42 protein-coding genes (2 of these 42 running past the window's edge) are annotated in these 57,671 nt (G+C 68.6%); 22 read left to right on the forward strand and 20 right to left on the reverse strand.

All coding sequences use genetic code 11. The features are described 5' to 3' along the window. The 13 genes from tssM to BHS09_RS24370 all read left to right on the forward strand — a co-directional run. Nucleotides 1-3,561: the 3' portion of a type VI secretion system membrane subunit TssM gene (gene tssM, locus BHS09_RS24310; RefSeq protein ID WP_237079797.1), read on the forward strand. Its footprint begins 132 nt before the window's first position; 3,561 of the gene's 3,693 nt are visible here — the last part of the coding sequence; its start codon lies beyond the left edge, outside the window; its stop codon occupies nt 3,559-3,561. 1 nt (nt 3,562) lies between these two features. Continuing rightward, nucleotides 3,563-4,495, forward strand: a complete 933-nt coding sequence (tagF, locus tag BHS09_RS24315; RefSeq protein ID WP_140799210.1) for a type VI secretion system-associated protein TagF — start codon at nt 3,563-3,565, stop codon at nt 4,493-4,495. Between the two features lie 15 nt (nt 4,496-4,510). After that, on the forward strand, nt 4,511-6,574 hold the full coding sequence (gene tssA / locus BHS09_RS24320) for a type VI secretion system protein TssA (RefSeq protein WP_140799212.1): 2,064 nt from the start codon (nt 4,511-4,513) through the stop codon (nt 6,572-6,574). An 82-nt stretch (nt 6,575-6,656) separates the two neighbouring features. After that, a complete protein-coding gene (gene tssB / locus BHS09_RS24325) occupies nt 6,657-7,151 on the forward strand; it encodes a type VI secretion system contractile sheath small subunit (RefSeq protein ID WP_011554793.1) in 495 nt (164 codons plus the stop codon). 25 nt (nt 7,152-7,176) lie between these two features. Next, the gene (gene tssC, locus BHS09_RS24330; protein ID WP_140793670.1) at nt 7,177-8,661 is read left to right on the forward strand and encodes a type VI secretion system contractile sheath large subunit; all 1,485 of its coding nucleotides are present in this window, start codon (nt 7,177-7,179) and stop codon (nt 8,659-8,661) included. Nucleotides 8,662-8,780: 119 nt separating this feature from the next. After that, complete coding sequence (tssD, locus tag BHS09_RS24335; RefSeq protein ID WP_140793671.1) at nt 8,781-9,272, forward strand: type VI secretion system tube protein TssD; 492 nt, start codon at nt 8,781-8,783, stop codon at nt 9,270-9,272. 83 nt (nt 9,273-9,355) lie between these two features. Next, nucleotides 9,356-9,751 (forward strand): type VI secretion system baseplate subunit TssE, encoded by a 396-nt coding sequence (tssE, locus tag BHS09_RS24340; protein ID WP_011554796.1) that lies wholly within the window; start codon nt 9,356-9,358, stop codon nt 9,749-9,751. 37 nt (nt 9,752-9,788) lie between these two features. Continuing rightward, nucleotides 9,789-11,540 carry a type VI secretion system baseplate subunit TssF gene (gene tssF, locus BHS09_RS24345; protein WP_140793672.1) on the forward strand — a complete coding sequence of 584 codons (1,752 nt, stop codon included), beginning with the start codon at nt 9,789-9,791 and terminating at the stop codon, nt 11,538-11,540. Further along, complete coding sequence (gene tssG / locus BHS09_RS24350; RefSeq protein ID WP_174258882.1) at nt 11,504-12,547, forward strand: type VI secretion system baseplate subunit TssG; 1,044 nt, start codon at nt 11,504-11,506, stop codon at nt 12,545-12,547. The genes tssF and tssG overlap by 37 nt, the downstream gene beginning before the upstream one ends. Nucleotides 12,548-12,630: 83 nt before the next feature. Further along, nucleotides 12,631-15,288 (forward strand): type VI secretion system ATPase TssH, encoded by a 2,658-nt coding sequence (tssH, locus tag BHS09_RS24355; protein WP_140793674.1) that lies wholly within the window; start codon nt 12,631-12,633, stop codon nt 15,286-15,288. Nucleotides 15,289-15,296: 8 nt separating this feature from the next. Further along, nucleotides 15,297-16,391 carry a hypothetical protein gene (locus BHS09_RS24360; RefSeq protein WP_140799214.1) on the forward strand — a complete coding sequence of 365 codons (1,095 nt, stop codon included), beginning with the start codon at nt 15,297-15,299 and terminating at the stop codon, nt 16,389-16,391. Nucleotides 16,392-16,540: 149 nt separating this feature from the next. Then, nucleotides 16,541-16,906, forward strand: a complete 366-nt coding sequence (locus tag BHS09_RS24365) for an HPF/RaiA family ribosome-associated protein (RefSeq protein ID WP_140793678.1) — start codon at nt 16,541-16,543, stop codon at nt 16,904-16,906. Nucleotides 16,907-16,965: 59 nt separating this feature from the next. Continuing rightward, on the forward strand, nt 16,966-17,523 hold the full coding sequence (locus BHS09_RS24370) for a TlpA family protein disulfide reductase (protein WP_140799216.1): 558 nt from the start codon (nt 16,966-16,968) through the stop codon (nt 17,521-17,523). 18 nt (nt 17,524-17,541) lie between these two features. Here the strand turns inward: BHS09_RS24370 and BHS09_RS24375 are convergent, their stop codons facing one another. The 5 genes from BHS09_RS24375 to BHS09_RS24395 all read right to left on the reverse strand — a co-directional run bounded on the left by BHS09_RS24375 (nt 17,542) and on the right by BHS09_RS24395 (nt 22,787). Beyond that, nucleotides 17,542-18,909, reverse strand: coding sequence for a glycoside hydrolase family 16 protein (locus BHS09_RS24375; RefSeq protein ID WP_140799218.1), 1,368 nt, complete (start codon nt 18,907-18,909; stop codon nt 17,542-17,544). A 94-nt stretch (nt 18,910-19,003) separates the two neighbouring features. After that, nucleotides 19,004-20,071: a sulfate/molybdate ABC transporter ATP-binding protein gene (locus BHS09_RS24380; RefSeq protein ID WP_140799220.1), complete on the reverse strand. Its 1,068-nt coding sequence runs from the start codon at nt 20,069-20,071 to the stop codon at nt 19,004-19,006. Next, on the reverse strand, nt 20,068-20,916 hold the full coding sequence (gene cysW / locus BHS09_RS24385; protein ID WP_140799221.1) for a sulfate ABC transporter permease subunit CysW: 849 nt from the start codon (nt 20,914-20,916) through the stop codon (nt 20,068-20,070). Before cysW ends, BHS09_RS24380 begins: the two co-directional genes overlap by 4 nt. Before the next feature lie 5 nt (nt 20,917-20,921). Next, nucleotides 20,922-21,764 carry a sulfate ABC transporter permease subunit CysT gene (cysT, locus tag BHS09_RS24390; protein ID WP_140793688.1) on the reverse strand — a complete coding sequence of 281 codons (843 nt, stop codon included), beginning with the start codon at nt 21,762-21,764 and terminating at the stop codon, nt 20,922-20,924. 12 nt (nt 21,765-21,776) lie between these two features. Next, nucleotides 21,777-22,787, reverse strand: a complete 1,011-nt coding sequence (locus tag BHS09_RS24395; RefSeq protein ID WP_140800751.1) for a sulfate ABC transporter substrate-binding protein — start codon at nt 22,785-22,787, stop codon at nt 21,777-21,779. 434 nt (nt 22,788-23,221) lie between these two features. Here BHS09_RS24395 and BHS09_RS24400 point away from each other — a divergent pair, with 434 nt between their 5' ends. Genes BHS09_RS24400 through BHS09_RS24410 form a run of 3 tightly spaced genes read left to right on the forward strand, consistent with a single transcriptional unit; the run spans nt 23,222 to nt 32,316 of the window. Then, nucleotides 23,222-26,629 (forward strand): AAA family ATPase, encoded by a 3,408-nt coding sequence (locus tag BHS09_RS24400; RefSeq protein WP_237079798.1) that lies wholly within the window; start codon nt 23,222-23,224, stop codon nt 26,627-26,629. A gap of 4 nt (nt 26,630-26,633) precedes the next feature. Beyond that, nucleotides 26,634-30,020: an AAA family ATPase gene (locus BHS09_RS24405; protein ID WP_140799225.1), complete on the forward strand. Its 3,387-nt coding sequence runs from the start codon at nt 26,634-26,636 to the stop codon at nt 30,018-30,020. A 1-nt stretch (nt 30,021) separates the two neighbouring features. After that, nucleotides 30,022-32,316 carry an AAA family ATPase gene (locus BHS09_RS24410; protein WP_140799227.1) on the forward strand — a complete coding sequence of 765 codons (2,295 nt, stop codon included), beginning with the start codon at nt 30,022-30,024 and terminating at the stop codon, nt 32,314-32,316. A gap of 55 nt (nt 32,317-32,371) precedes the next feature. Here BHS09_RS24410 and BHS09_RS24415 read toward each other — a convergent pair whose 3' ends face one another. Together BHS09_RS24415 and BHS09_RS24420 are read right to left on the reverse strand one after the other, a co-directional pair. Beyond that, complete coding sequence (locus tag BHS09_RS24415; RefSeq protein ID WP_140793696.1) at nt 32,372-32,953, reverse strand: superoxide dismutase; 582 nt, start codon at nt 32,951-32,953, stop codon at nt 32,372-32,374. Between the two features lie 25 nt (nt 32,954-32,978). Then, on the reverse strand, nt 32,979-33,479 hold the full coding sequence (locus tag BHS09_RS24420; protein WP_140799229.1) for a flavin reductase family protein: 501 nt from the start codon (nt 33,477-33,479) through the stop codon (nt 32,979-32,981). Nucleotides 33,480-33,686: 207 nt separating this feature from the next. Here BHS09_RS24420 and BHS09_RS24425 point away from each other — a divergent pair, with 207 nt between their 5' ends. Then, nucleotides 33,687-34,682, forward strand: a complete 996-nt coding sequence (locus BHS09_RS24425; RefSeq protein ID WP_140799231.1) for a hypothetical protein — start codon at nt 33,687-33,689, stop codon at nt 34,680-34,682. Between the two features lie 75 nt (nt 34,683-34,757). On the opposite strand, the gene BHS09_RS24430 is transcribed toward BHS09_RS24425, so the two are convergent. The 4 genes from BHS09_RS24430 to BHS09_RS24445 all read right to left on the reverse strand — a co-directional run bounded on the left by BHS09_RS24430 (nt 34,758) and on the right by BHS09_RS24445 (nt 40,873). Then, entirely contained in the window at nt 34,758-37,019 is a 2,262-nt protein-coding gene (locus BHS09_RS24430) for a xanthine dehydrogenase family protein molybdopterin-binding subunit (RefSeq protein ID WP_140799233.1), read from the reverse strand. 10 nt (nt 37,020-37,029) lie between these two features. After that, nucleotides 37,030-37,491 (reverse strand): (2Fe-2S)-binding protein, encoded by a 462-nt coding sequence (locus BHS09_RS24435; RefSeq protein ID WP_140793704.1) that lies wholly within the window; start codon nt 37,489-37,491, stop codon nt 37,030-37,032. Further along, entirely contained in the window at nt 37,488-38,141 is a 654-nt protein-coding gene (locus BHS09_RS24440; RefSeq protein WP_174259328.1) for an Isoquinoline 1-oxidoreductase subunit, read from the reverse strand. Before BHS09_RS24440 ends, BHS09_RS24435 begins: the two co-directional genes overlap by 4 nt. Nucleotides 38,142-38,218: 77 nt before the next feature. Continuing rightward, nucleotides 38,219-40,873: an ATP-dependent Clp protease ATP-binding subunit gene (locus BHS09_RS24445; protein WP_140793708.1), complete on the reverse strand. Its 2,655-nt coding sequence runs from the start codon at nt 40,871-40,873 to the stop codon at nt 38,219-38,221. Nucleotides 40,874-41,038: 165 nt separating this feature from the next. Here BHS09_RS24445 and BHS09_RS24450 point away from each other — a divergent pair, with 165 nt between their 5' ends. From BHS09_RS24450 to BHS09_RS24460, 3 genes are all read left to right on the forward strand, one after another. Beyond that, nucleotides 41,039-41,473, forward strand: coding sequence for a hypothetical protein (locus tag BHS09_RS24450; RefSeq protein WP_140793710.1), 435 nt, complete (start codon nt 41,039-41,041; stop codon nt 41,471-41,473). A 75-nt stretch (nt 41,474-41,548) separates the two neighbouring features. Next, the gene (locus BHS09_RS24455) at nt 41,549-42,115 is read left to right on the forward strand and encodes a hypothetical protein (RefSeq protein WP_140793712.1); all 567 of its coding nucleotides are present in this window, start codon (nt 41,549-41,551) and stop codon (nt 42,113-42,115) included. Nucleotides 42,116-42,296: 181 nt separating this feature from the next. After that, nucleotides 42,297-43,760: an MDR family MFS transporter gene (locus BHS09_RS24460; protein WP_140793714.1), complete on the forward strand. Its 1,464-nt coding sequence runs from the start codon at nt 42,297-42,299 to the stop codon at nt 43,758-43,760. A gap of 26 nt (nt 43,761-43,786) precedes the next feature. Here the strand turns inward: BHS09_RS24460 and BHS09_RS24465 are convergent, their stop codons facing one another. From BHS09_RS24465 to BHS09_RS24475, 3 genes are all read right to left on the reverse strand, one after another. Beyond that, nucleotides 43,787-45,265, reverse strand: coding sequence for a glycoside hydrolase family 6 protein (locus tag BHS09_RS24465; protein ID WP_140799237.1), 1,479 nt, complete (start codon nt 45,263-45,265; stop codon nt 43,787-43,789). Between the two features lie 154 nt (nt 45,266-45,419). Next, nucleotides 45,420-47,093 (reverse strand): amidase, encoded by a 1,674-nt coding sequence (locus BHS09_RS24470; RefSeq protein ID WP_140799239.1) that lies wholly within the window; start codon nt 47,091-47,093, stop codon nt 45,420-45,422. Nucleotides 47,094-47,147: 54 nt separating this feature from the next. After that, nucleotides 47,148-48,254, reverse strand: a complete 1,107-nt coding sequence (locus BHS09_RS24475) for a saccharopine dehydrogenase family protein (RefSeq protein ID WP_140799241.1) — start codon at nt 48,252-48,254, stop codon at nt 47,148-47,150. 69 nt (nt 48,255-48,323) lie between these two features. Here BHS09_RS24475 and BHS09_RS24480 point away from each other — a divergent pair, with 69 nt between their 5' ends. Beyond that, on the forward strand, nt 48,324-49,238 hold the full coding sequence (locus BHS09_RS24480) for a LysR family transcriptional regulator (RefSeq protein WP_237079799.1): 915 nt from the start codon (nt 48,324-48,326) through the stop codon (nt 49,236-49,238). 70 nt (nt 49,239-49,308) lie between these two features. Next, on the forward strand, nt 49,309-51,264 hold the full coding sequence (locus BHS09_RS24485; protein ID WP_237079800.1) for a RecQ family ATP-dependent DNA helicase: 1,956 nt from the start codon (nt 49,309-49,311) through the stop codon (nt 51,262-51,264). 6 nt (nt 51,265-51,270) lie between these two features. On the opposite strand, the gene BHS09_RS24490 is transcribed toward BHS09_RS24485, so the two are convergent. From BHS09_RS24490 to BHS09_RS24515, 6 genes are all read right to left on the reverse strand, one after another. Continuing rightward, entirely contained in the window at nt 51,271-52,227 is a 957-nt protein-coding gene (locus tag BHS09_RS24490) for a pirin family protein (protein WP_140799245.1), read from the reverse strand. 264 nt (nt 52,228-52,491) lie between these two features. Continuing rightward, entirely contained in the window at nt 52,492-53,706 is a 1,215-nt protein-coding gene (locus tag BHS09_RS24495) for a serine/threonine protein kinase (protein WP_140799247.1), read from the reverse strand. 92 nt (nt 53,707-53,798) lie between these two features. After that, nucleotides 53,799-55,589, reverse strand: coding sequence for a serine/threonine protein kinase (locus BHS09_RS24500; RefSeq protein WP_140799249.1), 1,791 nt, complete (start codon nt 55,587-55,589; stop codon nt 53,799-53,801). Further along, nucleotides 55,586-56,449 (reverse strand): DUF2381 family protein, encoded by an 864-nt coding sequence (locus BHS09_RS24505; protein WP_140799251.1) that lies wholly within the window; start codon nt 56,447-56,449, stop codon nt 55,586-55,588. The genes BHS09_RS24500 and BHS09_RS24505 overlap by 4 nt, the downstream gene beginning before the upstream one ends. A 190-nt stretch (nt 56,450-56,639) precedes the next feature. Further along, on the reverse strand, nt 56,640-57,215 hold the full coding sequence (locus tag BHS09_RS24510; protein ID WP_140799253.1) for an imm11 family protein: 576 nt from the start codon (nt 57,213-57,215) through the stop codon (nt 56,640-56,642). A 3-nt stretch (nt 57,216-57,218) separates the two neighbouring features. Continuing rightward, nucleotides 57,219-57,671, reverse strand: the 3' portion of a protein-coding gene (locus BHS09_RS24515; protein ID WP_140799255.1) for an AHH domain-containing protein. It continues 876 nt past the right edge of the window; the window shows 453 of its 1,329 coding nt (coding positions 877-1,329); the start codon falls outside the window, past its right edge; it ends in the stop codon at nt 57,219-57,221.

Consider the following 57,671-nt stretch of genomic DNA (forward strand, 5'->3'; position numbering starts at 1 on the left):
CTGGTCAAGCGCATCCGCGCGCGCGCCGCGGCCAAGAAGCTGGAGGGCGCGCTGGCGGCGCAGGCGGATGAGCAGGCCACCACCGTGCGGCCGGACCTGCAGCCCGAAATCAAGGCCATGCAGTCGGAGTTCACCAAGGCGGTGGAGGCGCTCAAGGCCTCCAAGCTGGCGCGCGGTGGCAAGGACGCGCTGGCGGTGCTGCCCTGGTACCTCATCGTCGGTCCTCCGGGCGCCGGCAAGAGCACCGCGCTCCGCAACTCCGGGCTGAAGTTCCCCTACCTCTCCGCGCGCGGCGGCGTGCGCGGCGTGGGCGGCACGCGCAACTGCGACTGGTGGCTGACCAACGAGGCCGTGCTGCTGGACACGGCCGGCCGCTACACCAGCACCGAGGAGGACCGGCCGGAGTGGCTGGCCTTCCTGGACACGGTGGCGAAGCACCGCCCCAGCCGTCCCATCAACGGCCTCATCGTGGCCATCAGCGTCAGCGAGCTGCTGAACGCGGACCCGCAGGCCGTGGGGGAGATGGGGCAGACAATCCGCGAGCGCCTGGATGAAATCACGACCCGGCTGAAGATGCTGGTGCCGGTGTACGTGATGATCACCAAGTGCGACCTGCTGCCCGGCTTCGTGGAGATGTTCTCCGACCTGTCGCGCGTGGAGCGCGGGCAGATCTGGGGCTTCACTGTGCCGCTGGAGCAGCAGCGCGAGGCGAGCACGGACCTGTTCCGCGAGCGCTTCGACCAGATGCTCTCCGTGCTGGAGCAGCGCTCGCTGCGCCGGCTGGGCCAGGAGCGCCGGCTGGAGACGCGCGAGAAGATCTACGGCTTCCCGCAGAAGTTCGACGCGCTCCGGAAGAACCTGGCGGAGTTCCTCCAGCCGCTCTTCCTGGAGAACGTGTTCCAGGACACGCCCGTCTTCCGCGGCCTGTACTTCAACAGTGGCACGCAGGAGCTGCGCCCGGTGGACAAGGTGTCCCCGTCCGCGGCGGAGATCTTCGGCAGCACCAACGGCCGGGCGCAGACGGATGGCGCCACGGACGGCCGCAGCTACTTCCTCTGGGACGTCTTCACCAAGGTGATGTTCCAGGACCAGCAGGTGGCGGTGCGCAGCTCGCTGGAGGAAGCGCGGGTGCGCCGCCAGCGGATGATTCTGGCCAGCGCGGCCTCCGCCGCCACGGTGCTGCTGCTGTCGCTGCCCACGGTGTCCTTCTTCAAGAACCGCAACATGGCGGAGGCCGTCACCGAGGCCATCACCAGTGTGAATCTGGACCCACGTGACGACATCCGGCGCGTCGAGGACCTGATTCCGCTGCGAAACCGGCTCCAGGAGCTGACGGAGTACGAGGAAAGCAGCGCGCCCGTGTTCATGCGCTTTGGCCTCTACCAGGGCCAGAAGCTGCTGCCGCAGGCGCGCCAGTTCTACAACGCGGCGCTGCGCCGGGTGCTGCTCGGCAAGCAGTTCGAGCTCATCCAGCAGCGCCTGGACAGCTTCGGGAAGAACCCGGACCTGCTGACGGTGCGCAGCGACGAGGACTACAGCAAGCACTTCGACGCGTACCGCCAGTACTTCGACGACTTGAAGATGTACCTGCTGGTGACGACGCCCCGCGACCCGCGCGAGCCGGAGCTGGACGAGCTGCAGCGCAAGTGGCTCCAGGACGAAATCGTCAAGCACTGGAAGCGCGTGCGGGGCGACGCGGTGGACGAGCGGGCCGTGGCGAACCACGCGGAGACGTTCCTGCTGATGCTCGCCAATGAGCAGATGCTCCCCGAGGAGCAGAAGCCGGCGCGCGAGCAGCGCATCGCCTTCGGCCGCGTCACCGGCGTAGTGCAGTCGGCGCGCCGCTCGCTCAACAACGTGCCCCTGGTGCGACTGGAGCTGGCGCAGCTGGTGGCCAACATGAGCGGCGCGTACCCGGACGTGACGCTGGAGCAGCTCGTGGGCTCGGTGCCGCAGATGAACGCCACCTCGCGCGTGCGAGGCGCCTTCACGCGCAAGGCCTACGACGACGTCATCCGCGAGCGGCTGGACCTGGCCTTCCAGGACCAGCAGTCGTGGGTGCTGGACCGCGATGAGAAGGTGGACACGGTGAGCTCGCGGCGCGAGCTGCGCACCCGCTACTTCGAGGCCTACACCCAGGAGTGGAAGGACTTCCTCGGCTCCATCCGCGTGCAGGCGCCGGAGAACCTGACGCAGATGGAGAGCCTGCTGACGAACCTGACGCGCGGCAAGCCCAAGCCCTATGGGCGGCTGTTCCGCGCGCTCACGTACAACGTGGTGCTCGACAAGCGCGACACCAAGGCGGCGGAGGCCGACACGGGCTTCCTGGCCAAGGCGGGGAAGCTGTTCGGCTCGGAGTCTGGGAAGGACGTGCCGAAGAAGCGCGAGCTGCTGAACGCCAACTCACCTTCCGGCGCCCAGGAAGTCACGGCCCGCGACCTGGAGCGCGAGTTCGCCTCGCTCATCCGCTTCGCCACGGAGGCCTCCAAGACGGAGGACGGCGAGGAGTCCCTGACGGCGCTGGATTCGTACGAGGACCAGCTGGCCACCGTCCAGACGACGCTGCTGGCGGTGAAGGACAAGCCGGCCGAGTCCGGCCTGCTGCTGGACAAGATTGAGTCCACCCGCAACAACGTGGAGATGATGGTCCGCAAGCAGACGGACAACGTCGCAATCTTCGAGCGGCTGCTGCTGCCGCCCTTCCAGGAGATGCGCTCGGTGGTGTTCGTAGGCGTGGCCTGCAACAAGAGCAAGCTGTGGCAGGACCAGGTGGTGATGGCCTGGGGCAGCGCCTTCAAGGGGAAGTACCCGTTCGACCGCGCGTCGCAGGCGGACGCGCCGCTGCCCGAGGTCGCGGAGTTCCTGCGTCCCGAAGGCGGACTGGTGCGCAAGTTCGTCAAGGAGCAGCTCCTGGAGGACGTGGTGGCCACCGGACGCCGGTGGGAGTTCACCTCGTCAGGCGGGGTCATGTACCGGCCTGACCTGCTCGGCTTCCTGGAGAAGACGGGCGCGCTCTCCACCACGCTCTTCCCTGGCGGCGACACGGTGGACCCGCTGGTCCGCTTCCAGGTGCGCCTGCGCCCGGGCGTCTCCGCGGACGGCATGGCGTCGCAGATTTCATCCATCACCCTGACACTCGACGGTACGGACGAGACGTACCGCAACGGCCCGGACACGGTGTGGAAGCCGATGATCTGGCCCGGTCAGGCCGGCAAGCTCGGCGCCCGCATCACCGTGCAGAGCGCGGATGGCTCCACGGAGACGACGCTGGAGGCCGAGGGTGACTGGGGCCTGTTCCGCCTGCTGGAGCGCGTCAAGCGCATCGAGCCCAGCGCGGACGGCCGCTACTTCACCGCGACGTGGGAAATCGAGGAGATGAACGGCGCGCTGGTCTCCATCGACTTCCGTCCGGAGCGCACCGCCAACCCGTTCTTCGGGATGTCGGGCAACACGTCCAAGCTGCTGGCCATCTTCCGGGACCCGGGGCTGCAGCCACCGACGAGCATCGCGCGCAAGGGCGAGTGCGCGCCGCAGGCCATCGCGGCGGATGGAGTTCACTGACATGGCAGTGCAGTCGCCGCGCATCGGCCTGCTGGGCAAGACGCCCCGACAGGCCGAGTTCATCCGCCACAACGCGGCCACCCCGCTGGCCCTCCAGCTCTACGGCTGGATGGAAGCGGGCGTGGAGCGTTCGCGAAGAGCCCGGGTGGACCTGCCCGCCGAGCCCGTCTGTTTCGTCTTCACCGCGCCCGGCCAGAAGCAGGCGCTGGTGGGGCTGATGGCGCCCAGCCAGGACAGCGTGGGCCGGACATTCCCCCTGGCTGTCTTCACCGAGGTGTCCTCGGCGGAGACGGCCTCGCGGCTCGCGTTGACACCAGAGGCGTACCAGCCCTTCCTGCGCGCCGCCGGTGCGCTGGCCCAGTCCGCCGCGGAGCTGGAGGTGCCACAGCTGCTGGAGCGCGTGGCGGCGCTGCCCCTGCCGGGGCCGGGGGACTACAGCCTCGCGAAGCGGCTGCTCAACGCCGTGCTGGCGGACCACCACACCGTGGACCTGCTGGGCCCGGTGGTGGAGGGCACGCCGGAAGGTGGGCGTTACTACGCGCTGCACACCTTCCTCACCGCGTGCGCGGGCGAGCGCGGAAGGGAGCAGTCACCGGCTGGCGTCACCCTGGACTGTCCGCTGTCCACGCGCGTGGGGCCAGTGGCCTGGCTGGAGCTGTCCTCGCGGCTGCTCAAGTGGACGCACCAGCCGCCGGCCTTCTTCTGGTCCGAGGGCGAGAAGCCCCGGCTGCTCATCAGCCTGGGAGCGGCCTCCCCTGCGCTCTTCCTCGCGCTGGCCCAGCCCAGCCGTCCGGGCGCCCAGGTGTGGCCGCTGCGCACCGAGCGCCCCGCCGCCATCGACAACGCGCGCAAGGGCCTCACGGCCTCGGCGCGACAGGTCATCGACGCGCCATCCACCACCCTGGAACAGCTGTTGCAGACGCTTTCACGCTGAAGCCCCGCCACGCCTATGCCTCCCACCCTGGAACAGCTTCGCGAGCGTGCCCTCCCCTGGGCCGAGCCCGTGCCGGGGGCGACCCCGGCCGGCGTGCAGGCGAAGCACGAGCCCGCCTACGAGGCCGTCGCGCTGGAAGTCGCGAAGTTGGAGTCCCCGGCCAGCAACGCCGTGCGCTGGGATGACGTCGTCGAGGGCGCCAGCGAGCTGCTGAAGCACACCACCAAGGACCTCTGGCTCGCCTCGTACATGGCCTACGGCCTGTATGCCACGCGCGGCCTGGACGGCGCGGCCACCGGCACGGCCGTGCTCGCCGAGGTGACGGAGCGCTACTGGCAGGACCTCTTCCCGGAGGCGAAGCGGCTGCGCGGCCGGGCCAACGCCGTGGCCTGGTTCGTGGACCGGCTGGGCCGCATCCTGCCCACCGTGGACCAGGCCTCCGTGAGCGCGGAGCCCCTGGATGCGCTGGCGGTCGCGGTGAAGCGCCTGGCCCAGCTCTCACGCGAGCGGTTCTCCGACATGGCCCCCGCGTTCGGGCCGCTCCAGGACGCCATCGCCCGGCTCCGCGCCGGACTCCCCGAGCCTGAACCCGTGAGCGTCCCGGATGGACGCACCGCGTCCTCGGGGGACGCAGACGCCTCGCAGCCCCCGGTGGATGGGAATGCGTCGTCCCAGGAGGAGGACTCCGCGTCCGGCGAGGCCGGAGAGACCGGTGTGCGCGCGGCGGACTCCGCGCATGCCACGCGGCATGGAGCGCCTCCGGACAGCGCTGACACGTCCCCCCATGGCAATGACAACCGTTCCGCGCGGGACGCGGCCAACGGCAAGCCCTCCCAAGGCAATGCCAGCGCCACCGCCAACGGCAAACCTGCTCAAGCCAATGGTGCTGGAAACAGCGCCGCCGTGGGCAAAGGCAACACCACCCAGGGCAATCCCACAGCGAAGAGCGCCCCCGCGGCAAAAGGCAACACCGCGCAGGACACCGCCCCAGGCAAAGGCAGTGCAGCCAACCCAAGCAGCGCCTCCGCGAACGGCACACAAGCCCCGCCGCGCGCCGCCGCCATCGAAGTCCCTCCCCTCCCCGAGCTTCCCTCCGCCCCGGACCTGTCCAGCGTGGACGCGGTCACGGACTTCCTGCGCACCGTGGGCGGCGCGCTGCTGGGCGCCGCGGGCGCGCTGCGCCGGGCAAGCCCCGAGGACCCGCTCTCCTACCGCCTCAACCGCATGGGCCTGTGGCTGCACCTGACCCAGCCGCCCGCCGCGGATGGAAATGGCCGCACGCAGATTCACCCACTGCCGGACCTGCTGCGCACCAAGCTGGAGACCCTGGAGCAGAACCAGCGCTGGGGCGACCTGCTGGACGAGTCCGAGTCAGCCCTGGCTCGCCACCGATTCACCCTGACGCTCCACCGTTACAGCGCCATCGCCCTGGAGGGACTGGGTGCCGCGTACGCCGGGGCTCGTACCGCGCTGGTGCAGGAACTGGCCATCCAGCTCCGCCGGATGGCTGGCGTGGAGACGCTCATCTCCACCCTGGGCACCCCGCTCACGGACGATGCCACCCAAGACTGGCTGCGCGACCACGTCCTCCGCGCGAGCGCGCCCCCTCCCGCCCCGTCCGCCGCCGCGGTGTCGGTGTCCACGGCCCTGGCCCTGGCCCTGCGGCCCCTGGCACTGGGCCCGCCTGTCCATGCCGACAGCGCGGCGCTGGAAGCCGAAGCCCGCACGTTGCTGGAGGAAGGCCGCGTTCACGAAGCTGTCACCCGGTTGCAGGCCGCCGTCACCGCCGCCAGCACCGGCCGCGCCCGCTTCATCTCCCGGCTGGAGCTGGCGCGGCTGTGTGCCAATGCGGGCCAGTTGCCGCTCGCGCGCGCCGTCTATGACGCACTGGACGAAGAGGTCACCGCCCACGCGCTCGACACCTGGGAGCCGGCGCTCGCCGCCGCGTGTCTGGAGGGGTGGCTGCAAACCCGAACCGACGCCGAAAAGGAGTCTGGACCGGTGGCAGTGAAATTTCGAAACCGGTATCGTCGTCTAGCGTTGCTGGACTCTTCCGCCACGCTGCGCGTCGGCGCTTGAAAGACACCCGTCGTACCGCGGCGAAGCGCTCCCTCATGCGACGCCCGCGTCTTCTACGCAGTTCTCAAGGAGAAAGCCGCAGATGAGCAAAGAGAGTTCCGTCGCCCCGACCGAGCGCGTCAACATCGTCTACAAGCCCGCCACCGGCAACGCGCAGGAGCAGGTGGAGCTGCCGCTGAAGGTGCTGATGCTGGGGGACTTCACGGGTCAGGAAGACGCCCGTCCGCTGGAGCAGCGCGCGCCCATCAACGTGGACAAGGCCAACTTCAATGAAGTCATGGCCCAGCAGAACCTCAAGGTCACCCTGACCGCCGCCGACAAGCTTTCGGCGGACCCGAACGCCACGATGAACGTGTCGCTCCAGTTCAAGAATCTGAATGACTTTTCGCCCGAGAGCGTTGTCAATCAGGTGCCGGAGCTGAAGAAGCTGCTTGAGCTGCGCAGCGCGCTCAACGCCCTCAAGGGCCCCCTGGGCAACCTGCCGGCGTTCCGCAAGAAGCTCCAGGCCCTGCTCGCCGACGAGGACGGACGCAAGGCACTCATCAAGGAATTGGGTCTGACCGAAGAGACCAAGTAGCCCTTTCCGGGGGAACCGAATCGCCATGGCCAACGAGACCCAGACCCAGAAGTCCACCGGCGTCGCCAATGACGCCTCGCTGTCCCTGCTCGACGAAATCCTGTCCGAGGCCAAGCTGAAGCCGAAGGACGAGGGTTACGACGTCGCCAAGCGCGGCGTGCAGGCCTTCATCACCGAGATGCTGGCGCCCAACCGCTCCGAGGAGCGCGTGGACAAGGCGCTCGTCGACGCGATGATCGCCGAAATCGACAAGCGCCTGTCCTCCCAGGTCAACGAAATCCTCCACGCGAAGGAGTTCCAGAAGCTGGAGGCCTCGTGGCGCTCGCTGAAGTTCATGGTGGACCGCACCGACTTCCGCGAGAACACCCGCGTGGAGATGCTGAACGCCTCCAAGGAAGACCTGCAGAAGGACTTCGAGGACGCGCCCGAGGTCACCAAGAGCGGCCTGTACAAGCTGGTGTACTCCAACGAGTACGGCGTCTTCGGTGGCAAGCCCTACGGCATCATCTCCGCCAACTACGACTTCAACGTGGGCCCGCAGGACATGGAGCTGCTTCGCAAGTGCGCCTCCGTGGCCGCCATGGCGCACGCGCCCTTCATCGGCAATGCCGCGCCGGAAGTGTTCGGCGAGGAGAGCTTCCTCAAGCTGCCCGACCTGAAGGACCTCAAGTCGCTCTTCGAGGGTCCGCAGTACGCCCGGTGGCACTCGTTCCGTGAGAGCGAGGACGCCCGCTACGTGGGCCTGGCGCTGCCGCGCTTCCTGCTGCGCCTGCCCTACGGTGAGAAGACGGTTCCGGTGAAGGCCTTCAACTTCACCGAGGACGTCGTGGGCCACCACGAGCGCTACCTGTGGGGTCACGCCTCCGTGGCGCTCACCAGCCGCGTGGCGGACTCGTTCGCCAAGTTCCGCTGGAGCCCGAACATCATCGGTCCCCAGTCCGGCGGCGCGGTGGAGAACCTGCCGCTGCACCAGTACGAGGCCATGGGGGAAATCCAGACCAAGATTCCCACCGAGGTCATGCTCACCGAGCGGCGCGAGTTCGAGCTCTCCGAGGAGGGCTTCATCGGCTTGGTGTTCCGCAAGGACTCCGACAACGCGGCCTTCTTCAGCGCCAACTCCACGCAGAAGCCCCGGTTCTTCGGCAACACCCCGGAGGGCAAGGCGGCGGAGACCAACTACCGCCTGGGCACGCAGCTCCCCTACATGTTCATCATGACCCGCCTGGCGCACTACATCAAAGTGCTCCAGCGCGAGCAGATCGGAAGCTGGAAGGAGAAGTCGGACCTGGAGCGCGAGCTCAATCACTGGCTCAGCCAGTACATCTCCGACATGGACGACCCGGCGCCCGCCGTGCGCTCGCGCCGCCCCCTGCGCGCCGCGCGCGTGGTGGTGGAGGACGTGGAGGGTCAGCCGGGCTGGTACCGCTGCAGCCTGCAGGTGCGCCCCCACTTCAAGTACATGGGTGCGTCGTTCACCTTGTCCCTCGTGGGCAAGCTGGACAAGGAGTAGAGCCCGTTTCACCCAGCGTCGGTCATTTCAGCTAGTTTAGGGGCTCCAACAAACCCAGGCTCAGGGTGAGCCTGGGTCCACCAGCGCGCGGACGCGCGCAAAGCGACGAGGTTGAAGTCATGGCTGAATCAGTACACCTGTACCTGAAGGCGAACGGCAGCGACATCAAGGGCGACAGCACGCAGACCAGCCTGGGCCGCGCGGACTCCATCGAGTGCGTCGCGTACAGCCAGAAGGTCTTCACCGCTCGCGAGGCCGGCTCCGGTCTGGCGACGGGCCGCCGCCAGTACGAGGGCATCGAAATCACCAAGCGCATCGACAAGGCGTCGCCGCTGCTGATGAAGGCCCTCTGCGAGAACCAGGTCATCGACGCGACCTTCAAGTTCTTCCGTCCGAACCCGACGGGCGACGGCACCACCGAGCAGTTCTACACGGTGTCCATCAAGAAGGCCCGCATCAACGCCATCCAGCAGACGGTGCCGAACTCCTTCGTGCCGGCGAGCACCAACCTGCCCCCGATGGAGACCCTCCAGCTGGTGTTCCACACCATCAACTGGACCATCACCCAGGGCGGCGTCACGCACGAGGACACCTGGGACACCCAGCGTTGATGTCCGTCCCTCCACCGGCCGTCCGTGCAGTGGGCTACGCGGGCGGCCGGGGGTTGGGGTACTTGCGCTGTTGAAGGAAATCCATGGGCTCCCGAGGCTTGTTGTCGCGCATCGCTGAAGGCAACGGCACGCTCGCCCCGCCTGGCGACGTCGTTGAATCCATCGCCGAGCACCTGCGCAACCTCCTCAACACGCGCAAGGGAGAGTCCGTGGCCTCACCGGGCTACGGCATCCTGGACCTGAACGACATCGTCCATTCCTACCCGTCGGCGATACCGCGGATGACGCAGTCCATCCGGCAGGCCATCCAGGAGTTCGAACCGCGCCTGAAGAGCGTGGTGGTGCACTACAACGCGGACCCGGTGGACCCGACGGCGCTGCGCTTCGACATCACCGCCCAGTTGGCCACGCGGGATCGACGAGGCATGGTGCGTTTCCATACCCAGGTGCACCCGGGCGGACGCGTGGACCTGTGGTGAGCTGGGTGAATCCAGGGGTGCGTGGCGGAGGGCGAGGATGTTCAGCAAGTATTACCTGAGCGAGCTGTCGTACCTGCGGGAGATGGGACGGGCCTTCGGGCTGGCCAACCCCTCTGTCGCGGGCCTGTTGGTGGAGCGCGGCGCGGACCCGGACGTGGAGCGGCTGCTGGAAGGCTTCGCGTTCCTCGCGGCCCGCATCCGCGAGCGCGTGGACGACGACGTGCCGGAGCTGGTGCACGGACTCACCGAGCTGCTGCTGCCGCACTACCTGCGCCCGCTGCCGGCCTCCACCATCGTCGAGTTCACCCCGCACCTGCGTGCGCTGCGCGGCCGCTCACGGCTTGCCGCCGGGGCGGAGGTGGCGTCCCAGCCGATTGACGGCACCAGTTGCGTCTTCCGCACCACCACGGACGTGGACCTGCTGCCGGTGCAGCTCACCGACGCGCTCCTGGACCGGTCGTCCATCACCGCGCCGGTGCTGCGCCTCTATTTCCAGACGACGGAGCAGGGCCGCGCGGAGGTGTTCCGCGAGCAAGGCCTGCGCCTGTTCATCCACGCCGACCTGTCCGCCGCGTCGGTGGTGCTGCTGTGGCTGCTCCGCTACTGCCGCCAGGTGCGCGTGCGCGGCGCGTCTGGACAGGGAGACGGCATCAAGCTTCCGGTGAATGCCATCCAACCGGTGGGCTTCCACCGGGACTTCAAGCTGCTGCCCTGGCCGCGTGCCAGTGAGGGCTACCGGCACCTCCAGGAGTACCTGACGCTGCCGGAGAAGTTCCTGTTCTTCGAGGTGCGCGGGCTGGACGCCGCCGCCGGGCTGAAGGAGGACCGCTTCGAGATTGCCTTCCACCTGGAGCGGCCGCCGCCCCTGGATGCGCGCATCCACCGGGAGATGTTCCGGCTGCATTGCGCCCCCGTGGTGAACCTCTTCAGCGTGCCGGCGGACCCCATCCTCCACCGCACGCTGGACCGGGAGCACCTGCTGCGCGCGTCCGACCTGCCCCCCAACCACGCGGAGGTGTACTCGGTGGACTCGGTGACGGGCCTGAAGGCCGGGCGCAACGAGCGGCGCGTCTACCGGCCCTTCTACGAGTTCACCCACACCGCGGGCGGGGACGCCGAGCAGTCCTTCTATCGGCTGCGCCGGGCGCCTTCGCCGCTGGACGAAGGAATCGACACGTACATCACCCTGGAGACGCCGCGGAACATCGCGCCGGAGGTCAACGCCGAGGAAGCGCTGTCCATGGACCTGACGTGCACCAACCGCTCGCTGCCCTCGCGGCTGCAGGTGGGTGACTTGACGGCGTCCACCTCCGCCAGCCCCACGCAGGCGAAGTTCAAGAACATCTCCCCGGTGAGCCGGCCCGCGCGCGCGCCGCTGGGCACCGAACTGCACTGGCGGCTCCTGTCGCACCTGGCCATCAACCAGCACTCGCTGGCGGACGCGGCCGCGCTGCGGCGGCTGATGGACCTGTACAACTTCCATTCGCTCACCGACAACCTGGCGGCGCGCGCCAGCCGCCTGCGCATCAACGCCATCCGCGCGGTGGAGACGAAGCCGGTGACGCGCTTCCTGGAGGGCGCGCCGCTGCGGGGCCACCGCACCCGGGTGGACCTGGACGAAGAGAACTTCATGGGCGTGGGCGATTCGTTCCTCTTCGGCTCCGTGCTGGAGGAACTGCTCGCCTCCCACGTCACCATCAACTCCTTCAACGAGCTGAGCATCCGGCTTCACCCCTCGCAGACGGAGTTCGCGTGGCTTCCGAGGAACGGCTCCCAGACGCTTTTGTAGAAACGGCCCAGAAGCTGGCCGAGCTGGCGCCCCGGGTGAGCTTCTTCCCCCTGGTGGCGTTCCTGGAGCGGCTGACGTCGCAGGCCACCCGCGTGGGCGGCTCGGGGCCCGTCAACGAGGAGATGATTCGCTTCCGGCACGACCCGTCCCTGGGGTTCCCCTCGGGCGACGTGTCGTCCGTGACGCTGCACCACGTGCCAGTGCGGGCGGAGGACCCGTATTCGAAGCGGCCGCTCTTCGAGGTGGTGACACGCTTCCTGGGCCTGACGGGCTCGGTGAGTCCCCTGCCCCATTACCTGGCCGAGGAAGTGGCGCAGGAGGACCCGGACCACCCGGTACGGCGCGAGTTCCTGGACCTCTTCCACCACCGGCTGCTGTCGCTGCTGTACCGCATCGAGTCGAAGTACCGCGTCACCAGCGAGACAGACACCTCCTTCTCGGACCAGTGGTCCCGGCGTCTGCTGGCGCTGGGCGGGTTCGACACCTACGAGAAGCCCCTGGAGGGCACACTGCCCACCTGGCGTCTGCTGCGGATCGCCCCGCTGCTGGCCAGCCGGGCGAGGACGTCCGAGCAGTTGGAGGTCGCGCTCGAGGACGTGCTGGGCGACGACCTGGAGGGCGCGCGGGTGTCAGTGCGCCAGTTCGTGGGCCGCTGGGTGGACATCGACGCCCGGGCGCGGCTGGGCCACTCCAACCACCAGCTGGGGCGCAACATGCTGCTGGGCGGCAAGGCCTTCGACCGGACGGGGAAGATTCAAATCCACATCCGGCCGCTGCCGCCGCGCGCCTACAAGCGGCTGATGCAGGAAGGGGACCTGCTGCCGCTGGTGCGCGAGGTGGTGGCCCTCTTCGTGAGGGACCCCCTGGAGTACGATTTGGAGCTGGGGCTCACCGAAGGCGTGCAGCACCAGTTCCGGCTCTCCAGCCGGGAGCCGAGTCAGCTCGGGCGGGACACGTGGCTGGGCCTGAGTCAGCAGACGCAGATGAGTGTCCCCGTGGTGAAATGAGTCGTTAGAGCAGGCGGGCGCGAGGCGCGGGGATTTACGTCGCCGGGGCGCGCCCGATATACCGTCCACCACCGCTGTCATTTTTGGGGGCTCCCATTCGCGTCGATCCGAAAGCGCTCGTCCGTCGCCTGACGCCCACCTCTACCCGTCTGCTCGAGGCCGCCGTGGCCCGGGCCAGCGCGGGACGGTTCTATGAAATCGTCCCGGAGCACATGCTGGTGCAGATGCTGGAGCCGGAGGATTCCGACGTCGCGCGCATCCTCCAGCAGTTCGGCGTGGACCGCCGGCACCTGCTGGCCAGCATGGAGCGCGCCCTCCAGGGCCTGCGCGCGGGCAGCTCCGGCCGGCCCGTCTTCTCCGAGACGCTGTTCCAGTGGTTCGAGGAAGCGTGGCTCCTGGCCTCCGTGGAGCAGGGCGCCACGCGGTTGCGCTCGGGCCTGCTGTTCGCCCAGTTCGTCAGCCGGCGCGCGCGCTACACCGCGGAGCTGTTCCCCGAGCTGGACGCCATCAGCCGCGACGAGCTGATGAGCTCGCTGGACGTGGTGCTGCGGCCCTCGCCCGAGAATGTCGAGGTCGCCTCCGCGGATGCCGCCGCCAGTGGCGCATCAGGAGGCGCGGCCGGTGGCGCTGGCGGCCGTGGGGATGAAGCCCTCAAGCGCTTCGCCACGTCCTTCACGGGCCGGGTGCGCGAGGGGAAGATTGACCCCATCTTCGGCCGGCACCGCGAAATCCGGCAGATGGTGGACATCCTCTCCCGCCGCCGGAAGAACAACCCCATCCTGGTGGGCGAGCCCGGCGTGGGCAAGACGGCGCTGGTGGAAGGCCTGGCCTGGGCCATCGTCCGGGGCGAGGTGCCCGACGCGCTGAAGAACGTGGAGCTGCTGGGGCTGGACCTGGGCCTGCTCCAGGCGGGCGCGGGCGTGCGCGGGGAGTTCGAGAACCGCCTCAAGGCCGTCATCTCCGAGGTGAAGGCCTCCCCCACCCCCATCATCCTGTTCATCGACGAGGCGCACACCATCATCGGCGCGGGCGGCTCGCAGGGCGGCACGGACGCGTCCAACCTGCTCAAGCCGGCGCTGGCGCGCGGCGAGCTGCGCACGCTCGCGGCCACCACCTGGGCCGAGTACAAGAAGTACTTCGAGAAGGACGCCGCGCTGGAGCGGCGCTTCCAGCCGGTGAAGGTGGAGGAGCCCAGCGAGGAGGACGCGGAGCTGATGCTGCGCGGCCTGCGCCCCACGTACGAAGCAGCCCACGGCGTCATCATCCGCGACGAAGCCGTCGTCGCCGCGGTGCGCCTGTCCAGCCGGTACATCTCCGGCCGGCAGCTCCCGGACAAGGCGGTGGACCTGCTCGACACGTCCGCGGCCCGCGTGAAGATTGAGCTGTCCACCCGGCCCGAGGAGCTGGTGCAGTTGGACCAGGAGATTTCGGCGCTGGAGCGCGAGCGCGACACGCGCAAGCGCGACCTCGCCGAGGGCACGGGCGGCCCGGACGAACAGACGTCCCTGGAGGCCGCCGAGGCGAAGCTGAGCGCCACGGTGGATGCACGTGCCACGCTGCATGCGCGCTGGGAGACGGAGCGCACGGCCGTCGCGGCGCTGATGGAGGCCCGCAAGGCCCTGCGCGAGGCCGCTCCGGACACGGACTCCGCGCCACTGAAGGCGGCCGTGGACGAAGCGGCGGCGAAGCTGGCGGCCACGCGCGGCGAGGTGCCGCTGGTGCACGCGGACGTGGACGCGGACATCGTCGCGCGGGTGGTGGCGGGCTGGACGGGCGTGCCCGTCGGGAAGATGCGCAGCGACCTGCTGGAGTCGGTGCTCAACCTGGAGGACAAGCTCCGGGGCCGGGTGCGGGGCCAGGAGGCGGCGCTGAAGAAGGTGGCGGAAATCATCCGCATCTCCCAGGCCGGCATCCGCAACCCGGACACGCCCATTGGCGTGATGCTCTTCGTGGGCCCCAGCGGCGTGGGCAAGACGGAGACGGCGCTGGCGCTGGCGGACGCGCTCTACGGCGGCGAGCGCTTCATGACGACGCTCAACATGAGCGAGTTCCAGGAGAAGCACACGGTGAGCCGGCTCATCGGCTCGCCGCCGGGCTACGTGGGCTACGGCGAGGGCGGCCTGCTGACGGAGGCCGTGCGTCAGCGGCCCTACTCCGTCGTGCTGCTGGACGAGTGCGAGAAGGCCGACCTGGAGGTGATGAACCTCTTCTACCAGGTGTTCGACAAGGGCTCGCTGACGGACGGCGAGGGCCGCGCGGTGGACTTCAAGAACACCGTGCTCATCCTCACCAGCAACCTGGCCTCGGACCTGGTGATGCGGATGTTCGAGGACGGCGCGCAGCCCACCTCCGATGAGGTGCTGTCGGTGATTCGCCCCGCGCTCAGCCAGCACTTCAAGCCGGCCCTGCTGGCGCGCATGACCGTCGTCCCCTTCGGCCCGGTGCAGCGCGACGTGATGCGCCAGATTGCCGAGATGAAGCTGGCCAAGCTGGTGAGCCGGCTGCGCACGGCGCACAACGTGGAGACGACGCTGGCGCCAGAGCTGCTGGACGAGCTTGCGCGCCGCTGCACGGAGTCGGAGATGGGGGCGCGCAACATGGAGCAGATTCTCCAGGGCTCGCTGATGCCGGCGCTGTCCCGCGAGCTGCTGCAGCACCTGGTGAGCGGCGCGGTGCCCCCGAAGCTGCATGTGGCCCTGACCGAGGGAGGCGACTGGGACCTCCGGTTCGCCGAGGCCTGAGAGAACCCATGAAACGAACGCTTCAGGCCTCCGCCGTCGCGCTGTCCCTGCTGGCCGGCTGCGCCACCGTGCCCAAGCCGTCGATGTGCTTTGCCGAGGCGGGCCCCAACGCGCGCTCCTTTCCCACGCCGGACACCTGGTTCGCGCTGCTGCTCCACGGCTACGACAAGGACACGGGCGCCAACCCGCGCCCCAGCGTGGACTGCGCCGGCGCCCCGGTGTGGTGGCAGGACCCGGCCGCGGACGAGTGCGTGGAGGCCGGTCCGGACTCGCAGGCCCTGCCTCCCGCGGAGAAGCTCTCCGAGGAGGACCTCGTCTTGGAGACGCTCCAGGCGGGCCAGCGCTTGGTCTGGGTGCAGACGCGGCGCTTCACCAACGGCGAGGCCCTGGGCCCGGTGGCCCTGGTGGAGACCACCGAGCAGGGATTCCGAGTGGAGGCCCTGGGCTCGCTGCGCGCCATGGCGAAGCACACCAAGCTGCGCCTGGAGAAGGTGAAGGGCACGCAAATCCTCGTCGCGGAAGGTGACGCGTGCACCTCCGGCGACGAGGAGGTCTGCCGCCGGCACGCGCGCATCATGCCGCTGCGCACCAACCGCTTCTTCAGTGAGTCCGTCTCCAACGCGAGCCGCGCCTGCCTGGGCGCCGCGTGGTTCCCCCTCTCCAGGGAGATGACCTTCGAGCTGCCCAACGGGCTGCGCCGCAAGTTCGAGCTGACGTCCACCCTCACCTTCGCGGAGGACGGCATCAGCGTGCAGGAGCAGGTGCAGGTGAGCGACTCCGACCCGGCCCAGCCGGACGTGGCCCCGCGCCTCTACCGTCGTGCGCAGGACACGCGAGCCCTGGAGCTGGCGAACAACGCGTTGGTAGGCAACAAGGCGTCACTGTGGTCGCGCATGGTGGAGCAGCAGGTGCGCATTGGTGCCCGCGCGGTGCCAGAGGCCCCCATCTGGGCCATGCCCGCGAAGAAGGCCCCCATGGACACCGCGGCCCCGGAGGCGGCCAGCAAGGCGAAGGCCCCCGCGACGGCGGGCGCGGCCAGCCCACCCGCCAAGGCGGCGGCCAAGAAGCCCGCGGGCAGCACCGCGACGTCCAGCGGCCCTTGATTCCAGGGCCTCATGGCCCCGCCACCGGCCCCCGTGAACCTTCGGTTTTCCGAAGCGCTCACGGGGGCTTTTCCTATTTGCGGCAAAAGCGTCACGACGACAGAGATAGAGGCGTGGGCCCATGGTGGGCCCCGGAAGGAGCGTCCTGGATGCGAGTCGAAATCCGAGCCCGGAACATCCCCCTCACAGAGACCCTTCGAACCTACGCCGAGCGTCGCGTGCGCTTCGCCCTGGACCGGCTGTCCGACAGGGTGAAGGAAGTCGTCGTGCGACTGGAGGATGCCAACGGACCCAAGGGCGGCGTGGACCAGGTGTGCCGCGTGTCACTCCGGCTGGAGCACGGGCGGGAGCTGGCCATCGAGTCCTCGGACACGAACCTGCTGGCGGCCATCGACCGGACGCTGGAGCGCGCCAGCAACGCCGTCACGCGGGCGGTGGGCCGCGCGCAGCGCCAGGACGGCGCCCGGCTGCGTGACGCGGCCTGGCAGCCCGACGAGGCCGCCGCGCTGACATGATGTGACGCAGGCACGGCCGCCCCTTTCCGGGCGGCCGTGGCCTGTCCCGAATCGAAAGGATGCACATGCAGGGCGGCACGGGGATGTTGGCGAGGCTGAAGTCCACCTGGGCCCGTGCCCGGGAGCGGCGATGGGTGCGCTGGGGCGTGGACCTGGCCGTGTTCGCCCTCCTCTTCTCGGCGGTGGCCGCGTGGCAGGCCCGGAACCTTCCCGGAGCGGGGACACCCGCGCCCGCCTTCGCCCTCCAAACGCTGACCGGTGACACCGTGCGGCTGGACGCGCTCCGCGGCAAGCCGGTGGTGCTGGCCTTCTGGGCCCCCTGGTGCGGCGTCTGCGGAATGGAGTCCTCCAACCTCTCGCAGCTGCGCAAGCTCGCGGGGGACTCCGCGCATGTGGTGTCCGTCGCCGTGGCCTACGAAGACGAGGATGCCGTGCGGCGCTTCGCCCGGGAGCACGCGGTGGACTACCCGGTGCTCCTCGGGGACGACGCCATCCAGTCCGCCTTTCGCGTGAACACATTCCCCACCGTGTTCTTCCTCTCCTCGGAGGGGCGCGTGGAGCGCGCGGCGGTGGGCTACACCACCCTGGCCGGACTGTCCTGGCGGCTGGTGCTGTAGCCCTGGCTCACGCCGCGCCTAGAGGCGGATGAGCTCCACGTCATCCATGTGGATGAAGTTGGCGGAGTTGCCCGCCGTGGCGCGGGTGTGGAAGCCCAGTTCCAGATAGCCTCCCGTCACGGAGATGGGCGGCGTCTCCACCATCGTCCAGGCGCCATAGTCCCCCAGGTTGGTGGACACAGGCGCGCATTCGCCACACGTCTTGGCCTGGAGGCGCGACAAGTCGAACGTGCCGCTCTTTCGCACCCACGCGCGGACCTTGTACGTGCCCGACGCGAGGCCCGACACCGGCTGGTACGTCCAGACCTCGAACGGCGTGCCGTTCGTCCAGTGCGTCAGGTGGTACGCGCCGGTGCGGCCCCCGTTGTACGTCTCGCTGAAGTCCGCGGCCTCGGTGCCGTTGGGGCTCCAGGTGGCCCAGCCCGTCATATCGTTCTCGAAGCTGGCGTTGGTGACGGACGCGGGCGGCGGCGTGCTCCCCGCCTGGTACCAGCGCACCCACTCCACCTCCATCGTCTTCGTCTGCCCCCAGGGCAGCCCAATGGCGTCCGGGTGCGGGTGGCCGTACCAGTTCCCGCCCAGGGCGAGGTTGAGGAGGATGTAGTGGTTCTGCTGGAAGGCGGGCTCGTTGTGGTTGAAGACGTTCCCCTGAATCTGGCCATCCAGGCGGAAGATCATCCGGTTCGCCGTCCACTCCACCTCGTAGGTGTGGAAGCTGTCCGCGATGCTGTAGCCGCGGTTGGCGCCCGTGCCCCAGCTCTGCTGCCCGCCATTGGCGAACCAGTGCGCGGCGGACTTCATCCACGAGGCCTCGTTGGAGTGCCACTCGAGGATGTCGATTTCGCCGCTTCGAGGCCACCCGACGTTGGAGATGTTCGCGCCCAGCGTCCAGAACGCGGGCCACATGCCATAGCCGGACGGCACCTTGATGCTCGCCACCAGTTTGCCGTAGCGGCGCTCCACCTTGCCCTTCGAGTGGATACGGCCCGAGTAATACGAACGCGGCCCGTAGCCCGCGCAGCGCGAGTCAAAGGGCGCATCCGCCGTTCGCTGCGCGGTGAGGATGAGCTTGCCGCCAGCGACGGTGACGTTCTGCGCGCGGGGGTACTCCAACTCACCCGTGCCGAAGTTGCAGTTGTTGGTGACGGGGTCGAAGTTGCTCGTCAGCACCGTCCAGTTGGCGGAGTTGAGGCTGCTGCCCGTGAAGTCGTCCTGCCACACCAGGTTCCAGCCCGCCCCTGGGTCATAGGCCCGCTCACCCTGCTCCTGCGTCACCAGGGGAAGGGCCTCCGCGTCGGACAGCTCCGGCTCCGGGGAACAGCCACCAACCAACGCCAGGCTGCTCGCGGCCCACAACATCGAACGCAATGCGTGTCGTTTGTGCATGTCTCGCTCCAGGGGGTTCCCCCTGGGACATAGCCGCCCGCCCCCGTCGCGCAAACTGCTTTAGCAGAAATATTAGATTTTCAAGACTTTCCGCCTAAATAGAGTAGTCCCCCACGAAGACGGTGGCGGACCGGACATCGGCGCGCACGGAGTCCCCCTCCGCTACGCCCAGCGCGTCGAACTCCGAGCGCGGCACCTCCACCGTGACTTCGTCCCCGCTCGGTAGACGGAGGAACACCTTCACGTAGCCTCCCACCGGTTTGAGCCGCTCGACGCGGCCGGTGGCGGTGGATGCGCTCGATGCGCCCGCGAGCACCTTCGCCAGTTTGATGTCATGCGGACGGACAAAGGCCTGCACCGGTTCGCCCTCGCGCGCGGCGGCGGGAGCCGCCATGGACAGCGCCCCCATGGCCGCCCTGCCCGCCTGGACATGGCCACGCAGCACACTGGCGCCTCCGATGAACGAGGCGACGAAGGGAGACGCGGGCCGGTCGTAGATGTCCGCGGGAGAGCCCGCCTGGGCAACGCGCCCCTCGCTCAGCACCACCACGTGCTGGGAAATCTCCAGGGCCTCCTGCTGGTCGTGCGTCACCAACAGCGTCGTCAGCCGCGTGCGCTCGTGCAGGGCATGGAGCCATTCCCGGAGCTCCTCGCGCACCCGCGTGTCCAGCGCGCCGAAGGGCTCGTCCAACAGCAGCACGCGAGGACGAATGGCCAGGGCGCGCGCGAAGGCCACGCGCTGTCGCTGCCCGCCGGAGAGCTGGCCGGGATACCGGCCGCCCAGGTGCTCCAGTTGCACCATGCGGAGCATCTCCTCCACACGGGCCTCGCGCTCCGCCTTGGGGACGCGCCGGACCTCCAGGCCAAAGGCCACGTTCTGCCGGACCGTGAGGTGCTTGAAGAGCGCGTAGCTCTGGAAGACCACCCCCACGCCACGCTGCTGCACGGGCATCTGCGTGCAGTCCACGCCGTCAATGAGGACACGGCCTTCGTCGGGAATCTCCAGCCCGGCGATGAGCCGCAGCAACGTGGACTTGCCCGCGCCGGACGGCCCCAGCAACGATGTGATGGCACCCTCGGGGGCCTGGAAGGACACCCTGGACACGGCGGGACTGCCATTCCGATTGAACCGGCGGGCGAGCTGCTCGACGACGATGCTCATGACGGCGGACTCCTCCACTCCACGAACTTCTTCACCACCAACGTCACGAGCGCGAGCAGCGTCAGCAGCGACGCCACGGCGAACGCGCCGGCCAGGTCGTACTCGTTGTAGAGAATCTCCGCGTGCAGCGGCAGCGTCGTCGTCACTCCACGCACGTGGCCGGACACCACGGACACGGCGCCGAACTCCCCCATTGCTCGCGCGTTGCAGAGGATGACGCCGTACAGCACGCCCCACTTCACCTTCGGCAACGTGACAGTCAGGAAGGTGCGCCAGCCGCTCGCGCCCAGCGTCAGCGCCGCCTCTTCCTCGTCGCTGCCCTGGGCCTCCATCACGGGTAGGACCTCGCGCGCGACGAAGGGGAAGGTGACGAACACCGTGGCCAGGACGATGCCGGGCACGGCGAAGATGACGCGCACGTCGTGGTCCAGAAGCCACGGCCCCAGCCAGCCCTGCCGGCCGAAGAGCAGCACGAAGATGAGCCCCGCGATGACGGGCGACACGCTGAAGGGCAGGTCGATGAGCGTCATCAACAACGAGCGTCCCCGAAACTGGAACCGCGCGATGAGCCACGACGCGGCCAGGCCGAAGACGAGGTTGAAGGGCACGGCGATGAGCGCGGCCAGCAGCGTCAGCCGCATGGCCGCCAGCGCCGTCGGGTGCGTCAGGGCGGAGACGTAGGCCTCCCAGCCCTTCTGGAAGGCGAAGGTGAAGACGGCCACCAGCGGGACGATGAGGAAGACGCCCAGCAGCAGCACCGCCGCGCCGATGAGCCCCCAACGGACGAACGCCGGGCCGCTCAGGCTGCGCGCGCTTCGGCGCAAGACAAGGGTGGACGGATACATGGCGCTCACGCTCCCGGCCGGGCTTCCAGCCGACGCTGGCTCCAGCGATGGAGCAGGTTGACGGCCAGCAGCAGAGAGAACGACGCCCCCAGCATGACGATGGCGATGGCCGTCGCCCCCGCGTAGTCGTACTGCTCCAGCCGGGTGATGATGAGCAGCGGGACAATCTCCGTGCGCAGCGGCATGTTGCCGGAGATGAAGACGACGGAGCCGTACTCACCCAGCGCGCGGGCGAAGGCCAGCGTGAAGCCGCTGAGCAGCGCGGGGAAGAGCGCGGGAAAGAGGACGCGCCGGAAGGTCTGCCACGGAGAGGCGCCCAACGTGGCCGCGGCCTCCTCCACGTCCACGTCAATGTCCTCCAGCACGGGTTGCACGGTGCGCACCACGAAGGGCAACCCGATGAACGTCAGCGCGATGGCCACGCCCACCGACGTGTAGGCCACCTTGAGGCCCAGCGCTTCGAGGTACTGGCCGTACCACCCCTTCGAGGAGAACAACGTCGTGAGCGTGAGCCCGGCCACGGCGGTGGGCAGCGCGAAGGGCAGGTCCACCAGGGACTCCAACACGTCGCGGCCGGGGAAGCGGTAGCGCACCAGCACCCAGGCCACCAGCAGGCCGAAGACGACGTTGGCGAGCGCGGCGGCCAGCGAGGCCCCGAAGCTGAGCCGGTACGCGGCAAGCGCGCGCGGCGTCGTCACGGTGCCCCAGAACTCCTCCCAGCTCAGGGAGAAGGTCCGCAGGAAGAGGCTGGAGAGCGGAATGAGGACGATGAGGCCCAGGTAGAACCAACTGAAGCCCAGCGACAGGCGGAACCCCGGGAGCACCCGGTGGCGAGTAGGACGGGACATGGCGGGGTGTCCTCAGTCCGCGCGGGGCGCGTAGATGCGGTCGAAGAGGCCGCCGTCGGCGAAGTGCGTGGCCTGCGCCCGCCGCCAGTCGCCCGCGACTTCCGCCAGCGTGAGGCGCTTCAGGCCGGGGAAGTCGGACGCATGCCTCGCGGCCACGACCTCCGAGCGCGGCCGGAAGTGGTGCCGCGCCGCGGTCTCCTGGCCCTCGTCCGAATAGAGGTACGCCAGGTACGCCTCCGCCACGGCCCGGGTGCCCTTGCGGTCCACGTTGTGGTCCACCACGGCGACGGGCGGCTCGGCGAGGATGCTCACCGAGGGAATGACGACCTCGAAGCGCGCCTGCCCCACCTCGCGGGTGAGGAGGAAGGCCTCGTTCTCCCATGCGAGGAGCACGTCCCCCAGGCCCCGCTCGGCGAAGGTGGTGGTGGCGCCCCTCGCGCCCGAGTCGAGCACCGGCACGTTGCGGAACAGCTTCTCCACGTACGCCTGGGCCCGGGCCTCGCTACCGCCCTCGACTCTCAGCGCCTGTCCCCACGCGGCCAGGTAGTTCCACCGCGCGCCGCCCGACGTCTTCGGGTTCGGGGTGATGACAGTGACGTCCTCGCGCACCAGGTCGTCCCAGTCACGGATGGCCTTTGGATTGCCCTGGCGCACCACGAAGACGATGGTGGACGTATACGGCGCGCTGTTGTGGGGCAGCCGTGCCTGCCAGTCCGCCGGAAGGAGCTGCGCCTTCTCGTGCAGCATGTCCACGTCGTACGCGAGCGCCAGCGTCACCACGTCCGCCCGCAATCCTTCGATGACGGACCGGGCCTGCTTGCCGGAGCCCCCGTGGGACTGCTGGATGGACACCTGCTGGCCACGCGTGGCCGCCCAGTGCTTCGCGAAGGCCGCGTTGAGGTCCTCGTAGAGCTCCCGCGTGGGGTCATAGGAGACGTTGAGCAACGTCACCATCCCGTCGGGTGGCGCATCACCGGAGGAGCGCGAACAGCCCGCCACGGACAGCAGCAGGGCCAACGGCATCCAGTTCCTGGCGCGCAACAGCGCGAGACGTTCCATGCGGGACCTCGGGGTGAAGCAGGGGGCCACGCGAGAAAGTCAAAAGCCCACTCCCTCGCGGGCAGTGGGCTTTCCGGATACAGCTCAGCCAGGGCACTCAGGCCACTGGCGGACGGACGCCCACCGCGGATGCCGGACAGCAGCAACACGTCTGGTGGGTCGAGCGCGTCATCAATCCCCACACGATGCCCCGGTGCCCGCGGCGCTGTCAACGCGACCGCCCGAGTCCTCCAGGAACTCCCCTCTTCTTTTCCACCCCGCCGCGACGGTGCCCTGGCGCTTCACCCCTGACGAATCCGACGGACTGTCAGGCCGGGCCCGCGTCGTGAGCGGGTCCGGTCAGCTCCCGAGGGCGCATGCCGTCACGCACGGCACCGTTTTCACCCGAGCCCTCACCCATGAACTTCCGATTTCAATGCTGGTTGCAGCGGCACGTCAGCGGCCGGGTGACGCTCACGCCGCTGGCGCTGCGCCGTCTCGCGGTGCACGCGGACTCGCTGGAGGCCGCCACCGAGGAGCTGACGCTCGCGCTGGATGACCAACTCTCCCGCGTCCACCCGCGGCGCGTGCCGGAGTTCATCGCCCCCACCGGAGGGACGCTCGAAACGGTGGAGCTGCCCGGGATTCCCGTCTGGGGCGCCGAGGAGAATCACTTCGCGCCGCTGACGCTGTCCGCCGTGGTGGCCCCCACGCTCAATGCCTTCCTGGGCCTCCACGCGCCACGCCTCAACAGCCACCACTGGTTCCAGGGCAAGACACTCCCCGCCGAGGCCCAGGAGTTGCTGGGAGACCGACTGGAGGGAATGTCGGACGCGGAGCGCCTTGCCCTGCGCCCCGATGGCACCGAGTCCCTGCTGGAAATCGAAGTACGGGCCACCCCTGGGGCCCTGTCGGACCTCACGCCTCGCGAGCTGCACCGGGACATCCGTCCACCGCCGCGCCCACCGGACGCGCCCGCCGACCCGGAGGACGACGCGCGGGAAGACGACGAGGACGAAGACACGGAGGCGCTGGACCTGGATAGCTGGGAGCCACGCCGCCGCACCGCGCATCGGGGCCCGGGTGAGCCGCCCGCGAAGCCGCCGCCCACGCCCACCCTGGACAGCGTTGGCGTGGCCTGGCACCGGCTCGCGCAGGAAGGGCAGCTCGACGCGGCCTACGAGCAGGATGCGCTGGTCACCCTGCTCCGGACCCGGCTCGCGGCCAAGGACGCCGAACCCGTGGTCCTGGTGGGGCCTTCGGGCGTGGGCAAGACGTCGGTGCTCCACGCGCTCGCCCAGTCGCTGCGCGCCCCCACCGCCACCGAGGCCGAGCGCGCCCGCCCGTTCTACTTCCTCGACGGAAGTCGGCTCATCGCGGGCGAGGGCTTCTTCGGAGACTGGCAGCAGCAAGTGCTGCGCGCCTTCCGTGAGGCCACCGAGGCCCGGGCCCTGCTGTCCCTGGGCCATGCCGTGGAGCTCCTCGACGCGGGCAAGAGCGCCCACAGTGACCAGAACGTGGCCCAGTTGCTGCTCCCACTCCTCGCGGCGCGTGATGTGACTGTCGTGGCCGAGGCCACGGAGGAGACCTGGGCCCAGGTGGAGCAGCGCAACACCAGCTTCGCCCGGCTCTTCTCGGTGGTGCGCGTCGCGGAGCCCACGGCCGACGCGCTCGGCCGCATTGTCGCCAAGGTGGCAGAGGATGACGCCTCGGCCACCGCGATGCAGGTCCAGCCCGACGCGCTCGACGAGGCGCGCTTCCTGTGCCGCCGCTTCCTGCCCTACGGCGCCCAGGTGGGCAACACCGTGGCCTTCGTGCGCCGGCTGCTGGCGTCGTGTGCCCAAGCCTCGCGATCCTCCGTCACCCGGCTGGAGGCCATCCGCCAGTTCGCCTCGGAGTCCGGCATCCCCGAGCACCTGCTCCGGGACGACCAGCCGCTGGCGTCCGCACACGTGCGCGACTTCCTGGCCTCGCGGGTGATGGGCCAGGACGCCGCCGTGGAGCGCGCGGCGTCGGTGGTATCCGTCCTCAAGGCCGGCATGTCCGACGTGCGGCGCCCGCTGGGGGTGCTGCTCTTCGTGGGCCCCACCGGCGTGGGCAAGACGGAGCTGTCCAAGGCGCTGGCGGAGCTGCTCTTCGGTGCGAAGGAGCGCATGGTCCGCCTGGACATGGGTGAGTACGCCGGTCCGGACGCCCTGCTGCGGTTGATGGGAGACGGGGAGACGCCGGGCTACCTCACCTCGGAGGTGCGCCGGCAGCCCTTCTGCGTGGTGCTGCTGGACGAGGTGGAGAAGGCCCACCCCGCCGTTCACGATGCGCTGCTGGGCGTCTTGGGCGAAGGCCGCCTCACCGATACCTCAGGGCGCTTCACCGACTTCCGCAACGCCCTCATCATCCTCACCAGCAACCTGGGCGCGGACACCCTGCGCGCCCGCGTGGGCTTCGATGCGTCGGGCGGTGCCCCGGACATGGCCTCCCTGCGCGCGCACTACCTCTCCGAGGTGCAGCGCTTCTTCCGTCCGGAGATGTTCAACCGCATGGACGACGTAGTCGTCTTCTCGCCGCTGTCCGCCCCGCTGCTGCGCCGGCTGGTGGTCCGCGAACTCGAAGCCGTGTGCCGCCGTCCTGGCCTCTCACTCCACGATGCCCTGCTGGAGGTCACCCCCGCCGCCCAGGACTGGCTGGCCCTGCGCGGCTTCGACGCGCGCTATGGCGCCCGTCCCTTGAAGCGCGCGCTGGAGCGCGAGCTGGTGGTCCCCGTGGCGGACTGGCTCGCGGCGCATCCCCGCATGGGGCCGGCGAGCCTCACGGTGGACGCGGGCACCACGGGACTCGAACTGCGCGCCGAGTCCCTGGGCGGCGCCGCCGAGGGCGGGGGCCGGGAGGCCATCGAGCGGATCCTCGAGGAAGCGGCCACCGTGCGCGCGGAGGTCCAGCGTTGGAGCCGCTGCGCGCCCATGCACTCCCTGCGCCGCGTCCTGGCCGTCTTCGACAAGGTCTCCCGGCACACCGCGTATTGGGAGGAGCGGGCCCTGGCCGAAGAAAACTCGCGCAAGTCGTCGGAGGCGCGAGCGCTGGAACAGTCGCTTCGGGAGTGCGCCCAGCAGGCGGAGGCCATCGAGGACCTGCTCTTCGAGGCCCACCTGTCCAGGACCGTGGATCAGGTGGAGTCCCTGAGCCGCGAGGTAAGCCAGGTGAAGGCGGCCTTCGCGCGCATCCGGCAACGCATCTACTCCTCCCTCTTTCCCCCGTCACAGGGCGCGACCCTCTACCTAGTGCCAGGTCGCGGCGCGTGGAGGCAGGCACGCATGCTCGCCACGGCTTATGAGGGGTGGGCCCAGAAAGAGTCCATGGAGAAGCGGCGAGGACTGCTCGCCGTCCCCGAGCGCAAGGCCGGCGAGAAGGCTCATCGCACCCCTCCGCCGCCGCAATGGCGGTGGGCCAACGATGAGGACTTCGACAAGCTCGTCGTACAGCCGGTCGCCTATGCGATTCAGGTCAAGGGCGGCCCCCACGCTCTGCTGCTCGCTGGCGAGCACGGCCTGCATCGCTTCATCGAAGGCAGTCAGATTTCGATGGTGCATGCGTACTTCGAGCCGCGGCCCCTCTCGCTGTTCGACCTCTCCTCGCGGGAGACGTTGCAGAAGCAGCTGCCGAAAAACGAGGTCCGCCAGGTGCGCCTGTCGGGCAGCGGTTCCGGCCAGGGGATGCTGACGGACCTTCGCACCGGGGTGCAGCAGCGCTTCGGTCTGGACGGGCCTGACCTGGAGCCCCTGCTGGAACCCTGGATGCAGTGGCGCGTCTTCAACAACCGGGACGAGGACTGACGACATGGACCTGAAGCTTCCCTTCGTGGTGGCCCCGCTCAGCGGCCGGCTCGTCGAGGCCTGGGTGCCCGCCTTCTTCCCAGCGCTACACAAGGCGGGGCCCAGCCTCTCCATGCTGCGAGACGAACTCGCGCTCGGCGTCATGGAGCGCTTCGAGCGCGAGTCGCCCTCCCAGGTGGCGCAGTATCAGCTCCCACCCCACTTCGCCCTGAAGCGCGTCACCGTCGATGCGGAAGGGAGGGACCGGGAGAAGAACCGGCGCGTCGTCCTCCAGGGCACCATGTCCGTGCTGCTGGAGAAGTGGCCCCGTGACACCTTCTGGGTCGTCACCCCCACCCGGCTCCCCGCCGCGCGCTTCGCGCTGAATCAGCCCGCGGACCTGCCCCAGGCGCTCGCGCGACGGCTGGTGGCATGGTGTCTGGAACACAACCTGGACTCCCTGGACGCGCACTGGACCCAGGGCCGGGAGCAACTGGAGCTCCTGGAGGTGGATGCCTATGCTCCCTCCGTCCTCCCACGCACGCCGCCGCGACCGGCTCAGCCCGCGCGACGCCGCCGGACGAAGAACCCGGAAAAGGAAGACACCGCGCCCGAAACGCCGGAGCAGCGGGAGCAACGCCGCAACCGGCGGCGCCTCACCTTGGTGGAGCTCCGGGCCGTGGCACGCAACCTGAGCCACGGTGCCCGAGACGGCACGCTGGAGCGCTGCTTCGGCCGGGAGGCGCTGGTTCGCGAGCTCGTGGAGGCGCTCGAAGGCCGCGAAGGATCCGCGCTGGTGCTGGTGGGTCCACCTGGCGCGGGCAAGACGGCCCTGATTCATGAAGCGGTGAGCCGGCTCACCGCCCGGCAGGACGCCGCGGGCGTGCGTCGCGACGTGTGGCGCGTGGACGGCAACCAGTTCATCGCCGGCATGATGTACGTGGGCCAGTGGGAGGCCCGCGCGCGGGGCGTGGTGAAGGAGCTGATGGAGGTCGGCGACCTGCTCTACGTGGACGACCTGGCCTCGCTCGTCTACGCGGGCCGCACGCGCAATGAGCGCACCAACGTCGCGCAGTTCCTGGAGCCTCACATGGCCCGGGGCGAGCTCACGGTGCTCGCCGAGTCCACGCCCGAGCGCTTCGAGCGCGTGCGGGAAGAAGCCCCAACCCTCGCCTCGCTCTTCCGGGTCATCCACGTCCCCGCACTGGATGCGCGTGCCACGCTGCCCGCGCTCCTCGGCACCGTGCGAGAATTGGAGGCGGAAAGCACGGACAGCGCGGTCCGGCTCTCGCCGCTGGCGCTGGAGACCCTGCTCTCCTTGCAGGAGCGCTTCGTGTCGCACGAGGCGTTCCCGGGCAAGGCCGTCCGCCTGCTCCGCCGGGTCATGGCCCGACAGGGCGTCAGCACCTCGGGCACCCGGCGCTTTTCGTCGGGGGACGTCATCGACGCGATGCGGGAGCAGACGGGCCTACCGGACTTCATTCTGGGCAGCGCCCAGCCGAAGAAGCGCGAAGCGCTGACGTGGGAGATGCAGCGGCAGGTGGCGGGCCAGCCCGAAGCCGTGGAAGCCGTGGTGGACGCCATCCTCACGTTGCAGTCCGCGCTCCAGCCGTCCGACAAGCCCCTGGCCACCTACCTCTTCGTGGGTCCCACGGGCGTGGGCAAGACGGAGACGGCGAAGGCGCTCGCGCGGACGCTCTTCGGCGGAGAGCAGCGGCTCATCCGCTTCGACATGTCGGAGTTCGTCACGTCCTCCAGCATCACCCGGCTGCTCGGGCGGCCCGGCGCGCCTGACGGTGAGCTGACCACCGCGCTGCGCACCCAGCCCTTCTGCGTGGTGCTGTTCGACGAGGTAGAGAAGGCCCATCCCCGCGTGTTCGACGCCCTCCTCCAGTTCCTTGGTGAGGGACGGCTGACGGACGGAGCGGGACGCACGGTGGATGCCCGGCAGTCCGTCGTCGTGCTCACGAGCAACCTCGGCGTGCGCGAGGCCGCCACCCACACCGGCTTCCACCGCACCGCGGACAGCGCGGAGGCGCACTACCTCTCAGCCGTGCGTGCCTGGTTCCGCCCGGAGTTCTTCAACCGGCTGGACCGGGTGGTGCCCTTCCGTCCGCTCACGCCCGCCGCGCTGCGCGTGGTGGTGGACCACGCGCTCGAAGGCCTGCTGTCGCGCCATGGCATCCGGCAGGGCAACGTGCTGGTGGAGGTCGAGCCGCGCCTGCTGGACCTGCTGGTGGAGGAGGCCTACGACCCACGCTTCGGAGCCCGCCCCCTCAAGCGCGCCCTGGAGAAGCGCCTCACGTTGCCCCTGGCTCACCACCTGGTGCGGCGGAGCGCGGACGACCTGGCGCGCGTGGAGCTGCTGCGGGAGGGCAACGACATGCGCGTGTCGGTGGAGCTGCTGGTCAACGCCCCTGCGTGGGCACCCGAGCGGCCGGCCTCTGCATGGAGCCTGGCGGAGGTTTCCCGCCTGCTCGAGGAGACCAGCTCGCGGCTGGCGGCGTTGATGACGACGAAGGAGGTGCCCGAGGCGGGAGAACTGGCGGAGCGACTGCATCGGCTGGCACTCGAGGCCACGGACATCCGCGACTACGAGCTGGTCCCGCGCGACTTCCAGGACGCGCCGTCGCCTGAGTCCACCGTGAAGCAGATGCTGACTTCGCACTCGAGTCATGTGGGCCACCTGGGCCTGCGGCAGCGCCCTGCGTATGAGGAGCGCCCGCTGCACGTCTCGAACGAAGAACAGCTCCGCCGCGCACAGCCCCGCGTGTTGGCCCTTCGCGACGAGACCGCCTGGGTCGAACATCAGCTCACGCACCTGGCACGGGGGACGGACGTCGTGACGGTGTTGGTGGAGGGGCTCGGCGACGCGACGCCATCCGCGGTGTGGACCGTGGCCCACTCCCTCCCCAGCGCGCTCGGGGAGACGGCGATGTACCTGGAAGCCGTCCATGCCGACGGGCGCACCGAGTGGTTCCGCTCCGGAGACGAGCGGTCCGAGGACCTGGTGCTTCGGCGTGTCGCCGTGCGGATGTCGGCCATCGGCCTGCGTGAGGTGCTGGCGCCCCTTCGAGGCTATGCGCTGGTGGACCTCGTCCATGGCGATGGGCCGCGCCAGGTCCTGGTCCGCCTGGAGCACCTGTCCGAAGACGTGGGGAGTCTCGAGGACGTGCCGCGCGTGATGGCGGCATGGGATGAGGCAGTCGTCCGCGAACGCGAAGCCCGTCGGAGCGGCGCCGCGTCAGTGGGCGCGGCCAGCCACGTCATCCTGCGTGGCCGCGAGGGTGTCACGACTGGACGGCCCCACGACTCGACCGAACTCACGCACGTCGCGAACGGACGCCGCCCCAGGGAGGCGCTCGCATGGGCCGCGAGGGTGCTCCGGGAACCCAGCCAGGGACACGACTGACATGGAAAAGAACGTCCACCTCTTCGTGCGCACCTATCCCGGGCTGGGCGTGGCGGCTCACGTCCTCACCCACCCGCACCTGGCGGCCTTCGCGCCGACGCTGCACGCCGCGAGGCTCGACATCGCGGCGGTGGTGGGGCGGCTCCTCAAGCGAGGAGAGCTCTGGGACGAGGAGACCCACTGGAGCGATTTGCGCCAGCGGAAGACGACGCTGACGGTGCGCGCGCTCGAACACGGGAAGATGCTGTCCGTCCCCCTGCGCCTCACCGTGCTCACGCACGGGGTGAAGGCCCGCCCCGCACGCAAGGGAGCACTGGCGCGCCAGGCCCTACGAGTGTGGGTGCCCCGCGTGGACGTCAAGGGCACGCTGCACGATGCGGCGGACCTGGAGCCCTTCGTCGAGGAGATGGTCCGCCACGAGCTCTATCTCGCGTCGCTCGACCGGCTGCACTCGCTGGCCTACGTGGGCGAGGAACAGGTAGAGACGCTGTCGGTGCCGGTCCGCTTCCGGGACACGCCGCGTGCCCGCGCGCTCGATGCCGCGAAGCCGCAGCGGCGCCAGGCGCCACCACCGGGGCTCGCGGAAGCCAGCCGGTGTCTCAATGAGGAAGCACGCGCGGGTTTGCTGGAACGCGCCTGGGAACGGGACCTGGAGGTGTCCCGGCTCGCGGAGGCCGTCACCTCGCGAACCCGAGCCAGCGTGCTCCTGGTGGGCCCGTCGTCCGTCGGCAAGACGGCCCTGGTTCATGAACTCGTGCAACGCGCGGAGGCGGCCACCACGGGTTCGCCGCTTCACGGGTTGGAGGTCTTCAGCTCCTCCGGAGGCCGCATCATGGCGGGCATGCGCTACCTGGGACAGTGGCAGGAGCGCGTGAAGCACATGGTGGAGGCCTTGCGTGTTCGCCGGGCCGTGCTGCACCTCGACAGCCTGTCGGAGCTGCTGTCCCTGGGTGCCGGCGACACGGGGCTGGATGTGGCGCGCCAACTGCTGCCCGCGTTGGAAAGTGGCGAGGTCTCACTCGTCCTGGAGGCAACCCCCGAGGACGTGGCCCGCGCGGAGCGGACCCACGCCGCGTTCCTGCAATCGCTCCGGCATATCGCCGTGGCGCCCCTTTCGGCCCAGGCCGCACGCACCGCGCTTCAGCAGGCCTCGCATCGGGTGGGCCGCGCTCGCAAGGTGCGCTTCACGCCCGACGCGCTGGACCGCGCTGGCGAACTCACGGAGCGCTTCGGCTCGGGCCCTTCGCCCGGAGGCGCAGTGTCCCTGCTGCGCGCCGCCAGCACGGAACCCGGCGCGGCCGGAGAAGTGAACGCGGCTTCGGTGACGCGCGCCTTCTGCACCCGGACCGGGTATCCGCTCGAGTTGGTGGACTCCGCCATCCGGTTGGACCCGGACGCCCTGCTCCGCCGCTTCCGCGAGCGCGTGGTGGGCCAGGACGAGGCCACCCTCCTGCTGCGCAACCTGGTCGTCACGCTGAAGACGGGCCTGGCGGACCCCTCGCGTCCGCTGGGCGCCTTCCTGCTGCTGGGCCCCACCGGCGTGGGCAAGACGGAGTCGGCGCTCGCGCTAGCGGAGTACCTGTTTGGCGACGTGGCCCGGCTGGCGCGCTTCGACATGGCGGAGTACGCCGCGCCCGGCAGCGCGACCCGGCTGGTGGGAGAAGCGGGAGGCCAACAAGGCAGCCTGGCGCGGCGCGTCCGCGAGCAGCCCTTCGGCGTGGTGCTGCTGGACGAAATCGAAAAAGCGGACGCGGGCGTCCATGACCTGCTGTTGCAGGTGCTGGGCGAAGGGCGCCTCACCGACGCCACGGGCCGCACCGTCAGCTTCCGCAACACCGTGGTGCTGCTCACCAGCAACCTGGGCGCGGACAGCGCGGGGCGCTCGCTGGGCTTTGGGGAGCGCGGCGTCCAGGAGCGCGCTGCGCACTACCTGGGGGCCGCGGCGGCCTTCTTCCGGCCCGAGCTGCTGAACCGGCTGGACCGGGTGGTGCCCTACCGCGCGCTCACGGAGGACGTCATCGAATCACTCGCCCGGCGCGCGCTGGAGGCGGCCCTCTCTCGCGAGGGGCTCAGCCGCCGGGGCGTGAAGGTGACCTTCGGCGAGGACGTGGTGAAGCACCTGGCACGCACCGGCTTCGACGCACGCTATGGGGCCAGGCCTCTCAAACGCGCCGTGGAGCAGCAGGTGGTCGCGCCCCTGGCGCGGTGGCTGGCGGCTCAGGCCACCAGCGCTCCGCCCCTGGTGGCGCTCCGCGTGGGAGCAGAGGGGCGGATTGCGTTGAGCGGCCTCGAATGACCTCCGAAGCCGCCCAGGCCAGCAATGGACGCCGTGCGTGGGCGTGCGGTGCGACCTAGCCCTTGAAGTTCTGGGCCACGAAGTCCCAGTTCACCAGGTGCGTCAGGAACGTCTCGATGAACTTCGGACGCGCGTTCCGGTAGTCGATGTAATACGCGTGCTCCCACACGTCGATGGTCAGCAGGGCCTTCTGGCCGTGCTTCATCGGCAGGTCCGCGTTGCCCGTCTTGGTGACCTTGAGCTTGCCGCCCTCCAGCACCAGCCAGGCCCAGCCCGAGCCGAACTGCGTGGCCGCGGCGGTGGAGAACTCCTCCTTGAACTTGTCGAAGGAGCCGAAGTCACGGTCGATGGCCGCCGCGAGCTCACCCGTCGGCTTGCCGCCGCCAGCGGGCTTCATGCACTGCCAGAAGAAGGTGTGGTTCCACACCTGCGCGGCGTTGTTGAACACGCCACCGTCGCTGCTGAGGATGACCTCCTCCAACGACTTGTTCGCCTCCGGCTTGCCGTCCAGGAGCTTGTTCAGGTTGTTGACGTAGGCGGCGTGGTGCTTGTCGTGGTGGAACTCGAGCGTCTCCGCGCTCATGTGCGGTACGAGGGCGTCCTTCTTGTAAGGCAGATCAGGCAACGTGAACGGCATGGTCGTTTCCTTTCGGTGTGAGAGGTCAGGCGCCATCGCTATCAGACGGCGGCAGAGAGGTCACGGTTCGATAGCCCCGCTCCCAATAAAGAAGGGGCTCCTGCGGACGTCCCTCATGAAGACGTGTGACGCGGCCGACAATCAGCGTGTGGTCACCGTGACGGTGCAGGCCATGGACCTGGCATGACAGCCCTACCAGGCTGTCCCGCACGAAGGCGCCGGCGTCGAAGAGCTGCGCATCGAGCTCACCCTTCGCGCACCGCACGGAGATGGAACGTTGTGCGGCGGACAGGATGCTGAGCGTGAAGACGCCGGAGGCCTCTACCCGCTTCAACGTGCGGGACGCCTCCGTCAGCGCCACCACCACCAGCGGCGGCTCCAGCGACAGGGAGCTGAAGGAACTCACCGTCGTCGCCCGCAGGCCTTCGGCGTCCCGTATCGCCACCACGGCCACGCCGCTGGCCCACCGGGCCATCGCATCCCGGAAGCCGCGCGCGTCCACACCTTCTGGCGTGCTCTGCGTCATGCCCCCTGGATACAGGCGCTCCGCCCACCTGTCATCACACCTGCCAATGGATTGGCGGGATGTTGTTCCAATGGCAGGGACCTGGATTACCAATAAATACATAGTTTACATGAGTTCAAAAGGACTCTGTGGCATACGGGCGACCCACACCTGAAGTGAAGGCACGCGGCCCCCCCGCGCCTCCGCCTTCTCAATGAGGTCGAAACGATGCGTCGGAGCCTGAAGGGAGCACTGCTGTGGATGATGCCGCTGGGCGTGCTGAGTGCCTGCGGTGGAGCACCTGACGCCGCCGGCGCCGAGGACGCGCTGAGCGAGCGCGCGCAGTCCCTCATCTCCGCGCCACCGGTGCCGGCCAGCGGCAACATCGCGGACAGCATGTTGTACGTCGGCACCGTGGCGGTGGGCGGCGCGCAGCAGGACGGCGCGTCAGCCCAGCCGGGTTACTACGGATACCGGGTGCAGGTGCAGGCGGGCTCGCAGCTCAAGCTCGAGGTCACGCACCTGGGCAGCTCCATGTACCTGGACACCGGCCTGTTCCTGTACGGCCCCAAGGATGCGAACGGTAGCTACGGCGACACCGTGCTGGCCCAAGACGACGACTCTGGTTACGGGCAACTCAGCAAGGTGGGCCTGGTGACGCTGCCGCAGGACGGCGAGTACCTGGCCGTGGTCGGCTTCATCAACGGCGGTGGCAAGCAGTTCCGGCTCCAGGTGGACTGCGTGGGCGGGGCGTGCCTGCCCAACCCGCAGCCCGCGCCGACGGGCCATGCGCTCACGCTGGTCCAGAGTCCCATCACCGCCGGCCTCCAGTCCGCGCTGGACGCGGGCAACATCGTGCGCGAGGACAACATCTCGCACCTGACTGCGTTCGACTTCGCGTGGACCTACTCTGGCGAGACGACGCTGGACACGGCGGCCGCGGCCATCCTGGCCAGGGGGCAGTACCGGGGCTATCTCAATGACCCGGCGCCGCTCGTGCTGACGTACGCGCAACTGGAGACGTCCATGTACTGGCAGTTCCGCCCGCTGCACCCGGCCATCCTCGCCACCTACGGCAACGGTACGGAGAACGTGCAGGTGAAGCGGTACTACCGCGAGTTCTCCACCGGCCCCAACGGAGACAACTGGCGGACGCTGAACGTCATCCTCTTCCCCCAGTCGTACAAGGTCGTCGTCTACGAGCAGACCGCGCACGAAATCTGAGGCCGCCGTCTCCGTGCCCGGAACGCCACCGCCGGGCACGGGACGAAGCGGGGGCGCAGTGCGCCCCCGTGGCACTCAAACGGAGAGCGTGCGGGACACCGGCAGCTCGCGGATGCGCGTTCCCGTGAGCGCGAAGATGGCGTTGATGATGGCGGGCGCCACCGGAGGCACGCCGGGCTCGCCAATGCCCCCGGACGGCAGCTCACTGGGGACGATGTCGACATGAATCTTCCGCGGCGCCTCGCCGATGCGCACCAGCTTGAGGTCGCGGAAGTTCGACTGCTCCGTCACGCCGCCCTTCATGGTGACTGCGCCATGCAACGCGATGCTCATGCCGAAGATGATCGAGCCCTCCATCTGCGAGCGCACGCGTTCCGGATTGAGAATCGTCCCGGCATCCACCGACACCCACGCCTCGTCGACGCGGATGCGCCCCTGGTCATCCTTGACCACCGAGGCCACCACGGCCACGTAGCTGAGGAAGCTGCGGTGCGCGGCGAGCCCCAGCGCCCGGCCATTCGCCTTGCGCGCATCCCAGCCGGACATCGCCGTCACGCGCTCGATGACACCGCGCAAGCGCCCCGTATCCACGGGGTGGTCCTCCACGGATGCGCCGTAGTTCCGGAGCGCGGTGATGCCCAGCTCCTGGAGCGACGCCTTGCGCGGCGGCCCTAGCACCTCCAGGAGCATTTCGCGCGAGTCCGCGCCACGGATGTGCGCCAGCTCGTCCACGAACGCGTTCACGGAGAAGGCGTGGAAGATGTTGTAGACGGACCGGAGCCAGCCGATGCGCACGTGCGGAGGCGCCTCGCAGGTCTCCGCCCGGACGTTGGGCACGGAGAGCGCCAGGTCGAGCACGCCCTGCTGGAGGTCCGCCGGGCTGGGCCGCGTCGCCTGCCCGAAGGTGGACGCAATGGGAGGGAACGCCGTGCGGTGCCGCCACGCGATGACCTTGCCGGACGCATCCAACCCGGCGGTGAGCTGCTGCGCGCTGACGGAGTGGTAGTAGTCGTGCCGGACGTCGTCCTCGCGCGTCCACTGCACGCGCACGGGCGCGCCCGCTTCCTTCGCCAGCCACACCACCTCGGCGATGAAGTCCGCCTTGGACTTGCGGCCGAAGCCTCCGCCCAGGAACGTGACGTGGACCTGGACCTTCTCCTCCGGGAGTTCCGCCGTCGCCGCCGCCACGCTGCGCGCCGCCTGCGGATGCTGCGTGGGCGCCCAGACCTCACACGTCCCATTCTCCACCCGCGCCAGGGCCACGGGAGGCTCCATGGGCACGTGGGACTGGTGGGGGACGTGGTACTCGGCCTGGACGACGCGAGCGGCGGAAGCGAGCGCCGCGTCGATGTCACCGACGTTGCGCGCCACCGTTCCCGGCTCGCGAATCGACGCCGTCAGCTGCTCCCGGTACGTCGTCGAGTCATAGGACGCGTTCGGCCCATCCTCCCAGGTGATGTCCAGGGCCTCGCGCCCGCGCATCGCCGCCCAGGTGTTCTCCGCGAGCACCGCGACCCCGCCCCAGAACTGGAACGTGTAGGGAGGCTTCGGCGCGGGCAACTCGAGGACCTTCTTCACACCGGGCACCGCGAGCGCGCGGGTGGCGTCAAAGCGAACGACCTTGCCGCCCACGACAGGCGGACGCGCCACCACCGCGATGAGCATGCCCGGCAAGCGGATGTCGGCGCCGAACACCGCGGTTCCCGTCACATAGGCCGGGCCGTCCAGCAGCGGCATGGGCTTGCCCGCCATCCGCAGCTCACTCTTCGGCCGCAGCTTGACGTCCTTCTCTTTTGGAATGGGCAGCTTCGACGCGTCGGCCACCAGTTCGCCGAAGCCCAGCGAGCGCTTGCCGTCACGGAGGAACACCGCGTGGTCCCGGGCTTCACACGCCTCCGGCTTCACCTTCCAGCGGCGGGCGGCGGCGGCCACCAACATCACCCGAGCGGTGGCGCCCATGCGGCGGATGTCGTCGTACACGCCCCGCACGCTGCTGGAGCCGTCCGTGTTCTGGTCGCCGTAGACCTTGTCACCGTCGGCCTGGGCCACCGTCACCCGCGCCATGTCCGCGCCCATCTCATCGGCGACGAGCACTGGCAGCGAGCTGCGCACGCCCTGCCCCATCTCCGAGCGGGCACAGACGATGGTGACCGCTCCGTCCGGCGCCACGTGGACGAATACGTTCGGGTTCAACCCCGGAGCGCTCTTCGCCGTGGAGGAATCACTGGCCGCCACGGCAAGGCCGCCGGAGAAGACGCCCAGGGCGAGTCCTCCCACGGACAGATTCAGGCCTTCCAGGAACGAGCGCCGGCCAATCAACGTGAGCAGCTTCGTCATGGCGGCCTCGTCACTCCTCGGACATTCCCGCGGCCTTCTTCACGGCCGAGCGGATTCGCGTGTACGTCCCACACCGGCAGAGGTTGCCGGCGAGCGACTGGTCGATCTCCTTGTCGGATGGCCGCGGCTTCTTCGCCAGCAGCGCCGCCGCGCACATGATCTGCCCCGTCTGGCAGAAGCCACACTGCGGCACGCCCAGCTCCACCCAGGCCTTTTGCAGCGGGTGGTTGCCGTCGGGCGACAGCCCTTCGATGGTCGTCACCGAGTGCCCCTCCGCGCGGCGGATGGGTGTCACGCACGCGCGAACAGGCTGCCCGTCGAGGTGGACGGTGCACGAGCCACACAGCGCCTGACCGCAGCCGTACTTCGTGCCAGTCAGCCCGAGCACGTCCCGCACCGCCCAGAGCAGCGGCATCTCCGGGTCGACGTCCAGCTCCTTCTCCTCACCGTTGATGCGAACGCGAACGGTCACGGCCGTGCCTCCTCGCTCGGGCACTCCGAGCCCGTCTCCACCCAGGCCGCGACAATGGCGCCGAACTGCGCCTGCGTCCCCGGAGCGGGCTCACGCCCCGAGCCCGGGTTCCATCCCCAGGCCACCAATTCGTCGTGGGCGTTGTGTTCAATCATCTGCTCGGGCGTCTTGCCGCCGTTGCGCTTCGTGTCCTTGAGCTGCTCGCACACCTCGCGCGGGCTCTTGCCCACCCACGCCATCTCGATGGGAGCGACATGCCACTTCGGCGCGCCGGGCACGCGGGCCAGGTCCTGGTTCTTGTCCTGGTGGCAGCTGGTGCACTCCATGCCCACCGCGCCCTGGTCGTCGGGGCCGCGCACCACGGGCGGGTCATGAAGCTGGCCTTCGTCACCTTGCAGCGGGCTGTCACCCGCCGGGTGACAGTTCGCGCACCGCGGGTGGAAGAAGACGCGGCTGGCCTCCAGGAAGAGCGCGCGGGAGCGCTCCTTCCGGTCCAGGATGGTCGCGAAGGCTTCCACGGGTCGCAGCACGTTGGGGGCAACCTCGGGCAGCGCGGGAACCTGCGCCGCCGCGGCATCGGGCTCCCGCTTGCACCCTCCCGCCAGCAGGAGGGCGGAGAGCGAGGCCATGACCGGAAGAGATGGCTGCATCACGCCAAGGCTCCGGCATGTCCGTACCAACTACAAGGCGAATGTTCGGGGGCCAGGATGACCCCACACGTGACGGTTCAGTGAACGGCACTCGCTTCAGCCGGCTCGCCTTCCGCCTCAGCGGCCTCCACTTCGTCAAACCGGAATTTTCCATCCTTGAAGTCCGCTCTCACGCGGCTGTTCTCATGGATGTCGCCCGAGATGAGCTTCTCCGCGAGCGGTGCCTCGATGGCGCGCTGGATTTCACGCCGGAGTGGACGCGCGCCGAAGGTTGGGTCCCATCCCTTGTCCACCAGCGCTTCCAGCGCCGCGGGCGTCACCTCCAGCGCGATGCCCTGGCCGTGCAGCAGGCGGCGCGTCTTCTCCAGCATCAAGTCCACGATGGCTCGCAACTGCGCGCGGTTGAGCGGCTCGAAGACCACCGTCTCGTCGATGCGGTTGAGGAACTCGGGCGGGAAGTGCCCCTTGAGCACGCCCATGACGCGCTCCCGCATGCGCTCCTGCGGTTCCTTCCGCGCGGTGGATTCCTGGATGAGGTGCGAGCCCAGATTGCTGGTGCCGATGATGACGGTGTTCTTGAAGTTCACCACCGTGCCCTGCGCGTCCGTGAGCCGCCCGTCATCCAGCACCTGGAGCAGCATGTGGAACACGTCGGGGTGGGCCTTCTCCACCTCGTCGAAGAGGAGCACGCTGTAGGGCCGCCGCCGCACGGCCTCCGTGAGCTGCCCGCCCTCCTCGTAGCCGACGTAACCTGGCGGCGCGCCCACCAGCCGGCTCACGGTGTGCTTCTCCATGTACTCACTCATGTCGAAGCGGATGAGCGCCTTCTCGTCACCAAAGAGCAGCTCCGCCAGCGTCTTCGCCAGCTCCGTCTTGCCCACGCCCGTGGGGCCCAGGAAGAGGAAGGAGCCGATGGGACGCGCCTCGTCCTTGAGCCCCGCCCTCGCCCGCCGGATGGCCTGTGACAGCACGCGGATGGCCTCGTCCTGTCCGATGACGCGCTCGTGCAGCCGCGACTCCAGCTCCAGCAGCTTCTTGCGCTCGTCCTCCGTCATCTGCGTCACGGGGATGCCCGTCATGCGCGACAGCACCTCCGCCACGTCCTCGGCGCGGACCTCCGGCGTCTCACCGGACTTCTGCGTGCGGCGCTCCTTCTGCGCGCTCTGGACCTCGCGCTCGGCGGCGTTCAGCTTCGACTCCAGCTCCTGGATGCGCGGCCCCGCCTTCCGGCCTCGCGCTTCGTCGAGCGAGCGCTTCACCTTCACCACCTCATGCTCGGCGTTCACCAGCCGCTCCGGCGGCAGCGTGAGCCGCAAGCGCACCCGGGCCGCAGCCTGGTCCACCAGGTCGATGGCCTTGTCCGGCAGGAAGCGCCCGGTGACGTAGCGGTCCGACAGCTCCACCGCCGCCACCAGCGCCTCATCCGCGATGCGCACGCGGTGGTGGGACTCGTAGCGGTCCTTGAGGCCTCGCAGAATCTCGATGGCCTGCTCGGCCGTCGGCTCCGGGACGACCACGGGCTGGAAGCGGCGTTCGAGCGCGGCGTCCTTCTCGATGCGCTTGCGGTACTCGTCCAGCGTCGTCGCGCCAATGACGTGCAGCTCGCCGCGCGCCAGGGAGGGCTTGAGCATGTTGCCCGCATCCATGGCTCCCTCCGCCGCGCCCGCCCCGACGATGGTGTGAATCTCGTCGATGAAGAGGACGATTTCCTCGCTGTGCTCCTTCACCTCGTCCATGACCTTCTTCAGCCGCTCCTCGAACTCGCCGCGGTACTTGCTGCCCGCGAGCAGGCCGGACAGGTCCAGTTGCAGCACGCGCTTGTCGCGCAACGTGTCCGGGACCGCGGCGGAGATGATGCGCTGGGCAATGCCCTCCACGATGGCCGTCTTGCCCACGCCCGGCTCCCCGATGAGCACGGGGTTGTTCTTGGTGCGACGCGAGAGGATTTCGAGCGTGGTCTCGATTTCGTTGGCCCGCCCCACCACCGGGTCCAGCTTCCCTTCCGAGGCCAGGCTCGTGAGGTCGCGGCAGTACTCGTCCAGCGTTGGCGTGGGCGACCGACGTGCCTCGGATGAAGGTGCCAGCGCTTCCGCGACGGCCGCGCGTGCCTTGCCGTGCTGGGCCCCTTGCTCGCGCAGAATCTCCGACGCCAGGCCTTCGCCTTCGTGGAGCAACCCCAGCAGCACGTGCTCGGGCCCCACATAGGAATGCCCCAACTCATAGGCCTCCTGGTACGCGAGTTCCAGTGCGCGCTTCGCATGCGGCGACAGCTCGGGACGCTCCATGGGGCGCTTCCCACGGCGCATCTCGGACTCGGCGCGCTCGGCGACGCGGGCCGGGTCCAGCTTCATGCGGCTGAGCGCCGTCCTTCCCAGCGGGTCCTTCGCGAGCGCCACCAGCAGGTGCTCCGTGTCGATGGAAGCCGCACCCGCGCTTCGCGCCGCCTCGAAGGCCGCTTCCAGTACGCGCCGCGTCTCATCGGAGAAGGCCTCGGTGATGTCGTAGCGCTCCACCGGCTGCTGGAGTGAACGCGACAGCCCCCCGAAGTCCTCTTCTCCGAAGTCACTGAAGAACTGGTCGAAGAGCGACGTGCCCAAGCCCATGCGGCCGAAGCGCGAGCGCTGGCTGCTACAGACGTCGCACAAGGACTCGGTGGTCCGCCGGTTCCCCATGACGCGAGTGACTCGGGTGGTCGCCGGGCGCTGGTGGCAGAGGTCGCAGACATTGGCCATGGTTTGGAGTCCCCCGAACGACGGTTCAGCTCCAACGCTAGGGATGGCCGGTGTGCCGCACCTCGGCCCCAGGGCAGGGCCGGGCGCCCAAGGTGGCCCCTCGTTGCAGGGGACGCTAACCTGCCGGGAGAGTCGTTCTTTCTACGCCCTCCGGGAGTCCCCGACATGTCCGAGCAGAAGCCCCGCCTGAAGCGCCCCGTGGAGAATGTCCGCGCCGAGCTGCTCGCGGACCCAGACACCCAGCGCATCGCGAAGTCCCTGGATATGGAGCTGGAGGCCTACGTCGAACTGGTCCTCGACTACGCCCAGAACCCGGACAAGGAGCCGACGCTCATCGTCGCCCCGGACGAGGAACTGCGCGCCGCCGGCTACAACCCGCCGTCCACCCAGGACGTCGCCAACTTCTTCATCGCCGCCGCCAATGGTGAGCTGGGCATTGGCCCGCCCAAGTCCTATTACAGTGGTTTTGAAGGAAAGCAGGACGACGCCAGCAAGCCGTCCCTGCGTGGGGATGAGGGCCAGGAGCCCGTGAAGGTGGACGAGGAGACCAGCCAGAAGCTCCGCCAGCACGTGCCCAAGGGCGGGCCTGATCGCGTTTAGGCGGATTTGAAGCAACTTTCTCCCACGCTCCCCGACAATCCTTACATTCACCCCCTTTCATAAAGGTTTCCCCCCATGTCCGTTGGCGGCGCAGGTGGTTCGAACGGTAGCCGTGGCTCGAATGGCGCGAGCAATGCTGGCCGGAGCGCCGCTGCGGGTGCGGCCAACGCGGCGAGCAAGGCGGCGGGCGGTCTCGCGGGCGCGCTGGGCGGTATCGGCAAGGCGCTGGGCGGCATCGGCAAGGCGGTAGGCGGCCTGGCGAACAGCATCGGCGGCATCGCCGGCAAGATTGGCAGCGCGCTGAGCCAGGTGTCCGGCCTCGTCGACAAGGCGATGAGCGCCATCACCGGCCCTCTCAAGGGCATGATTGGCGGACTGCTGGACAAGATGCCCTTCGGCATCGGCCAGCTCGCCAAGCCGTTCGTCGACAAGTTCATCGACAACGGTCTGTCCATGGTCGCCGGCGGCCCGCTGGGTGGCGTGGCCTCCATGTTCGGCAAGGCCGGCACCGTGGGCAAGCTGGCGGACATGGTGGACACGGTCCGCACGGGCGCCAAGGCAGTGGGCGACATCGCGGAGGGCCGCTTCAACGCCCAGCAGATGGCGGCCTTCGCCCAGGCCCAGCTGATGCGCGGCCTGTAATTCCGAATCGACAGGTGAAGCCCCCCGGGCCAGCTCCCACACACGTGGGGGTTGGCCCTTCGTTCGTTCAGAGTCCGTGTGCGCCCGCACGCGGAGTGGCCACCTGGGGCGCAAGGCCGCTTGGTGCTGGCGACACCCGCCCGCAGCCGTTAAGGAGGGCCTCTCCCGCGCCGGCGCCTTCATGCGAACCACTCATCGTCCCCTCACCACCTTGGCTCTGGCCTTGAGCCTCTTCATGGCCGCCCTGGAAGCCACTGTCGTTTCCACGGCCATGCCCACGGTGGTGGGCGAGCTGGGCGGCATCCAGCACTACGCGTGGGTCTTCACCGCGTACATGCTGTCCTCCACCATCACCGTGCCCATCTACGGGAAGCTGGCGGACCTCTACGGCCGCAAGCCCGTGCTCCTGTTCGGCATCGTGCTGTTCCTCGTGGGCTCCATCGCCAGTGGCCTGTCCACGTCCATGGCCATGTTGATCGGCTTCCGGACGCTCCAGGGCCTGGGCGCGGGCGCAATGCAGCCGGTGGCGCTCACCATCATCGGGGACCTCTACACGCTGGAGGAGCGCGCGAAGGTCCAGGGCGCGTTCAGCGCGGTGTGGGGCATCGCCGGCCTGATTGGGCCCATCACCGGTGGCTTCATCGTGAAGTACCTCACGTGGCACTGGGTCTTCTTCATCAACGTCCCGGTGGGCGTGGGCTGCCTCGTCCTGCTGATGAGCTACTTCCATGAGCGCGTGGAGCAGAAGCCCCAGAAGCTGGACTACGCGGGCGCCGCGCTGCTCACCGGCTGGGTGGTGGCGCTGCTCGTCGGCGTGCAGGGTGTGGGCATGAATCTGTGGGGTCTGCCCGTGGCGGCGGTGCTGCTCGCGGCCTTCGTCGCCGTGGAGCGCAGGGCGGCCGAGCCCATCATCCCCATGTCCATCTTCAAGGTGCCGGCCATCGTCATCTCCTCCATCGCGGGAGCGCTCTTCTCCGCGGCGATGTTCGGGGCAACCACCTACGTTCCGCTCTTCGTCCAGGGCGTCCTGGGTGGCACGCCCACCGAGGCCGGCGGGATGATTACGCCGATGATTGTCGGCTGGCCGCTGGCGGCCCTCGTGGCCGGGAAGCTGCTGCTCAAGACGGGCTTCCGCCCGCTCATCGTGGGCGGGCTGGGCTTGACGGTGGTGGGCACGTCGCTGATGGCGTTGCTCCTGGGGCCTCAGGCCCCCAAGCTGGTGCCGGAGGTGGCCATGGGCCTGTTCGGCATCGGCATGGGCTTCGCGTCCACCGCGCTGCTCATCGCCGTGCAGACCAGCGTGGGCTGGGAGCTGCGCGGCGTGGCCACCGCCAGCAACATGTTCTTCCGCACCATTGGCGGCGCCATCGGCGTGGGGCTGATGGGCGGCGTCATGGTGTCGCAGCTCCTCAAGGACCCGACGGTGCCGATTTCGGCCGCCAATGCCCTGATGAGCCCCGACCATGGTCAGGACCTGCCTGCGGACCTGCTGGCGACGCTGAGCGGCGCGCTGGGCACCGGGCTGAGCATCAACTTCTGGCTGATTTGCGCCTTCACCGTGGCGGCCTTCACCGCGGGGCTGTTCTTCCCCAAGGTGTCGCGCACCACGACGGTGTCCACCACCGAGGTGGCGGCGCCGCACTGACGTCCGTGCGGCGCCCCGTGCGTCGCTCAGAGGCCGTCAATCATCCGCAGGGCCACGTCCGGCATGAACGTGCCGGCGGGCGTGTTGGGCGCGACGCCGCACTGGCCGTCGGAGTCCCCGGGGACCTTGATCCACAGGACCATCTCCGCGCCGCCCACGCCCACCTGGTTCGGCGTGCCAATCCTCCGGCCGGCGGGGTTGCACCACTCTCCGTTGGAGCCATTCCCGTTGCGGCTGGTGTCCACCACGAAGGGCTTGGTGTAGCCGTATCGGCTGTTGAGCGCGCTGTTGACGGAGCCCGCGTACGAGGCCGACTGCGCGGTGGTGTAGAAGTTCGACACGTTGAGCGCGAAGCCCCGCACGTTGCGCATGCCCATGTTCTCGAGCCGCTGAGCCATGGTGTCCGCGTTGATCCACAGGGCGTTGCCCGCGTCCAGGTAGGCCCACGTGTTCGGCGCGCGATCCCTGAACTGCTCCGTGGCGTAGCGAATCAGGCTAATGCGCGTCTGCCGCTCGGCATCGTTCGCCAGGCAGTCGAGCTGGGCGACAGCGTCCGGCTCGATGATGACGACGGCGGGACGGTTGCCGATGGCGGCGGCGAAGGACGAAATCCACGTCCGGTACGCCTCCGGCGACCCCGCGCCTCCGCCCGAGTGGCTCCCGCAGTCCCGGCCAGGGATGTTGTAGGCCACCAGCACCGGCAGCTTGTCCGCCGCGTCCGCTGCCGCGACGAAGCTGGACACCGCCGTGGTGATGTCTCCGCTCCACGCGGCGAACCAGCGCGCGGCCAGGTTGTTCGCGATGGAGGACTGGATGCGCGCCGCGCGCGAGTCCCCGCTGTTGGCCCGGACCCAGTTGGCGGGGTTGGAGTTCGGGTCGATGTAGAAGCCGCTCGTCATCGCAAGCGGCCCGCCGCCACCGCCGCCGTCCTCCGTGGTGAGCGAGATGTCATCGATGAACGCGCTAAACCCCGTCGCGCGGCCTCCCATCTGGAAGGTGACCTGTCCCGCCTGCGTGGCCAGCGTCGACGTGAAGGGGAACGTGAAGCGCCGTGACGTCCCATCCAACGTCATCTGCCGGTCCAGCGGCGCGGTGTACGGCGCGCTCTCCAGTTGCACCGTCACACGGACCGTCGTCGTCACCGAAGCAGAGGCCGTGAAGGACAGCGTGTACGCCCGGCCATTCACGAGCGGAATGTCATCCTGGCCAATCAGCGCGTCCCAGGGGTTGGCCGTCCCGCCCCCCACGTCCACGCGCAGGCGGGCGTTCTCCACGCGTGACTGCGTGTTGGGGCCACTCCACCAGGGCGATACGGTGCCACCGTTGAAGGTGCCATTGGAGACGAGCTCGGTCAGCGCATCGGCGCGGGTGCCGTACGCCTCGGCCCCCGCCGGGGCGGGCGGCTCCGAGGGACCACAGGCAGTCGCGAGGGCCGCCGCCAGCATCAGCGCGGCCGGAGCGGTGAAGCGACGAAACGGGGAACCGGCGGAGTCACGTAGTTGCACGAAGCCATTCCTCCCGCCCGCGCGAGGACGCCAGGGAGCGGCGCCCGGAGTGACGCGGGCTTTGTCGAGTGCGTGGCCCGTGGGTGGCCCCGCGAGCACGCGGAGCCACACTTGCACGTTTTACTTGTTTTTCAGCCCTTCAATCCGCAGCAGCTCATCGAAGTGCGCGCAGATGAACAGGCGGCACGCGGTACTCGGAGGCCTGCTCCACCACGCGGCCCAGACGCAGCAGCAGGTGCTCCTCGTAGGGGCGGCCTGTGAGCTGGACACCCACCGGGAGCCCCTCTTCGTCAAAGCCGGCTGGCACCGACAGCGAGGGGAAGCCCGTCAAGTTGGCCTGGCGCACGAAGCGCATGAGGGCATCGACGACAGGCAGGTTCGACTCGCCATCCGGAAGCGCGGCCTCCGGAATGAGGGGCGCCGTGGTGGCCGTCGTCGGCGTGACGAGGACGTCCACGCCCGCCATCTGCGCCAGCAGCTCACGCGTCAGGCGATGCCGGTGCCGCAGGGCATGCACCAGGTCCGTGGCCCGGAAGTGCCGGCCAATGGCCAGGTTGGTGCGCGTGTCGAGCCCGAACTCCGACGGATGCGCCTTCACGTGAGGGAGCATCACCTCCGACATCTCGCTCAGGATGATGCAGCTGTGCGTCCACAGCACGGTGTTGAGGTCGGGAGGCGGAATCTCCACCACGCGCGCGCCCGCGGCCGACAGCGCGGCCACGGCTTCCTTGCAGCGGGCGACGACGTCCGCATCGGCGTCCTCGAAGTAGTCCCAGCAGATGCCCAGCCGCACGCCGCTCAGGCCTTCATCCTCGTAGCCAGACAGGTGATGCGGCGACTGCCCCTGTGAGACGAGGTCATGCCCATCCGGCCCCGCGAGCACCGCGTACGCGGCGGCGACATCGTCCACGGTGAGCCCCATGGGCCCCACGTGGCCCACGTTCCAGCACAGCGGAGGTACGCCCGTCTCCGGGATGCGGCCCCACGTCGCCTTGAGCCCCACGATGCCGCACAGGGCCGCGGGGATGCGGATGGAACCGCCGCCGTCGGCACCGATGCTCAAGGGGCACAGGCCCGCGGCCACGGCGGCTGCGGAGGCGCTGGAGCTGCCACCGGTGATGCGGCCCGTGTCCCAGGGGTTGCGGGCGGCGCCGTGGTGGGGATTCAACCCGATGGGGTTGATGCCAATCTCATTCATGTTGGCCTTGCCGAGGATGATGGCGCCCGCGGCCTTGAGCCGGGCCGCCACCGTCGAGTCCGCGGCGGCCACCTGCGTGCGGAACCGCGTGCCCAGCGTGGTGGGGAACCCGGCCAGGTCGACCTCGTCCTTCAGCACGACGGGAACGCCGTCGAGCACGCTCAGCGGACGGCCCGCGCGAAGCCGCTCGGAGGACGCCTCCGCGGCCCGGTGCACCTCGTCCGGCTTGCGGGCGATGAACAAGCCCAGGCGCTGCTTCCCACTGTCCATCCGGGCAATGGACTCATGAATCCGATTCACCACGGCCACCGGGTCCGTGGCGCCCTCGCGGTAGGCGCGGACATAGGCCGCTACGCTCTCACGCTCCGGTGGACTGGCGGACGCGGCGATGGCGCGCGCGGCCTGCTCCGTGGGCGTCTGCGGCTCCGTGGCGGCGGTGCCTTGGGGTAACGGGAACTGGAGCGGCGGCGCATCGCCCGCCGGGAGCTCACGCCATCGCTCGATGCCGCTGTCCCGCGTCAGCTTGTCCAGCATCACCGACCCGACGCCGCTCTCGAGCGCGTTCACGAAAGCCTTGAGCGCCAGGCCCGACACACGGGGCGCCTTCACGGGGTTGCGTTGGTAGGTCATGGCGCCGCAGCCTATCCCCGAGCCGGCGATACCGCATGAGTGATGGTGGCCAATTCAGCGGCGCGACTCGTCGTGAGCCACATACCGCGCGTCCGGAACGGCGGCGGCGATTCGTCGCAGGAAGGGCTCCCATTCCACGAACTGCTCCAGGTGAAGAACGCCGCGGCCAGGACCGTGACCGGCGAGCAACTCGCGAGCCACCTCCGCCGCGACCCGCCCCGTCAGCATTGCCTCACGCCGGCCTTGCAATGTCGCGACCCGCGTCGCGGGCATGCCCGCGGAGTGTCCCCTCGCCTTCGCCAGAACCGAACACACATCCGAGCCCGCGTGGAGCCGCAGGGCCAGCCAGGTCGCGGCGCGTCGAAGCGGCGGCCATCGCAACAGCTGGCCCATCCCCAGCCGGACGGCGAGCGCGGCCAGACTGCTCAACCCAGGCGGGTCGAAGCACAGCCATGTCGACACGGTGGGGACGGACAACGTGCGTGCAACGGTTCGCTGGTCCGGGAAGTTGAACCGCCACGCACGGCGGGGCCTCGCTTCTCCAGGGAAGTGGACCCAGGTGGCCTCGCGGAATCCGTGGACACGGTGGAGTTGTCCTTGGAGGTAGACGTCAAATGGCGCGGAGAGGTTCTCCAGCGTCCATTCGATGGCCGCAGCGCCGTGGGTGTCGCCACCCCCCAGCAACACGAAGAGGTCCAGTTGCTCCACGGTGTCGAGCTGAGACGCCGTCCTCGCGGCCAGAACCTGCGTGAGCCCCGGAGCCACACCCACGCTGAGCACAGCGGTGCTCCCCGCCTGGGCCGCGACGGGTGCCAGTCGCTCGAAGGCGGACAAGGACGCCTCCGACGCAGTCACGTCCACGTAGTCGATGCCTGAACGCAGGCAGTACTCGACGAACGACGATGCCTGTTGGTCCAGGCACATCACCACGAGCGCGACACCGTGCAGGTGCGCCACGGCATCGGACGCGGTGACGTCGAGCGCCCGAGCCCGTGTCCCCTCCCCTGTGCGCCGCGCGAGCGACTCCGCCTTGGCGCTGCTGCGGCCAGCCACCACCACGCGGCCCGGGAACACGGGAGCCAGGATGCGAACGACCTCCTGCCCCACCTGCCCATAGCCGCCCACCACGAGGATGTCCCCGGTGCGTCCCACAGCGTCCATCTTCGAACCTCTCCGTCACGCGTCCGGAAGGGTTCTGCCGCCAGTTCCCGTGGAATGCGACCGAGGTCCGTGAACATCATCTGTGCGGACCGCGCATCAATGCCCTCGCTCTCGAACATCGAAGCCTTCGTTCGCGCCGCCGAGCACGGTGACTTCACCCGTGCGGCACGGAAGCTCCAGCTCACCGCTTCGGCCGTGAGCCGGCGCATTGCCCGCCTGGAGGAGGAACTGGGCGTCGTGCTCTTCCAGCGGACGACCCGCGCCATGCAGCTCACCGAGGACGGCCGAGCGTTCTACGCCCGCTGCCAGCGAATCCTCGGAGAACTGGAGGACGCGAAGGAGTCGCTCTCCCGCTCCCGGCACAGGCCCGTGGGCGTGCTCCGAGTGGACGCGCCACAAGTCATCGGCCAGCTGGTGCTCATGCCGGCGCTGCCTCGCTTCCTCACGGTGCACCCTGGCGTCGAGCTGCGCCTGACACTCCGGGACGAGGTCGTGGACCCCATCACCGAAGGCGCCGACGTGCTCCTGCGACTTGGAACCCTGGAGGACTCGCGACTGGTGGCCCGAAAGCTGGGAACCACACGGCTGCTCGCCTGCGCCGCCCCCGCGTACCTGAGGCGCCACGGCCGACCAGAGACAGTGGCGGACCTGAGCCGGCACAACTGCCTGGGCTTTCTCCGAGAGAGTGCGCCTGCATCCTGGCTGCTGCACGACGGGAGCACCCCGGTGAGCGCCGTTCCCCGAGGCGCGTTCCACACTAACCACGGTGCCACCTTGCGCGACGCGGCCGTGCTGGGCCTGGGCATCGCGCAGCTCTTCGACTTCATGGTGGCCCGCGAGCTGGAATCCGGAGCGCTCGTGCCCGTTCTGGAAGAACAGGCGGGTGCTCCCCGCCCCATCCATGCTTTGTATCCGCGCGGCAAGCATCTTCCCTCGCGGGTTCGCGCCTTCTTGGACTTCGTGGCCACGCTCTTCCCCCGGTGAGCTGGTGCGAGTCGCTGAACAGGGCCCACGGGGGCATGGGTTGCCGGAGTTCACGTTCAGGAGGAGCTTCATGCACAGGGCAGATGGCGCACGGCGCAGTTCACTCGACACTGTGCTGCGCGAGCGGTTCGGACTGACGGACTTCCGCCCCGGCCAGAGAGAGGTCCTCGAGGCCCTGCTCGGTTCGAACGCCGCGGCGCTCGCGGTGTTCCCCACGGGTGGCGGCAAGTCGCTCTGCTATCAGCTTCCGGCGCTGCTGCTGGAGGGCATCACGGTGGTGGTATCACCCCTGATTGCGCTGATGAAGGACCAGATTGACGCCCTGGCCCGGCAGGGCATTCGTGCCGCACGACTGGACGCCTCGCTGTCGGTGGACGACTCACGCGAAGTCACGCAGGCGCTGCGCGATGGTTCACTCAAGCTGTTGTACGTGGCGCCCGAGCGCTTCAACAACGAGCGCTTCACCGCCCTGCTCCGAGAGCTGCGCATTTCCCTGTTCGCGGTGGATGAGGCGCACTGTGTCTCGGAATGGGGCCACAACTTCCGGCCGGACTATCTGAAGCTGGCGAAGGCCGCGCGGGAGCTGTCGGCCGAGCGCATCCTCGCGCTCACCGCCACGGCGACACCCTCTGTCGTGCGGGACATCTGCCAGGGCTTCGGCATCCCCGAGGAGAACGCGGTCGTCACGGGCTTCTACCGGAAGAACCTCTCGCTGGAGACCACCCCGGTGCACTCCGAGGGCCGCGACGCACTCCTCCAGGAACGGCTCAGTTCCCGAGCGCTCGGCCCCACCATCGTCTACGTCACGCAGCAGAAGACCGCCGAACGTGTGGCCGCGTTCCTCTCCGCCGAAGGTCTCCCCGCCAGCACCTACCACGCGGGCCTGGAACCCGAGGTCCGTGAGCGGGTGCAGGAGGAATGGATGGCCTCCTCGAACGGCATCGTCGTGGCCACCATCGCGTTCGGGATGGGCATCGACAAGGCGGATGTGCGAGCCGTGTATCACTACAACTTGCCCAAGGGCCTGGAGAGCTACAGCCAGGAAATCGGCCGGGCCGGGCGCGATGGAGCGCCGTCGGTGGTGGAGCTCTTCGCGTGCCCGGACGACGTCTCCAGCCTGGAGAATTTCGCGCTCGGAGACACGCCCACGCGGGAAGCGATTCAAAGCCTGGTGACGGAGTTGCTCGGCCTGGGACCCGAGCTGAGCGTCGACATGTTCGCCCTGTCCAGCCGGCATGATGTGCGGCCGCTCGTGCTGCGCACGGCGCTGACGTACCTGGAGCTCGAAGGCGTGTTGAGGCAGGGCACGCCGTACTACGTGGGCTACAAGGTGCAGCCGCTCGTGTCGCTCGACGCGCTCGTGGGGCGCTTCCAGGCAGAACGGGCGCAGTTCCTGCGCGACGTGTTTGCTCGGGCGAAGAAAGGGCGCACCTGGTACTCGCTCGACCCGGCTGAGGTGGCGAGTTCGCTACGACAGCCCCGCGAGCGAGTGGTCCGGGCCATCGAATATCTCGAGGAACAAGGGCTCGTGTTGCTCCAGGTCTCCGAACCACGTCAGCGATTCACGCGGCTGCGGCCCCAGGAGGACGCCGCGGCGCTCACTGAGCTCCTCCATCAGCGCTTCCAGCAGCGCGAAGCCCAGGAGGTCACGCGTGTCCGGGACGTGCTGAAACTCGTCACCCACGCGGGGTGCCAGAACAATGCGTTGGTCGCCCACTTCGGCGAGCGGCGGGAACAGCCATGTGGACACTGCACATTCTGCCGGACCGGGGAGGCCCAGGTGCTTCCCGCGGTGCGCCGGAAGCCAGCACTGCCCGCGGGCCTCGACGTGGGGGGCTTCCGAGCCCTGGCCGCGAAGCATCCCGAGGCGCTCGGGCACCCGAGGCAGGCCGCGAGGTTCCTCTGTGGACTGAGCAGCCCCGCCCTCACGCGGGCGAAGCTCGGCGGCCACAAGTTGTTCGGCGCGCTGGAGGGATGGCCCTTCGCGGAGGTGCTGGACTTCTGTGGCCGGCCAGCCGTGGATTGACGGCCCTCACCCCTGGTCGAGCACACCCGCGCGATAGTCCTTGAAGGCCTGGTGGATCTCCTCGCGGGTGTTCATGACGAACGGGCCGTACTGGACAATGGGCTCACGGAGGGGGCGTGCGGCGGCGATGAGCAACTCGCTCCGGCGATTCCTCGCACGCACGCGAAGCCGGCTCCCCGGGCCGAGCAATGCGAGCGAGCCCTCGCGCACCGGCTTCGACGTGTCTTCGGGTCCCACGTCCACCTCGCCCTCGGACACGAAGGCGAAGGCGGTGTGGTCCGACGGTGTGTCGAGCTCGAAAGGACGGTCGTCCTCAAGCGCCAGGGTCAACAAGAGCGGCTGCGTGGGGCGCTCACGCACGGGGCCCTGGAGTCCGTTCATGTGGCCCGCGATGACACGCGCGCGGCTCCCCGAGGGCGACAGACGCTCCTCCGCGAGCTGCTCGGGCGTGTGGTCCTGGTAGGCCGGCGGGCACATCTTCTCCTTCGCGGGGAGGTTGAGCCAGAGCTGGAAGCCGGACATCAACCCTTGCACCTGCTCCGGCATCTCCGAGTGGATGAGGCCACGGCCCGCCGTCATCCACTGCGAGCCACCTCCAGCGATGAGCCCACTGTTGCCACGGCTGTCCCGGTGGCGCATCCGCCCGTCGAGCATGACGGTGACCGTCTCGAAACCCCGGTGGGGATGATTCGGGAAGCCGTTGATGTAGGCCCCGGGGTCATCGGAGTGGAACCGGTCGAGCATGAGGAACGGGTCGAGGTTCCTCAGCGCGGGCTGCCCGATGACCCGCATCAAGCGAACCCCGGCCCCATCCGTCGCGGGGATGCCTTCGAGCGTCTGCACCACGTTGCGCTGCGACTTCAGGATGACCGCGGGGGCATCCGAGCGCCGACACCCGACGGCCGAGGCAGCCATGAGCAGGCCTGACTGAAGGAGAAATCGGCGGCGGGAGCTGGCGTTCATGAGGACCTTGCCGGAAACCGGGTGTGCGCCCCCTGAGCCTCCTCCGGCAGCCGCCCGGAGTCCATGCACGAGCCGGGGATCGAACTCGCGCCGGGCGTTGCGAAACTCCCAGCAGAATCGCGCCCTTACTTCGCAACCACCCGGAATGACTCAGCTTCGACTTCCCGTCTCGTGCCCTGCTGTCCCACCCTGTACCGGCCGATTCCGCAGCCTCATGCGACATACGTGCAACATGGAAATGGCCCAAATGCCGCCCCCAGTCGGTCACGCCGTCGTCACATCATCCGACTTGCGCTTGCCGCGACCTCGAGGCGGCGTGAGCCCCATCGCATCCAGCGCCTCTTCTGCCTGAGCTGCACGTGCCCTGAGTTCCGCAGCGGCATCAGTCTTCGTGAAGGTGCCCCCAATCCAGGCAGCCAGGTCTGCGGCCAGCTCACCGGCAGACTGGTAGCGCTCGCGGGGGGAGACCCGAAGAAGCCGGTTCAGCGTTACGCGAAGCCCCTGGGGAAGCCCCTCCGTCATCGCGTCCACGTCAGCATCCGCCAGCGTCGCGGCACGCCAAATCGCGTCCTCGACCATGGATGACGCCCCGGCCAGCGTGGCCCGCTTGATTGCCTGAACGACTCGCCGACGCCGCTTCACGGACAATGAACCCATGACCTCGGGCGTGATGGCATCCGGGCAGAAGAGCAGATTCTTCCCCGTCGCCATTTCGAGCAGCACCACCCCCAACATGAAGAGGTCCGAGCGCGCGTCGACGGGCCCGCCAAGCAGCATCTCAGGCGACGAATAGAAGTAATCCCCTCGCGGGCTGCGAACAGAGGAAGCCACGCGTCCCAGCAAGTTGGACAGCGCGAGACCGAAGTCGCCGAGCCGAACCGTCCCGTCCCAGTCCATGAAGATGTGCGCGACGTCGATGGCTCGGTGAACGATGTTCAACGGGCGTCCGCTGGCATCCTTCGCCGTGTGCGCGTGCTCAAGAGCTGCCGCCACCTGCGAGCCTACGAACATCACGAAGAGGGGCGAGAACCATCGACGGCACTCGACCACGAGCGTCAGCAGTTCGTTCAGCGAATTCCCGGATGGATGCTCGGCGCTGACGTACCAGTAGCCCTCAACCTTATGGAGCCCATGGACCTTGAGGATCGCAGGATGAGAAAGAGAGGCGGCAAGACGAACCTGCTCATCCAGCTTTGCTCGCGCCCGCCGAACCCGCCCCCCTTCCTTCTCCGATGGCGCAGGAACCGCCTTGAGCAGCACCTTTCCACGAGGCTCCCCCGACGCGGTTCGCAGCCGAGCCACGAAGAGAGACATCCCATGGTGCGTCGGCCCCAAGTCCTCGCGGAACTCATAGCCGACGCCATCCGCCGAGAAGAGGATCGCCCCTGGCGGGATCTTGAACTCGATTGCTTTCGACATGCCGTTTCCCCTCGTGCGGAGACTCGCGACCAACGCGGCAAAGGAAGCTACCTGCCGCATCCAGCCGAGGGAACGCCTTCACAGGTCATGAGGACAAAACGGCTTGGTCGGCCCAATTTCGGCCTCCTACCTATTACGTCCTTTCGGGGCTCTCATGGCCAGCGGTCCACGACGTAGCCGCCTCCAGTGTTGACCGCATTCACTCGGCCATCTTCGTAGCCATCGGCAGGCTTCTCGACCACGAAGCAGACGGGGCGTTCGTCCTGTCCCGGCAGCTTCACACGGTCGTAGCGGATGACTAGCGCAGGCCCCTCCGAGCGCCCCATGCGGTCAGAGAGGAAATACGCCTTCCCGTAGAAGCGTGTTCCGGGTGGGGCTACAGCTCTTTGACGCGAATCCACGCCTTTGGGAACGACCCCCACCACATCCTCCCCTGCGGTGAACCAAACTTGGTCGAACGGGCCCCGGCGACTATCGAGGGTAACGCGGAACGACTGGTTGATCTCCCAGCGCAGATCCTCCCGCATCGCCTCTTCCGCACCGGCCGGGCAGGTGAACGACTCAGGCCGAATCTGAGCCCCGGGGCACCCCGCCGCGAGCGCCGCGACGAGCGTCATCGTCGCGCAGTCGGCAACAACGGCGGCTTTCGTCCTCCCGCCCGGCGGGCGTCCTTGGGTCGGGGCCTTGGGTGACGGAGTCGTCTTCACGGTTGAACCTTCCTTCGGAGCGGCAATCTCAGGGCCCGTCAGCAGCACAGGCGGGGGGCTAGGAGGTGACATAGCAGGGGCGGCCGATACGAGCGGCGCGGAATGTGGGGAACTGGGAGGTGGTGGAGCACTAGCAACCTGCGGATCTCGTGGCTGCGGCGGTTCCCCCCGGCTGAGCCAGAAGCCCCCGGCCACGACAAGCGCGATGAGGGCCGCGAGGCCCCCCAGGAGTCCATGCCATCCCCGGACGGCATGCGTAGGCGCCCTAGGAAGGCTTGAGTTCGCAACTGCGGGCATCTGCTGTTCCGATGGTCCCCCCTGCCGCTGTTCGGATGGTGGATGCACTGGGGACAGGTACTCCGCGCTCGAATAGGCCAGGAGTTCGCCCAGTTCGCGACGTAGCGCCTCGGTATCGACGGGGCGCTTTGCAGGCTCCCGCGACAGGATGCTCGCCACGAGGTCGTTTAACGCTTCCGGCACGCGTCCGTTCAACGCACGCGCGGGTGGGGGCAATATGACCGTACTGTTGAGCGAAAAGCGCGCTTGAATCTCGGTCGGGCGGGGGTCTGTCAGCAGTTCATAGAGCATCGCTCCGACCGCGAAGATCTCGTCCGCGACACGAAAGGCGTACTTCGCGCGGTGCTCGGCCTTGTGCTCCCGGAGCCATTTGAATTGCTCAGGCGCGCGAAAACGGTCCGTGCCCGGGGGCAAGCCAGCATCCGTAAGCTCTTCGGCCAATGAGTAGTTCGCACAGCTAAAGTCGATGATGATTGGCTCTCCATCGCTCTTTCGAATTAGAACGTTGGACAGCTTTAAATCCCGATGCAGGACACCGCGACTGTGCATGTATGACAGTGCGGAGCAGAGCTTATCAAAGACCTGCAAGACCTCCTGCACCGTGGGGTGTTTCCGCTCCGCCCACTCCGCTAGCGTCCAGCCATCGATGTACTCAAGCGCGAGATAGACGTTCCCATGCTCGGAGTACCCATACCCACGGTGCTTGACAATGTTCGGATGTTCCAGGAGCAGAAGCGCCGAAAGCTCCCGGAGCGTCCTTGCATGAGTTTGCTTGTCGTCCCCGCTTGAATCCCGGTGACGCGCCAACTTGAGCGCACTTCTGCGGCCGTGTTTCTCAACGAGGAAAACGACAGCGAAACCACCGTTCCCAAGCTCCCTGATGACACGCCAACCATCAACGGACATTCCAGCACGCGGGAATATCGAAATCACGTTCATGGGGTCGCCCCAAAGGCTGCCTTCGGAAAGCGCACATTGGGAATTTTGAGCGTTCGACCATCTCCGACCAACTCTAAAGAGTAAACTGGGCTTGCACTCAACTGCGCTGATTCAGCCACTACCAGTATCTGTCGATTCTCCCCCGGCTGAATCGCCCCGGTATCGACTGACACAATTCGGGCACGAAGAGGCAAACCAACTCGTCCAGTCAACATTGCATCTCTCGGCTCCCAGGGTGCCTGTCCGACATGATTGACCACCATTGCATCAACCAGCACCCAGCCCTTCCCCCGATAGGCTATCGCCGACTGCACGAGAAAGCCTCGCCCTGCGTCTTTATAATCCTTGATTGGCGTAGCCGAGACGCCTTCCTTATCGACAAGTCCCAGCAGCACGAAGTCTTCGGGTCTGGGTGCTCGCGGTTGGTCAACGGGGCATGCCGCACCTGCTAACTCAGGACGCTGAACGTTGATTTGAATGTCCACTTCGGCAGGGTCTGTCACCAGCAGGAAGGCAGCTCGCGCGGGCGCCCGACCATCCGCGAAGAAGACCCCAACTTCGTAGCGCTCGCCTTCGGCAAGGTCGGCCACCGGCTGAACGATGACCGACCGCTCCCCGGCGTCTAGAACGCGAATCCGCGACTCGTCGAAGGTAAGGGTCTTCCGGTTGATAGGAGCCGGGAACAGGAAGAGCGTCGGCGTGCCGTGCTCCACCCGGACGACAGGAAGTGAATCGGCAGGGCCGTTTGCAACGGACACCGCGCGGTCCCGCTTCGCGCGTTCCGCTTGTGCCGCCATGGCTGGCGTCGCAGCCCCCCACGCGAGAACGAGCGCAAGGGCCAATCTGACCGGTTGGATCAAAGGCGCATGACCTCCCAGTGCCAGAAGCTACCACCAGGAAGCCGCGCGCAGGGGGGCCATCTACCGCACCCCGCTACCGGCAGAGGCGGGTGCCCCTTGCGCTCAACGGAACGCCCCTCGCGCAAAGCAGCTCGCCCCGGCGCCGCGCACCGTTGCGCCGGGGCGAGGTCAGGGCCTGCGGTGGGGCGGTTCAGACCTCCTCGAACTTGCCGCCGAAGATGCCGTTCGCTTCGAGGGCATCCTTGATTTCCTCGTCGACAATGATCGGCAAGTGCCATCCCCAGGTCCGGAACACACGCGCATCCCCCACCTTTGACTTGTCGATCCTCAATCCAATAACGGAGCGGTACTCACCTGCCCTGTGTGCATGCAGCTCTTCGTCGGCAGTAAAGAACTGGACCTCCCGGCATGCAGCATCATCAATGCAACGAATCGTTCGCGTCGCATTGAGCAGAAAATAGGCGTTGGACTCACCGTCAACGTCGACGGGGAATAGCTGAACGTCATCGGGGGCCAGTTCACGGAACACCGACGCGACTCGCTCACTGACAATCGGAGTTCCACCCGCTCCCGCGAACTCGATATCGAGCGGCTCCCCGGGCCTGAAGATCGGAATCCGCAACCTCTCGCGAAGCTCGATAGGCCGTCCTTCGGTGAACCTCCAAATGTCGTCGACCTCATTTCCCGCTGAGTCGGCCGGGTCTGAGAGGTACCAACGACCCTTCACATACACATCAACCCCTAAGTCAAAGAAGCGTCGTTCCACGGCCTATTCCTTGGAGCCTTTTGTAATCAGCGCCCGCATCTCCGACCCCTTACTTACGAGTTCCTGCGCAATCTTGGCAAGCTCGCCCGTCAGTGCAGCCCGGCACTGTTCAACACATCTGCACGACCTCATAACGGAGCTAATCCGACGCAGGACCACTCCGTGATACTCGGCGGGGTGAGGCCCCTTATGCCCCCGGATTCGAACCAGGTTAGAAGGATCGCTCAACTTCATTCCCGCCCTGTTAAAGAGCTTCTCGAACTCTGGCGTCCACGGCCCACCATTTGCGTCCGAGACGGAGTTCTTATCCGTGCAGATGTGATGAACGTTGCCGTCGGGGTCGCCCTGAATCCGCCCTCCGACTCCCACGGCAGGGGCAGCCCCAACGCCTTCGCCTGCGCCCATCGCGACCGCGGCGACCGCTGTCGGTGCGAGCGTCACGTTCAGCACCCCAGC

Origin of the sequence: Myxococcus xanthus, assembly GCF_006402735.1 — a bacterium.
Classification (GTDB): domain Bacteria; phylum Myxococcota; class Myxococcia; order Myxococcales; family Myxococcaceae; genus Myxococcus; species Myxococcus xanthus_A.

Coding starts and splice junctions, on each gene's coding strand:
- BHS09_RS24380 (WP_140799220.1), bottom strand. CDS start 20,071: ATGAGCATCGTCGTCGAGCAGCTCGCCCGCCGGTTCAATCGGAATGGC.
- BHS09_RS24400 (WP_237079798.1), top strand. CDS start 23,222: ATGAACTTCCGATTTCAATGCTGGTTGCAGCGGCACGTCAGCGGCCGG.
- tssB (WP_011554793.1), top strand. CDS start 6,657: ATGAGCAAAGAGAGTTCCGTCGCCCCGACCGAGCGCGTCAACATCGTC.
- BHS09_RS24490 (WP_140799245.1), bottom strand. CDS start 52,227: ATGAACGCCAGCTCCCGCCGCCGATTTCTCCTTCAGTCAGGCCTGCTC.
- BHS09_RS24455 (WP_140793712.1), top strand. CDS start 41,549: ATGTCCGTTGGCGGCGCAGGTGGTTCGAACGGTAGCCGTGGCTCGAAT.
- BHS09_RS24405 (WP_140799225.1), top strand. CDS start 26,634: ATGGACCTGAAGCTTCCCTTCGTGGTGGCCCCGCTCAGCGGCCGGCTC.
- BHS09_RS24365 (WP_140793678.1), top strand. CDS start 16,541: ATGCGAGTCGAAATCCGAGCCCGGAACATCCCCCTCACAGAGACCCTT.
- BHS09_RS24485 (WP_237079800.1), top strand. CDS start 49,309: ATGCACAGGGCAGATGGCGCACGGCGCAGTTCACTCGACACTGTGCTG.
- cysW (WP_140799221.1), bottom strand. CDS start 20,916: ATGTATCCGTCCACCCTTGTCTTGCGCCGAAGCGCGCGCAGCCTGAGC.
- BHS09_RS24495 (WP_140799247.1), bottom strand. CDS start 53,706: ATGCGGCAGGTAGCTTCCTTTGCCGCGTTGGTCGCGAGTCTCCGCACG.
- BHS09_RS24440 (WP_174259328.1), bottom strand. CDS start 38,141: ATGCAGCCATCTCTTCCGGTCATGGCCTCGCTCTCCGCCCTCCTGCTG.
- BHS09_RS24450 (WP_140793710.1), top strand. CDS start 41,039: ATGTCCGAGCAGAAGCCCCGCCTGAAGCGCCCCGTGGAGAATGTCCGC.
- BHS09_RS24475 (WP_140799241.1), bottom strand. CDS start 48,254: ATGGACGCTGTGGGACGCACCGGGGACATCCTCGTGGTGGGCGGCTAT.
- BHS09_RS24370 (WP_140799216.1), top strand. CDS start 16,966: ATGCACATGCAGGGCGGCACGGGGATGTTGGCGAGGCTGAAGTCCACC.
- BHS09_RS24360 (WP_140799214.1), top strand. CDS start 15,297: ATGAAACGAACGCTTCAGGCCTCCGCCGTCGCGCTGTCCCTGCTGGCC.
- BHS09_RS24415 (WP_140793696.1), bottom strand. CDS start 32,953: ATGCCGTTCACGTTGCCTGATCTGCCTTACAAGAAGGACGCCCTCGTA.
- BHS09_RS24460 (WP_140793714.1), top strand. CDS start 42,297: ATGCGAACCACTCATCGTCCCCTCACCACCTTGGCTCTGGCCTTGAGC.
- tssC (WP_140793670.1), top strand. CDS start 7,177: ATGGCCAACGAGACCCAGACCCAGAAGTCCACCGGCGTCGCCAATGAC.
- BHS09_RS24500 (WP_140799249.1), bottom strand. CDS start 55,589: ATGAACGTGATTTCGATATTCCCGCGTGCTGGAATGTCCGTTGATGGT.
- BHS09_RS24395 (WP_140800751.1), bottom strand. CDS start 22,787: ATGCCGTTGGCCCTGCTGCTGTCCGTGGCGGGCTGTTCGCGCTCCTCC.
- BHS09_RS24425 (WP_140799231.1), top strand. CDS start 33,687: ATGCGTCGGAGCCTGAAGGGAGCACTGCTGTGGATGATGCCGCTGGGC.
- tssF (WP_140793672.1), top strand. CDS start 9,789: ATGTTCAGCAAGTATTACCTGAGCGAGCTGTCGTACCTGCGGGAGATG.
- BHS09_RS24445 (WP_140793708.1), bottom strand. CDS start 40,873: ATGGCCAATGTCTGCGACCTCTGCCACCAGCGCCCGGCGACCACCCGA.
- tssA (WP_140799212.1), top strand. CDS start 4,511: ATGCCTCCCACCCTGGAACAGCTTCGCGAGCGTGCCCTCCCCTGGGCC.
- BHS09_RS24420 (WP_140799229.1), bottom strand. CDS start 33,479: ATGACGCAGAGCACGCCAGAAGGTGTGGACGCGCGCGGCTTCCGGGAT.
- tssE (WP_011554796.1), top strand. CDS start 9,356: ATGGGCTCCCGAGGCTTGTTGTCGCGCATCGCTGAAGGCAACGGCACG.
- BHS09_RS24430 (WP_140799233.1), bottom strand. CDS start 37,019: ATGACGAAGCTGCTCACGTTGATTGGCCGGCGCTCGTTCCTGGAAGGC.
- BHS09_RS24410 (WP_140799227.1), top strand. CDS start 30,022: ATGGAAAAGAACGTCCACCTCTTCGTGCGCACCTATCCCGGGCTGGGC.
- BHS09_RS24375 (WP_140799218.1), bottom strand. CDS start 18,909: ATGCACAAACGACACGCATTGCGTTCGATGTTGTGGGCCGCGAGCAGC.
- cysT (WP_140793688.1), bottom strand. CDS start 21,764: ATGTCCCGTCCTACTCGCCACCGGGTGCTCCCGGGGTTCCGCCTGTCG.
- tagF (WP_140799210.1), top strand. CDS start 3,563: ATGGCAGTGCAGTCGCCGCGCATCGGCCTGCTGGGCAAGACGCCCCGA.
- tssD (WP_140793671.1), top strand. CDS start 8,781: ATGGCTGAATCAGTACACCTGTACCTGAAGGCGAACGGCAGCGACATC.
- BHS09_RS24470 (WP_140799239.1), bottom strand. CDS start 47,093: ATGACCTACCAACGCAACCCCGTGAAGGCGCCCCGTGTGTCGGGCCTG.